Origin of the sequence: Parabacteroides sp. AF14-59 (assembly GCF_003479515.1) — a bacterium.
Lineage (GTDB): Bacteria > Bacteroidota > Bacteroidia > Bacteroidales > Tannerellaceae > Parabacteroides > Parabacteroides faecis.
In genome coordinates this window covers 105,753-163,423 of sequence record NZ_QUHH01000009.1, presented here as the reverse complement: position 1 = coordinate 163,423, position 57,671 = coordinate 105,753, and the positions used below count along the sequence as shown (strand labels likewise).

Genomic DNA, 57,671 nt, shown 5'->3' with positions numbered 1-57,671 from the left:
AAAGGCGTAACCGATGCTGCGATTTTCCGTCAGGCTAGTTCTCCGGTATCTCCTTTGGTACGTTTTCCGAAAGCTGTTTATACCAATGACGAGCCTTTTGCTGCTACGGTTGAGATTGCCAATTTTACAGATAAAGAATTGAAAAATCAATCTGTCTCCTGGTCTTTGAAAGATGACAAGGGTAAAGTGGTGAATGAAGGGACAATGACTTGTCCGTCACTTGCCATCGGATTGAATAAGCTGCCTGAAACGATTACCAGCCCGTTAAATCAACCAGGGGCTGCCCGGTTAACCCTGTCCGTTGTATTGGATAGCACTCCTTATAAAAATGAATGGAGTATTTGGGTATATCCGGTCCAACCGGATTTAGATAAAGGAGAGATCATCGTTACGCGTGATCTGAATGAAGCCGTAAGAGCTTTGGCAGGAGGGAAGAAAGTCTTGTATAATCCGGATTATAGGCAAACGGTAGGACTGGAAGGCAAATTTGTTCCGGTTTTCTGGAGTCCGGTTCATTTTCCGAAACAGGCGGGTTCAATGGGTATCTTATGTGATGCGGCACATCCGGCATTCGGCCATTTCCCGACAGGTAATTATACCGACTGGCAATGGTGGTCGTTGTTGAAACAGTCTAAAACGATCGTGACAGATAGTCTGCCTGCCGTGACCCCCTTGGTAGAAGTGATCGATAATTTTGCGAATAACCGCCGTTTATCGAATCTGTTCGAGGTGAAAGTCGGGCCGGGTAAATTGCTTTTCTGCTCTATGGACCTGTTGTCTGACTGGAAACAGCGTCCGGAAGCACGGCAATTATATTTCAGCCTGCTTGAATATATGAAAAGCGACTCTTTTAGTCCGTCGAACACGATGGAATCGGATGTTTTGGATCGGTTACATACGGGGAAAGTTTCTTCGAATGAGGCAAAGCCGGAAGATATTTACTGATTAAAACAGGATAACAGGCAATGTTTCAGAATTTATAGTAGGTAATATGGTAATAGTAACGTTTTTAAGCGGATAGTCCATTTATGAAATATTGGAATTAAATGGAATAGTTTAAAAGGTGTTGTTAAAAAACTCTGTTTGTATATTGAATATTAAATATGTTGTGCATATTTGTGCAATACGGGACTTTATTGTGTGAGTCTCGGTATATGAGATGTGTGTTAATTTATATCATAATATAGTCCATTATATAATTATTTTATCTATTTGTTACTTAAAGCTAACCATGTTACTTTACAGTATCCTTAAGTCCGGATTTAATTAGAATTTTAGGTGAAAGAATGTTTAGATTATCATAGACTAGTATTAATTAAATCGTTTTAGTATTATGAAAATTAGTGAGAATAATGAGAAGAGGAAATATTTCTATTTCCTGTTTGGACATAAAACTGTCCGGCTGTTACTGGCAGTCTCTCTACAATGTGGTGCATTTATCCCTTGTGCTTTTGGGGATAACAATCTGAAGATTAGTGTAATGAATCAAGATGAAAATGTGAGTGGCGTGGTTCATGATGCGACAGGAATGCCTTTAATAGGGGTTTCTGTAGTGGTAAAAGGAACAACACAGGGAGTTGTTACCGATTTGGATGGCAAATTTAGCCTGGAAGTTCCACGAGGCAGCGTTTTGGTTTTCTCTTATATAGGAATGCAAACAGTTGAAATAAATGTTGCAAACCAAAAAGAAATAAACGTAGTCATGCAGGAAAATACGGAGTCGATTGACGAAGTTGTTGTAATAGGTTTTGGTACCCAGAAAAAAGTGAACTTAACAGGTTCTGTGGGTATTGCTGACGCAAAAGCTTTGGAATCACGTCCTGTAATGACAGCTGCCCAGGCTTTGCAAGGTTTGGTACCGGGGTTACAGATATCTCAGAATATGGGAGGATTGGAAAAACGTGCAAGTATGAATATTCGCGGTACTGCGACAATCGGTAAAGGATCGAGTGGTAGTCCTCTTATTCTGATAGATGGAATGGAGGGGGATATTGATGCTATAAATCCTCAGGATATAGAAAATATTTCAGTATTGAAAGATGCGGCGGCATCTTCGATTTATGGTTCCCGTGCACCTTTTGGGGTAATTTTAGTAACGACTAAGAAGGGGAGAAGTGGGAAGCCTACAGTAAATTATAATAATAGTTTCCGATGGAGTGATCCGGTCTTATTGCCTCAGATGGCCGATTCCTACACTTTCGCTACATATTTTAATGATGCTTGTATCAATGGTGGAGCTGCTCCACAGTTTGGAGATGACCAGATGCAACGGATTAAAGATTATCAGAGTGGCAAACTCACTGCTTCTGTGCCTGTAAATCCGAGTAATCCTAAGATGTGGGGAGATGGCTATCTTTATGGAAATGATAATGTAGATTGGTATGATGTTGTTTATCGTAACTGGGTATTTTCTCAGGAACATAATTTGAGTTTGAGTGGCGGAAATGAGTCTGTTAATTATTATGTGTCTATGAACTATCTGGATCAGAACGGAATGATGAAGTTGAGCCAGGATACTTATGACAGATATACGGGAACAGCTAAGATTAATGTAAAAATAACCGATTGGGCACAGTTGAATTATAGCAATCGTTTTATCAGGGAAGATTTGAAGCGTCCTTCTTTTCTCCGGGATGATCTCTTTCATGATTTAGGACGTCAGGGATGGCCGACTCTTCCGTTGTATGACCCCAATGGTAATTTGTATGCGTCTCCATCTCCTGCTTTGAATTTACGGGACGGCGGCTCTGGTATATACCAGACAGACTACTTGTACCAGCAGGCCCAAGTAGTCTTGGAACCTATTAAAGGTTGGAAAACTTTTGTGGATTTTAATTATAGGATCAAAAATGCGAACACCCATTGGGAAATCCAAAAGACTTATAATCATGATGTGGAAGGTAAGCCTTACCCATACAATAATAACTCGCATGTACATGAAGATCATGCAAAAGAAAACTATACAAATTTTAGTGCATATACGGAATATACGAAGTCGTTGGAATCCGGACATAATTTTAAAGGAATGATTGGATTTCAGTCGGAATTAATGAAGAAGAAGGTGTTTGGACTTCAACGAGAAGGCATAATTATTCCTTCTTTGCCGGAGGTTGATTTAACGACTGGCCTGGATGTTTATGGAGCAGAAGTTACTCCATCTGTGAACGGAGCTTCTGATCATTGGGCGACAGCAGGCTTTTTTGGACGTATTAACTATGATTATCAACAAAAATATTTACTGGAAGTCAATTTGCGTTACGATGGAACTTCTCGTTTTAGGGCAGATAACCGTTGGAGTTGGTTCCCTTCTTTTTCTGTCGGATGGAATGTTGCCAGAGAAGCGTTTTGGTCTAACCTGGAGGAATATATAAGTACGTTTAAATTTAGGGGGTCATATGGTGAATTAGGCAACCAAAATACGGATAGTTGGTATCCGACTTATCAGGCAATGACGGTTAAGGCATCCAATGGCGATTGGTTGATGAATGGAATAAAACCAAACACATCAGCTGCTCCGGGACTGGTTAGCTCTACTATGACGTGGGAGCGTGTAAAAACATGGAATGTCGGTCTGGATTTTGCTGCGATAAACAATCGCTTGAATGGTTCGTTGGATGTTTATTCGAGAAAAACAATCGACATGGTGGGACCGGCGCCGGAATTACCTGTTACTTTGGGAACCGCGGTTCCTCAGACAAATAATACAGACTTAAGAACATACGGATGGGAATTATCCGTTGGCTGGAATGACCAGCTTAAATGCGGCCTTGGCTATGGTGTTAAATTCTTATTGTCCGATTCTCAAACAGAAATTACACGTTACCCGAATGAGACAGGATCTTTGGATAAAGATACATACAGAGCAGGTATGATGCTGGGTGAAATATGGGGATATGAAACGATAGGAATTGCAAAAACTCAGGAAGAGATGGATGCCCATTTGGCTTCATTACCTAACGGAGGACAGGATGCGATCGGTAATCGCTGGGGAGCTGGTGATATTATGTATGCTGACTTGAATGGAGATGGAAAAATCGATAACGGAGCTAATACGGAAGGGAACCATGGAGATATGAAAGTTATAGGTAATAATACTCCCCGGTATTTATTCGGTTTGGATTTGAATTTAGATTATAAAGGATTTGATTTTCGTGCATTTTTCCAGGGAGTGATGAAAAGAGACTATTTTCAGAGTAGTTATTATTTCTGGGGTGCTGCATCTTCTGTTTGGGAATCGACCTGTATGCTTCCTCATCTGGATTATTTTAGAGAAAATCCTGATCATATATTGGGACAGAATCTGGATTCTTATTTCCCACGACCTGATTTCAGTACTTCAAAGAATCAACAAACCCAATCCCGCTACTTGCAGAATGCTGCTTACATTCGCCTGAAAAATATACAATTAGGATATACTTTACCGGAATTGATCACAAAAAAATTCCTTGTGTCTAAGTTAAGAGTATATGTTTCCGGTGAAAATTTATGGACTGGCACTAAAATGTTTGGGACATTTGATCCCGAAACTATTGATGGAGGATGGAATGGCAGTGTTTATCCCCTTTCTAAAACATTATCAGTTGGGTTAAGTCTTACTTTTTAAATAGAATAGCATGAAAACGACAAGTATATTGAAAAAGATAGCGGGTGTGTTGATGGTTGGTACATTCTTTGCGTGTAATGATTATCTTGACAGAGAGCCTTTGACCATGGTGACGCCCGAAAATTATTTAACAGAAGAGTCACAATTAGCTTCATACGCTAATAATCTGTATTCCACGATTTTGGTCTCTCATTCCAACTCCGGCTCAGGATATGGAACTTACGGTATGGATATGCATACGGATAAGATGGCGCATAAGAACTATGATAACAGATATGTTCCGGGGCAATGGAAAGTAGCTCAATCCGGAGGCAGCTGGAGTTTTGATATGATTTATAGCTGTAACTATTTTATCCAGAATGTGGTTCCCCGGTGGGAAGCAGGCGGATTGGAAGGTGATGAGACCAATATTAAGCAATATATAGGGGAAATGTATTTCCTGAGAGCCTTTGAATATTTTAAAAAGCTTCAGGAGTTCGGAGATTTTCCTATTATTAAAACGACTCTGCCTGATGAAAAAGAAGCGTTGACTGAGGCAAGTAAACGTTCTCCCAGAAATGAAGTGGCACGGGCTATTATTTCAGATTTGGATTCTGCGATTTTTTTATTGAAAGATAAACCGGATGATAAGAAAAATCGTATTTCTAAAAATTGTGCATTATTGGTGAAATCGAGGGTTGCTCTGTTTGAAGGTACCTGGTTGAAATATTTTAAAAATACAGCCTTTGTTCCTAATGGAGAAGGATGGCCCGGGAAAAATAAAGATTATAATACAGGGTATCTGTATCCGCTGGGAGATATAGATAAAGAAATTGATTATTTTCTTTCATTGGCTATGGAATCTGCAAAACAGGTTGCCGATGCTATTCCGTTGGTTGATAATAATGGTGTTTTGCAGCAAACGCTGGCGGATCCTACGAATCCTTATTTCGATATGTTCGGTGCGGAAGATATGTCCGGCTTTAGCGAAGTGCTGTTATGGCGGCAATATAGTAAAGGCTTAGGTGTAACACATGGGGTTGTACAAATGGCTCAGAGAGGAAATGATGGCGTTGGACCTACACGAGGAATGGTAAATACATTTTTGATGAAAAATGGTTTACCTATCTATAATGCATCTTCAACGTATGCCGGTGATGAGGAAATTTCACAGGTCAGAGAGAATAGAGACGGTAGATTGTGGTTGTTTTTGAAGGAACCCGGACAAACAAATATACTTTATGATTCACCGGAAAATACGCATGGTACAATAAAAGAGCCTGTTCCGGATATTACAAACGGAAGCGCGGGTTGGTCATACTCAACAGGGTATGCATTGAGGAAAGGTCTGAATTATGATGGAAAACATTGCGGTAACTTTTTAGGATATACCGGCAGTATCATTTTCCGGGCAGCGGAGGCTTATTTGAATTATATGGAGGCATGCTATGAGAAAACAGGAACGGTCGATAATGTGGCTAGTGGCTATTGGAAACAACTTAGAAACCGTGCATTTGTAGATGAAGACTATAATAAAACTATAGCAGCTACCAATATGAGTGAAGAGGCGAAATTTGATTGGGGAGCCTATTCTGCTGGTCAGTTGATAGATCCGGTTTTATATAATATTCGCAGGGAGCGTTGTAGTGAATTGATGGCCGAAGGTTTTCGCTATATGGATTTGAAGCGTTGGAGATCTATGGATCAGCTGGTAACGACACCCTATCATATTGAAGGTTTTAGACTGTGGGGACCCATGCAGGCATGGTATGACAAACCGGAAGGTGGAACATTGTTGGTTTACGGATTGGACGATCCGACTGCAAATGTGTCGGCACCTTCTATAAGTTCTTATCTCCGTCCTTACGAAATTAATTCAAAATCATTAGCTTTGAATGGTTATAAGTGGAGCATGGCTCATTATCTCGCACCGATTGCCATACAACATTTTATGATCACTTCTCCTGGTGATGATATTTCAAATTCGCCTATTTATCAGAACCCGGGTTGGCCGTTAGTTCCTAACCAGGGTCCGACAATGTAAGGTTTGAAGTAGTTGGAATGTTGTTATATTGATTCGAATCTTAAATAAGTAATATGAAAAAGAAGAATATAAAATCTATATTTTATCTGCTGGTATCTACATTATTAGCTTTAGTTTCTTGTAATAACTCTCCTTCAGAGCTTTCTCTGGCAGGAGAGTGGAAGTTCGCACTTGACCCCGATGATATCGGGGTCAGTGAACAATGGCAGATGAAAGAACTTTCGGACAAAGTTCAGTTGCCGGGATCTTTACAGGAACAAGGGAAAGGTGATGATGTCAGTATTCATACTCAATGGACTGGTTCTGTAGTGGATAAATCCTGGTATACAGCCGATGAGTATGCAAAATACCGTGAACCAGGCAATATAAAAGTTCCGTTCTGGTTGAATCCTGATAAATATTATGTAGGCGTTGCATGGTATCAAAAAGAGATTGAGATACCGGAATCATGGAGCGACAAACGTATTTTATTGGAATTTGAGCGTACCCACTGGGAAACTTCCTTATATATCGACGGGAATAAAATAAGCCATCAAGATGCACTTCAGGTACCTCATAGATATTTGATAAATTCTTTGGCTCCCGGCAAGCATTTATTGTCTTTGAGAGTGGATAATCGTGTACATATAGATGTCGGTTCCAATGCTCACAGTGTCTCTGACCACACTCAGACAAACTGGAACGGAGTTATAGGTGAGATAAAAATGCAGGCTCTACCTGCTTTAGCCATCGATCATATACAAGTGTATCCGGATGCAAAGGCAAAGAAGGCTACCGTCAAGGTTTACATGGATGGAAAACCTGCAGGTTCCCGTTTGGCATTGAATGTTCTTTTCGAAGGCCAATCTATATTGGAAAAAGAAATAGATATCGAGGCCAATGCCGGAAATTGTGTGGAAACAGCCATTGAATGGAAAGATAATGTCAAATTATGGTCAGAATTTACGCCGAATGTGTACCGTTTACAGGCTGTTTTGTCTTCCCGGGATGGGGTTAACAGAAAAGATGTAAATTTCGGTTTTCGCGAACTCAAAGCGAATGGTACCCATTTTGATATTAATGGTCGTCCTATCTTCCTTCGCGGAACATTGGAATGTTGCGTTTTCCCCAAAACCGGTTATCCGGCGATGGATAATGAGTATTGGGCAAAGATTTATGCAACCTGCAAGAGTTACGGTCTGAATCACGTTCGTTTCCATTCGTGGTGCCCGCCTGCTGCTGCATTTCATGTTGCAGATAGTATGGGGGTATATCTTCAGGTCGAGTGCGGCGGATGGACTTCTGTAGGCGATGGGAACAAGCAAGATCAGTGGATTAAAGAAGAAAGTATCCGTATCCTGAATGAATATGGTAACCATCCTTCTTTCTGTCTGCTTGCCTATGGTAATGAACCGTCGGGTAATAATCAAGTCAATTATTTGAATGATTTGGTTGTTTACTGGAAACAACACGATGGCAGAAGACTATATACAAGTGCCGGTGGCTGGCCTTTGGTTTCGGATGCAGATTATTATAATACAGATAAACCCCGTATAGGAGGAATTGGACGTATAGATAATATCCTGAATGTTTATACTCCCCGTACCGACTATGATTTCAGAGAACGTATTCTTGAGGATATGCCGGTGGTAAGCCATGAGGTCGGCCAGTGGTGTGTATATCCTGACTTTAAAGAGATAGATAAATATACAGGTGTACTGAAAGCCAAGAACTTTGAGATATTTAAAGAAACCTTGAATGAAAAAGGTCTGGGAGACATGGCGGATAAGTTTCTGTATGCTTCCGGTCGTTTGCAGACATTGTGTTATAAAATGGATATAGAAGCCGCTTTACGTACTCCGGGTTTTGCCGGATTCCAACTCTTGGATTTACATGATTTCCCTGGTCAGGGAACGGCATTGGTGGGAGTGCTGAATCCTTTCTGGGAAAGTAAAGGATATGTAGACGGTAAAGAATACAGCGAATTTTGTAATCAAACAGTGCCTTTGGCAAGAATGCCTAAGCTCATATGGAACAATAACGAGCAATTTAAGGCGGATATAGAATTTGCTCATTTTGGAGAAAAACCTTTACAGGATGCCTCTATTTTGTGGAATGTAGAGACAAAAGAGGGTAATGTAGTAAAATCCGGCTCTTTCAGACATGATCTTCCTATTGGAAATCTGATAGAGGCAGGTAGCATTGAATTTCCTCTGAATACTTTTACCGACCCTACCCAATTAACCCTGAAGGTGAATGTAGAAAATACAGAGATTGCTAATAGTTGGAATATATGGGTATATCCTGCCAGGAAGAAAGAAATACAAAAAATGCCTTATATCACTTATAAACTGGATAAAACGGCGATTGATAAGTTGAATCAGGGAGAAAATGTTTTGTTTCTTTCTTATGGAAAGATAGCTCCGAAAGAAGGGGGTGATATACGGGTTGCATTTACTCCTATTTTCTGGAATACGGCATGGACTTACAATGTTCCCCCACAGACTTTAGGGTTCCTGTGTGATCCTGCTCATGCTGCTTTTGCGGCATTCCCTAACGACGGGTATTCGGATTTTCAGTGGAAAGATCTGGCTGTAAGCTGTAATGCTATGGTAATGGATGATTTTCCTCATGATTTCAGACCTTTGGTCTATGTCATCGACGACTGGTTTAAAAACAGGAAACTCGGTGTACTTTTTGAGGGTAAAGTAGGCAAAGGTAATTTGATGGTTTGCAGCATCGATCTGGATACCGATTTGGATAACAGATTATCAGCAGCTCAATTTAAACAAAGCATCCTGGAATATATGGCATCTTCTCATTTTAATCCGCAGAAGGAGATTACTCCTGAACAGATAGAGAATTTACTTGTAAAGTGAATTTCTGAAGATTATATATTCATAGGATAATATCGATGTAAAATTATAATGTACAATGAAGAATAGACTATTTTTATTTATATTACTGTCGTTCAGCCTGTCTACCCTGTTGGCTCAGAATGAAAGTCTGTCGCTAAGTGGAACCTGGCAGTTTAAAGAAGATCCTGGCGACAGAGGAATATCAGAGATGTGGTACAACAGTGATCTGAAAGATAAGATAACTCTTCCAGGCTCTATGAATACTAATGGTAAAGGAAATCCTGTCACTGTTAATACTCCCTGGGTCGGTTCGATGTGGAACCGTACCTGGTATGAGAGTCCGTCGTATGCTAAATATCGTCATCCTGAAGATACGAAAGTTGTGTTTTGGTTATCGCCGGATAAATATTATTCCGGGGCTGCATGGTATCAAAAGAAAGTAGTGATTCCGGCTGACTGGAAGCATAAAGAAATTCTGTTTACGATGGAACGTTGTCATTGGGAGACTACTTTGTGGGTAGATGGCAAACAAATCGGCTCGGAAAACTCATTATCGACTCCACATCGGTATGTTCTTTCCTTTTTGACACCTGGTGAACATACCTTTACGCTCCGGGTAGATAACCGGATCAAAGATATTAATCCCGGACCTGATGCTCATAGTGTATCCGACAATACGCAGAGTAACTGGAATGGGGTGGTTGGAGAAATTATGCTGGAAGCCAGACCGAAAGCCTATATTTCTTCTGTACGTATCGTTCCTGTGGTAAAGGAAAAGAAAATACTGGCAGAAATACAGATCGAGAATGCGGATAAGAAGGTTCTTAAAGGAGCAGTTAATTTGCGGGCCTGTCTTAGATCAGACGCTTCTCAAACCCTTCCTGTTATTAGTCAGAACTGTGAACTGGGAAAAGGAAAGAATATAATTCAAGTCTCTTATGCAATGGGGGATAACCCACGTTTGTGGGATGAGTTTGCTCCTTATCTGTATACACTCCATGTTCAGTTGGATACAAAATCTGGCAAGGACGAAATGGAGGAGCAATTTGGAATGCGTGAACTGTCAACTAAAGGAACTCAGATTGCTATCAATGGTCGCCCTGTCTTTTTCAGGGGTACATTAGAGTGCTGTATTTTCCCGGAAACCGGATTCCCTCCGACAGACGAGGCTGAATGGGAACGGATTATGAAAACTTGTCGGGCGCATGGATTAAACCATTTGCGTTTCCATTCCTGGTGCCCGCCTGAAGCCGCTTTTAATGTTGCGGATCGGCTAGGTTTCTATTTCTATGTAGAATGTGGTGCCTGGGCTCAAGTAGGTAGTGGTAAACCTATAGACCGGTTTGTAATGGATGAGAGTGAACGTATTGTACAGGAATATGCAAATCATCCTTCTTTTTGCCTTTTCTCTTACGGGAATGAACCATCGGGAGATGGACATGAGAAATATCTGACGGATTTTGTTAAACATTGGAAAGCGAAAGATAGACGTTTTCTCTGTACGACAGCTGCCGGTTGGCCGGCTATACCGGAAAATGACTGGCATTGTTATTATTCTAGTCCAGCTCCACGTATTCAGGCATGGGGAGAAGGGATCGGAAGTATTATAAATGCAACAAAGCCGGGAAGTAATTATGATTGGACTTCCAGAATATCCGCGACACATCCGGTTATTAGTCATGAAATAGGTCAATGGTGTGTATATCCGGATCTTAAAGAGCGGAGTCAGTATACAGGAGTTCTGAAAGCGAAAAACTTTGATATATTTGAAGATCGTTTACGTGAAAATGGTTTGCTGCCATTGGCGGATAGCTTCTTATTTGCTTCCGGTAAATTGCAGGCGCTTTGTTACAAGGCGGATATTGAAGCAGCTTTGCGGACAAAGGGCTTTGGCGGTTTCCAGTTACTTGATTTGCACGATTTTCCAGGACAAGGAACGGCTCTGGTTGGGGTACTTAATCCTTTTTGGCGTTCGAAAGGTTATGTGACTTCTCAGGAATTCAGTGAATTTTGCAATGAAGTTGTACCTTTGGCACGTATGGATCGTTTCATATTGAATAGTGGCGAGGCGTTGGAAGCCTCAATCGAAATTGCTCAATATTCGGCAGATGATTTGTCGAATGCTAAAACGACCTGGAAGCTGACTTCTATGGATGGAGGTCTCGTTGATTCCGGCTCTTTCTTTACTGCTACAATTCCGACCGGAACATTGACAAAAGTGGGTGAGCTTCATAAAAAGTTGGAAACGCAGGTTCCCGTTCAGTATCTGTTGGAAGTTTCGGTTGGAAACTATAAAAATCACTGGCATGTTTGGGTGTACCCGGAAACCAGAGAGGAGTCAGCAGAGGTGAAAATAGCCACGGTATTGGATAAAGAGGCTTTAGATGTACTGGATAAAGGAGGCAAAGTTTTGTTGACTCCCCAATTCGGTAACCTGAGAAATGAAGGAAAAGACTCTGTAGTTGTCGGTTTCTCTTCCATCTTCTGGAATACGTTGTGGACGAACGGGCAAGCTCCTCATACATTGGGTATTTTATGTGATCCGTCACATCCGGCTTTGTCTTTGTTTCCGACTGCTTACCATAGCGATTACCAGTGGCAGGATGCTATGTCGCACTGTCAGGCTATTCCGTTGAAAAGACTTGGTGATGATATCAAACCGATCGTTCGTATCATTGATGATTGGTTTACTGCCCGTTCTTTTGGTATGGTCGTAGAAATGAAAGTAGGAAAAGGAAAGTTGTTGATGTGTAGTGCCGACCTGACAACAGAGATGGAGAAACGGCCTGAAGCTCGGCAGCTGGCAAATAGTCTGCTTCATTATATGAAGAGCGATGCTTTCAATCCTTCACAAGTGGTGACGGTTGAAGCAATAAAGGGTTTGTATAAATAACATTTTGAGCTTGTTACTTCGTGTATAAATTATAAATGGAACCGGTTCTGCCTTTGATATGTATGAACCGCATGATCAGGGAGCCGGTTCCTTTGCTTTATGAGTAAAAACAGATATATTACCCATTTTATTAAATGATTAGAATGAAGCTTATGAAAAAGTCTTTTATTGTGTTGTTTCTTTTTGTAGCCGGAGTTATACAGGCTCAAACAAACTCTGTCAGTATCGGGAATGATGGAAAATCATGGACGTTGGAAACGGAATCGTCTATCTATAGGATAGCGGTTTCGGAAGGAGGCGTGGTAGGAATGTTTTATTTCGGAGATAAAAGTCAGGATCCGGGAATGCTTCGTTATCCGTTAGGGGAAGAAGTGACGGTGCGAGGTGGCTATTCGGCAACCACTCCGATGCTGGAAGCGGTCTTCAAAGACCGGGTGAGGGATATTGAACTGATTTATACCGGAGCGGAACTCCTGACACAGGATGGATATACCACTTTGGTTATTCATCAGAAAGATAAATATTATCCGCTGGCAGTAACAGAATATATTCGTGTTCTCCCGGAGTATGACCTGCTGGAAAAATGGATAGAGGTAAAGAATACGGGAAAGAAAGGGAGTATCGACATTGAAAATGTTCAGTCCGGCACCTTTTTCCTACCGAAAAATGCATATGAACTGACACACTTGTCCGGCAGATGGGGATATGAGTACCAGATGAATGTAACGAAACTGACCCAGGGACTGAAGACGATTCAGACGAAAGACCTGCGTTCATACGGTTCTTCTTTCTTTGCGATAAGGCCGGAAGGCGAGCAGGAGGAGACTTGTGGAGAAGTTTGGTTTGGCTCCTTGCAGTATAGTGGGAACTGGCGGATGGATTTCGAGAAATATGCTCCCGGCGAGGTTCAGGTGACCGGAGGTATTAATTTCTGGGACCAACTCCTGGTCCTTCAGCCGGGAAAAAGTTATACAACCCCTAAGCTGATGGTCGGATATACCAACCGTGGAATGGAGGGTGTTTCACAAAACCTGGCTTCTTTTACCCGCGAAAAGGTCTTATATCCTTCTCATCGCGATCAGGTTCGTCCTGTTTTGTATAATAGCTGGTATGCGACGACTTTTGATGTAAATGAAGAACATCAGCTGGCTTTGGCTAAAATTGCAAAAGAACTGGGTGTAGAGGTCTTTGTAATCGACGATGGCTGGTTTAAAGGTCGTGTGAACGATAAAGGCGGTTTAGGTGACTGGACTGTCGATAAGAATAAATTCCCTAACGGTCTGCAACCGATGATCGACAAGATCAATGCTATGGGATTGGATTTCGGTATTTGGATAGAACCGGAGATGGTAAACCCGAACAGCGACCTCTACCGCCAACATCCTGACTGGGTATTCCATTACCCGAACCGGACCCGGCATGAAACACGTAACCAGTTGATGCTTAATCTGGCACGCGAAGATGTCTATCAATATTTATATACCTGTTTCTCTACCTTGCTGCGTGAAAACAATATCAAATTCATAAAATGGGATATGAACCGCGGACTGACTGAGCCGGGTTTCCTGTCTGCACCGACCGACGAGCAGCGGGCGGTCCGTATTAAATATATCGAGAACCTGTACCGTCTGTTTGAAACGCTGCGTGCCGAATTTCCGGAAGTATGGTTTGAGAACTGTGCCGGTGGTGGTGGAAGAGTGGACCTGGGTATGATGGCACGTACCGATTTCTGCTGGGCAAGTGATAATACCGATCCGGTGGAACGTACATTCATACAGTATTCTTTCCTGAATGCGTTCCCTTCCAATTCAATGATCAGTTGGGTGACACAAGAGGACTGGCACGGTCAGAAGCATCCGCTGGAATTTAAGTTTGACGTATCTATGTGCGGGGTGTTGGGAGTCGGTTACGATATAACGAAATGGACCGATAAAGAGAAGGAAACAGCCCGTGAAAAGATAGCTCTTTATAAAGAGATACGGGAAACGGTGCATAAAGGAGATCATTATCGTTTGGTTTCCCCTTATGAAAATAACCGGAGTGTTCTACAGTTTGTCAATAAGCCGAAGACAGAATCTGTCCTGTTCGTTTATAATCTGGCTGAGTATCCTGATAATGTAATCCCGGAGACGAAACGTCCTAAAAAGGTAAAATTGCGCGGTTTGGAACCGGAAGCATCCTATCGAATTGACGGGATGGAAGGACTTTATAAAGGTCGCCACTTGATGAATATAGGAGTCGAGTTCCCATTGTACGGAGCTTTTAAAAGCCGTATCTTCAAAATTGTGAAACAATAATAAAGCTAGCTTCTTAATATGAAAATTCTATCTGTATCAGCGTTCAGCGGTGGGGGATCGACTCTTGCCGCTGAATTGATTACATTAAGGAACTGTAACGGACTGGTTGCCCAGTTCACGAATTACGGTGCCCGTTGGGTAAGTATGTGGGTACCTGACCGTAACGGTTACATGGGGGATATTGTACTCGGTTTCGATACCCTCGACGGTTACCGGATGGCAGGTGAACAGTATCATGGAGCGATTGTCGGCCGTGTTTGCGGAAGGATCAGCAATGCTTGTTTCCGGTTGGGGGATCAGGAGTATCTGCTGGCTTCCAACGATGCCTATGGCAAGCCTGTCCGTAATCATTTGCACGGTGGAATCGATGCTTTTCACAATCGTTTCTGGAAATCCCGTTCATTTCTTACTCCTGCCGGCGAGGAAGCTGTCGAGTTCTCCATTTATTCACAAAGCGGGGAAGAGGGTTATCCGGGTAACCTGCAAGTAAAGGTTACTTACCTATTGCAAAATAATAACTGTTTGCGTATGGAATGCGAAGCAACGACCGATCGTCTGACTCCTGTTAACCTGACAAATCATGCTTTTTTCAACCTGCAATCATCCTCCGGTCCTGCAGTGAAGAAGAATATCTTATCCCATAATTTAACCCTGAATGCATCTGCCATCATCGCTTGTGACGGGGAATTGATTCCTACGGGAAGCTTGCTGCCTGTAGACGGCACTCTGCTCGATTTCCGTTCGTCTCGAACCATTGCCTCGTCTTTGGCAGAGGAACATTCGCAGATACAAAAGGGGAAAGGTTTCTCTCTGGCATATGCTTTGGATAGGAAGGAAGGGGAGGAATTGAACTTCGCCGCCGGTTTGTCTGATGAAACCTCCGGTCGAATTCTTGAAATATACACTGATCAACCCTCGGTACAGGTGTATAACGGCTATTTTATGGATGGAACGGATATAGGGAAAGATGGAATCCCCTATTATGCAAGTGCTGGGATTGCTATCGAAACACAAGGGTATCCGGATGCTCCGAATCAACCCGCTTTCCCTTCTGTTTTGATAGATAGTTCAAATAAATATAGCCATATAACAGAATATAGGTTTAAAACGATGTAATCCTTTAAAAAGACAGGTGAATGCATATCTGATAAATGCATCCACCTGTCTTTTTTTGATAGATAAGGAATATAAACCCTATGAATGTATCTCCTTATAAACTTAATTTTGCTTTGATCGCTTTCGGGATTGCGTCCTTGTGCAACATGATATAAATGGTTTTGGCACGGACGAAGCTTTCAGACATATTCAGATAGCCGCCGAATTTATTACGGTCTGTACCCCAGGAATTCTTTGTGATGTAATATTTGGTTCCGTTCTGATCTTTGGTAATACCGGTCAGGTGCATCAGATGGTCGTCAGTAGTAACGAATGCTTCGAAACCCTGCTGACGGACTTCGGGAGTTACTTTGACTTCCGGATATGGCTGTTCGAATTTATACACTTCTTCCAGACGTTCCTTTTCATCCATCTTCTCGAAACGGGCACGGTCGGTATTGGAGAAGTCTTCTACCTTCTTCACTTCCGGGTTGATAGCTACGCCATTTTTGAAAGAGAAGCCTTTTTCACTGACATCACCGTCCCAACATACGGTGAAACCGTTGTTTAAAGCATAATCGACTGTCTCGATCATTTCGTCGAGAGGCAGGTTGTACATGAGTTGATGTTCCCAGTTGTCAGGTACTTCCACATCGAATTTTACGTAATACGGATGATGTATGAAACTGGTTAGTTCGATGTAGTCATCCATATTTAATCCCAGAGATTCGGCGAACGATTTGGGAGTATATTCTTTCCCTTTGTAAGTGAATTTGGCAGGCAGTTCTCCCAGATAGGTGTCGAACAGGTTCCGGATCAGTTTGTCGTATTCCGGGCTGCGTTTCTTATTCTTGACTGCAACATTAGCAATAGCCTCCATGTACTGAACCATTTCACTGTGGTTATGACGTTCGGAATCGTAGTTGATCCCTTTGTAAACCTCTTCGGGAACGATTCCTACCTGGCGGTATGCGTTCTTGAAGGTATGGGACAGGCTGCCTTGCCCGATATTACCCTCTCCGCGGCGCAGATAGTTATCTTGTAACTGGTTCATATATTTCTGACGCACGATAAACATTTCGGAAAGGTCGTATTCGCCTTTTCCCATGCGTAATAGTTCGGATTCCATAAAAGAGGTGGTTGCAAAACACCAGCAAGTACCGGTGGCAGCCTGGTTTTTTACCGGGGTAGCCGGAACGGTTACCACTTCGGTAAACTGATAACCTTGTGCAAACGTGCTGAATGCGGAAAGCAGCAAGGCACAGGAGATAAATAATGCTTTCATATGATATGTTGTTTATGTTATAATAATTCAGTTCTTAAAACCCTCTTGCGAACATCTTCCAGAATTCGTCTGCCATTTCCTGCCAGCGCTGCATGGTTGCCCCGGCGAAATCTGAGGTGTATCCTGTCAGAAAGGCGTTAGCTGCTTCGTTACCTTTCGCCTGCTGTATCTCTTTATACTGGCTTTCGACAAAAGGCAGTTCCCGCTGTCCTTTCTCTTCAAAATGAGTGATGGCAGTTTGTATTTTCTCTTTGGTCAGTCCCCAACGTACGGTAGCTAATTTGTTTGCTTCGCGGAACGACCAGATGGCTGCATCTTTCCGGTGACGGTGCTGCCCGCAGATACCGAAGCTGGGCGGGAGTGCGGTGGAACCGGAGAAAATAGGGATACGCGGGCTTTGTCCCGGATTATCGAAAGATAACCAGGCAACACCGCCGACTGCATCGGGTAGCCAGTTGCGTAACTGGATCACATGCGAATAAGAACATTGAGGAACGGCTACCAGGCGGTTGCGGTCCACTGTGCCGCCTTTGACAGCATTCAGCATATTGATCATATCCGTCGTCATCCAGGGATTAGCTGCCGGACTCGTCACGGAATCTTTTTCAGCACTGTCCTTCTTCTTGGCGAGGATTTTCAGATTCTTTGTCGTATCCCAGTCCGTACCTTCGTAAGTTGCACGTAAAAGCGCCATTACATCGGTAGCAGCAACCTGTTTATCCGGTTTGACGCTCAACGGAAGTTCTTCTGAATCGTAAGCCAGTTTCAGGGAAGGAGCAAGACTGTTCAGGATAAAAAACTCGCGCAGGCTGAAAGATTTCAGTTCGCCGAAATAATTTCCGCCGCTGTAAGCCTTCCAGAAGCGGAACGGCTCTTTTCCATCCCATAACTTCATCTTCTTAGCTACATCGAACACATTATCCGAGGCCATATAATTATCTTTATCCTTCAAATCGAGTGTAGAGATACGGGAGATATTTGCCGAAACACTGACATGGTCATCCGGAATACGTACTGCCGCCCATACACCGCCGATCTTATCCGGACCTTCTCCGAATATTTCGAATATCCATACCTCATTCGGATCGGCGATAGTCAGACATTCGCCGGAATCACCGTAACCGAATTCTTTTACCAGCTTTCCGATCAGGCGGATAGCATCACGGGCGGTCGAGCAACGTTGCAGGGCGATCTTTTCCAGTTCTTCGATCATGAACATGCCGTTCTTGTTCTCCAGTTCTTTCCGTCCGGAGATCGTAGTTTCCCCGATCCCCAGTTGTTTTTCGTTCAGGCAAGGGTAGGAGGTGTTCAGGAACTGATACGTGGAACGTGCCTGGGGAATAGTTCCTTTCAGTTCCACATTCGTCTGGTCGTTCGGATATTCGGTGTGCATCCGTCCGTTGTAGATGGCAACTGTCGTGTCGCGGTCGTAGGTGGCAGCCGGAACGATATCCATCCAGGTGCGGTAGTTACCGTCGCATGTGTGGCTGGTCATTACCGAGCCGTCTGTCGAGGCCTTTTTACCGACCATAATACTAGTGCAGCTCTCCGGTGTGTTGACAGGTCGAGCGTATTCTATCTCCTGCGCAGTCGTAATGAAACAGTGGCAGATAAGTGTAAGAGTAAGGATAAACAATCTGTTCATGTGTTTGTCATTTGATTTAGTGGTTAAAGATACAAACTGTATCGGAATAAATCTATATATTTGCCCAAATCTAAAGTGTGTACGATAACATAACAATTATAGTCCCATGAGAAAACTATTTTCTATTGCTGTATTGCTGGTATTTCTGACCTTGCCGGCATTGGCTCAACTCACTTTGTTTCCCACTCCAGCCAAGGTGTCGGGTGGGAAAGGTTCTTTTACGATCGGTACGGCATCCCAGATCACCGGAAATGGCGGATATGCCGATCAACTGGCTAAAAAACTACCGTCCGAACTGAAAGGATCCGAACTGTCGGGCACTCCTTCGCAGGGAACCATCCGGTTGGTTCTGGACGAAAAACTACGTATGGCAGACGAGGCTTATACACTGACTGTCACCCCCGAATCTGTTTTATTGGAAGCCTCTTCCGAATCCGGTTTGTTTTATGCAAAAGAAGCATTGAAACAACTGGCCCGTTTCGGCAAAGGAACGGTGAGATCCTGTAAGATCGTCGATCAGCCGCGTTATGGCTGGAGAGGCTTTATGCTGGATGAAAGCCGTCATTTCTTCGGGAAGGAAAAGGTTAAACAGTATCTGGATATTATGGCTTCCCTCCGTATGAATGTCTTCCACTGGCACCTGACCGACGAGCCGGGTTGGCGTATCGAGATCAAGAAATATCCAAAACTGACTTCTGTCGGTGCTATCGGTAACTGGCATGACCCGAATGCACCCGCGAAATTCTATACGCAGGAAGAGATCAGGGAGATCGTTGCCTATGCGGCAGAACGTCATATTATGGTGGTTCCTGAATTCGATATGCCCGGACATGCGACAGCTGTCAGCCGTTCATATCCTGAATTATCCGGTGGCGGAGAAGGCAAATGGGATGGTTTCACATTCCATCCCTGTAAGGAAACAACTTACCAGTTCATCAGTGATGTGCTCGATGAAATCGTCTCTTTATTCCCTTCTCCTTATATCCATATCGGTGGAGATGAGGTTCATTATGGAAATCAAAGTTGGTTTACCGATCCGGAAATCCAGCAATTCATCAAAGATAAAAAGTTACAGAATGAAACAGGTCTGGAACATTATTTCGTAAATCGTGCCGCTGATATCGTAGCCTCCAAAGGAAAGACAATGATCGGTTGGGACGAAATCATCGATGCCGGCGTTTCTCCGGGTAAAGCAGTAGTTATGTGGTGGCGTCATGACCGTAAACACCAGTTGGTAAAGGCTCTGGAGAATGGCTACCAGGTGATAATGACTCCGCGCCGTCCTTTCTATGCGGATTTCGTTCAATACGGAGAACACAATGTCGGTCGTTTGTGGAACGGTTATAATACGATCGAGGATATTTACCGTTTCCCCGAACCTATTATCCATCTGACAAAAGATTATGAGGATCAGGTAATGGGGTTGCAGTTCTCTTTATGGACAGAACGTGTAGCAGATCCGAAACGTCTTGACTTTATGACTTTCCCGCGTTTGGTCGCTGTGGCAGAAGACGGATGGACACCTGCCAAAGAAAAGGAATGCAGTTTGTTCATGAAGAAGTTGCCGTATTTCCTGGAATATCTGAATACATTGGGTATTTACTACTTCAATCCGTTCAATCCGTCATCTACCCCGGAACCGGATGCTCCGGCAAAGGAAGACGTGTTACAGAATGGTTGATCTGAAATAAAAAAGGGCGGAATCGATAACGGTTCCGCCCTTTTGCTTTTATGTATGAAGGTTAATATCTTTTCTTCCGTGCATTACGGTCTGAAGTATCGCGTCTCCAGGGTTTTTCACTGTTACGTCTGTCGCTCGTACTACCGCTGAAACCGCCTTCGCGTTTACCTTTGTAGCCTCCGCCTCCTTTGTAACCGCCTCTGGAACCACCATTGCCGCCACCGCGCGAATTGCCTCCGCCACGGCCGAAACCGCCGCGACTGCTTCTGCTGCCTTCGCCTTTACCCTGGGCCGGTTCTACGGAGATTCGTTTGCCGTCTATCTCAAAACCGTTCATGTTGTCCATGACACGCTGTGATTCGCCTTCCTCTACTTCGAAGAATGAGAAGCTGTCGCGCAGGTCGATTTTTCCGATTCTCACCTTGCCTGGAACACATTTGTTGACCAGTTCGATCAGCTGGTTCGGATAAAGACCGTCAGTTTTACCGAAATTGAGGAAGAAGCGGGAGAATCCTTCTTCTGCCGTATGACTACGGCGTTCTCCGCGTTCTGTACGTTCGCTGCGGGCTGAGCGTTCGTCTACTTCCTGAATTTCGTCAGCATCTTTGTAGTAGTCGATCATACGGTTGAATTCCAGAGAAACAACACGTTTGATAATATCTTCTTTGTCCAGCCATTCCAGTTTACGGTAAATCTGCGGCATCAGTGTGGCAATCTCTTCTTCGTCTACCTTCACTTTTTCGATCTGGTCTACGAGGTTGAAAAGCTGCTTTTCACAGATATCGTGCCCGCTGGGCATTACACCTTTCTCAAATTTCTTCTTGATGATATTTTCGATCAGGCGGATTTTTCCTTTTTCCTTTACGTGGCAGATAGAAATAGAAATACCTGTCTTACCGGCACGTCCCGTACGTCCGCGGCGGTGTGTATACGATTCTACTTCATCAGGCAAACCGTAGTTGATTACGTGTGTCAGATCGTCCACGTCCAGTCCGCGGGCAGCAACGTCGGTAGCAACTAACAGCTGGATATTTTTAACACGGAATTTCTGCATCACGTAGTCACGCTGTGCCTGGCTCAGTTCGCCGTGCAGCGAGTCTGCGTTGTAGCCGTCTTGTATCAGCTTGTCGGCAATCTCCTGTGTTTCCTTACGGGTACGGCAGAAGACGATACCGTAGATGTTCGGATAATAGTCGGCAATACGTTTCAGTGCCAGGTATTTATCCTGTGCACGAACCATATAATAAATATCCTTGATATTCTTGTTTCCTTCGTTCTTGTTCCCGATAACGATTTCTTTCGGGTTCTTCATGTACTTCTTCATGATGCTGGCGATGCCCTGCGGCATGGTAGCGGAGAAAAGTAACATGTTACGTGCAGGCGGGACTTCAGCCAGGATCGCGTTGATACTGTCGGTGAATCCCATGTTCAGCATTTCGTCTGCTTCGTCCATAATGACGTTTTTGATCGTACCCAGATCGACAGTCTTACGGTTCATCAGGTCGAGCAGACGGCCCGGTGTAGCCACAACTACGTGTACACCGCGTTTCAGTGTCTTGATCTGACTTTCAATGCTTGAACCTCCATATACCGGCAGTACCTTCAGGTTGTCGATGTATTTGGAGTAATCATTTAGGTCGTCGGCAATTTGCAGACAAAGCTCCCTGGTGGGACAAAGTATGAGTGCTTGAGGCTGATATCTTGTCACATCGATCTTCTGCAGGATGGGCAGACCGAAAGCGGCTGTTTTTCCTGTTCCTGTTTGTGCCAATGCAATTACGTCGTTGTCTTCTCCCAGCAAGAAAGGAATCACTTCTTCCTGTACCGGCATGGGCGATTCGTAACCCATTTCCTGGATTGCCTTCAATATGGGGGCGGCAACTCCTAATTCTTCAAATGTTTTCAAAATGTGATATATGTATATATAATAAATTCAGAGGGTACAAAGGTAGATAAATAATTCGGATTCACATTAATATAACAAAATATCTTTTAACGTGTCCCGTTTCTTTTCTGTCAGTCCTAACCCTTTTGACAGATATTTGTCTACCGAACCGTAATCTTTCCTGATCCGTTTCAGAACCAGATCGATCAACCCTTCATTGACAGTGACCAGCGTGGTGATCGTTTCCTGTGCATTCGTGCTCAGATCGCGCGCCATATAGGCCAGGTGTCCGATATTGATATTTTCGTTGGAAGCCATGTAATCTCTTACAACAGTCTCTTCCGGTATGCCGAGGGCGAAAAGTAACATGGCTGTCAGGTAGCCTGTACGATCTTTTCCCATCGAACAGTTCACCAGGATCGGATAATTATCCTCTTCCAGGAAAACATCGAGCGCTTTGGCAAATTGATCGCTGTAATCGGTTACGTATTGCAGATAAGTATCCTGCATGAACAGCAGGCCGTCACCTTTACGCATCCGGTCTTCCTGTATCCGGGCGGTAACATTGTCCATATTCTTGATAGGAATAGGGATATGTATTATGTTTGCCTTTGAATAACGTAGCGGACTGGCAGCCAGCTCATCATTCCCGCGCAGGTCTATAACCGTTTTGATATGCAAATTGTTCAGGCGGATCGAATCCCATTCGCTCAGCGAACTGAGTTGTCCGGAACGGAAAACCTTCCCCCAACGGGTCGTTTTATGGTTATGGCTCGTCCCATAGCCTCCTATCTCACGTACGTTCTGTATGCTGTCCATCGCAACGGAACGGGCACCGATCGTTTTAAAATATTTATCATTGAAAGACAGCAGGAAATATTTACGCGACATGTTGTCGTTCGTGATATAGGTAGTAACCCCGTCTTTTATGTTGGCGTATCCTGCAGGGAGAGATCTGTTGAATGTTTCGGGATTGTCGGAGACATACATCTTGAGTATACCTTCTATTTGCGGTTCCGTTTCCCATTTCAGTATATAATTCCCTATATCATCGCGCAGGCATATCGCCCGTATTTCAGGATTGTTGGAGGAACAACCCATAAATAGAGTGACACAAGCAAACAGAGAAAAAATCTTTACTAACATTGTTTTTCTAGCATACATACATCACAAAGATAATAAATCCTGATCTTTATCGTACGGGAGTTAATGATATTTAAGACTACTTGCGGTATGAAGCCGCGAATTCTTTAGAAATGTAATTATCATAGCTTTGGCATACTTCAGACGCGAGATCCATGCCGCAGCGGATAATCTTTTCCCATGTTTCTTTGCTTAAGCTAGGAAGATCATGATATCCGATATTATATTTCAGTAATCCGTAGATGATACCGGCATTGAAATTGTCGCCTGCTCCGATGGTGCTGACCGGATTGATCGCATCTGTATCGAAATGTTCGGATAATTTGCCTGTGTAGAGGTTGACGCCGTTCGCTCCGTGCGTGGAGATAAACCGTTCACAATAGAATTTGATATGATCGGAATAGACCCGGTCAACATCTGTCTTTCCGAAGATGTTGAAGAAATCCTCGTCCGATCCTCGTACGATATCTGCATATTCCAGGTTCTCGAGGATGGTGGGAGTGAGGTATATCGCTTCGTGCGCATGTGCTTTCCGGAAATTCGGATCATAATAAATGATCGCTTTCCGTTCTTTGGCGTATTCCAGAAATTCGATCGTCCGTTCCCGCAGGGCCGGATTCAAAGAATAATAGGATCCGAATATAAGGATATCATCCTGATTGATGACCGGCATCGGCACTTCCAACCGTTGTTTGGGGTAATCTTTGTAAAAGGTGTAATTGGCATTGTTATCTTCGTCGAGGAAAGCTAGCGATATAGGACTTTTCCCATCAGGGAAACGGTCTACCAGTTCCGTTGAGATATGATTTTCTTCCATAAATTTACGGATGATATCGCCTACGCGGTCGTTACCTACCTCGCTGATGAAAGAAACCGGAACGTCCAGCCGTCCCAGCGACACCAATCCGTTGAAGACCGAACCGCCCGGTACGGCTGTATGAGGCTGGTCGCTCTTAAAGATAATGTCGAGAATGGTTTCTCCGATGCCAATAACTTTTCTCATATAGAATGGTTTGTTTATAGTCTATTCGTTTTTGCTCTGTTCACGGCTTTTCGATCCGAGATAGCCGCCGTGATGCCGTTTGGCATAGTCTTTATTGTTGAAATTGATCCTTTTCATCGTACCTACGACGAGGATATCACCGATAACGGTCATTACTGTTGTCGATGTGGTCGGTGTAAGGCCCAACGGACAAACTTCGCTCGGTGCTCCGGTAAGCAGGCATACGTCGGCATCCTTAGCAAGTGAGCTTTCCGGGTTACTGGTAATAACGATAAATTTCATATCGGGCACTAATCCGCGGGTCAGGTCGACGAGTTCCAGCAATTCGCGGGTTTTTCCGGAATTGGAGATCAGAAGCATGATATCGTTGTCGCGTACGATACCCAGATCGCCATGTTGTGCTTCGCTGGGATGCAGGAAGAAGGCTGGCGTACCGGTTGAACTGAATGTGGTAGCAATATTCATCGCGATCTGGCCGGCTTTCCCCATTCCGCTGGTGATCAGTTTCCCCCCAAGATCATGGACATATTTAACAATAAGAGTTACTGCATCTTCATAGCCGGCGGTTACCGGGATATTCAGGACTGCTTCAGCTTCCTGTTGCAGGATGCTCGCGATTGCTTCGTGTGACATAGCTACTTTATTATTTATACAATTATCTCTAACAGTTTGCAAAAATACGATTAAAAAAATCAATTCATCCCCCGTGTTTTATAAATTTTCGCTTTGGCGTCGTTGATACGTTGGAATTTCTCGTTAGCTGCTCTGTAGATATCTTCTCCTAAGGCAGCCACTTTGTCCGGATGGTGTTTTAAAGCAAGTCGGCGGTAAGCGGCACGCACCTCTTCATTGGTTGCCTCCGGAGTTATTTCAAGAACCTTATAGGCGTCTTCCAGTGTATTTGTTTCCAGGTTTAGTATCGATTCGACCTCTTTGTCTGACAAACCCATGGATAAGGCCACTTCTTTGAGGGCCTCTATCTCATTTGTGCATACATGTCCGTCGCTTTGAGCTATCTGGACTAGAAAAGCCAGAAGTTGAAGGCGTTCTTCGTAGCTCATGCTATAGGCAATCTGTGTCCCGCATTCCCGGATGGTGTTTTTGAAAGCCATCGGGTTTTCATGGTCCATACGTTTTTGTTGTTCAAAAAGTTTCAGCAAAATATCTTCTCCTTGGGATACGGCCGTTTCTCCGAAATTTCTTCTGAGAAACTGGCGTACGAACTCCATTTCACTGTGCATGATCCGCCCGTCAGCTTTGATGATGTACGATGCCATGACGAGCATGGAGAAAAGGAAACTGTTCCGCTGACCCATATATCTGTCTTCCGGTGAGGGTTCATTTTCATAACCCCTTCCGCCGTATGCTTGTCCTGCCTGATCGATTCCCTCATCAAACAAAGAACCGAATACGATGCCGGCCAAAGCCCCTAGAGGACCTAAAGCCATAAATCCGATAATACCGCCAATCCATTTACCTATTCCCATACGACTTGTTTTGTAAACTTTTCCGGCAAAGATATGAATTATTTTATTGGAATGATGTATGGTGTGTATAGGGAGGGTTAAGAAACCGTTTGGTTGTTCCCGAACAAATATAAAATACTACCCGATGTTTTTTAATTTACTATAGGTACTAAATAGAATTACTACGGCGACTAATCAATGGTTGATAACCATCAACCGATTGGCCGACAATTGTCAACCGATCGGCTCATAATTATCGACCGATTGGCTGATAATTATCGGCCGCTGAAATGATACGATTGTTTCAAAGAATAGAATGGGCTAAACGGTTGGTAATGAGGTAATAACTTTGAAAGGCGAAGATAAGGATAAAACTACTGTGTTGCAAGAAAATTTTGCTTTCTTCAAAACTATTATGCGTTTATTTTAATAGATGAGAGAGAAGCCTTGAAATTCCGCGAAAGAAATTGATTTTATCCACATATAATGTAATATAAAATCTTATATTTGCCACATAACGAGAATAGTTGATCTAAATGCTCTGAATATGAAACCGTTTAAGCAAGTTAACCTTATTATTATTGTGATTGGCCTTTTGTCTTGTCATTCAGGGCAACTCGATAAAGTATTACAACAGGCAGATTCTCTGATGGAGAATGACCCGGATCGTGCTTTGGAACTTTTATCGTCTTTCCCTCATCCGGAAACATTGAACCAGGCAGACTTTGCCGCTTATCAGTTGATGTATACGAAGGCGAAGGATAAATGTTATATGGATTTATCCCGTGATACCACTCTTATTTTGAAATCATTGGTATACTACAAAAAACACGGTAATGCTTCTCAAAAAGGCTGGTCGAATTATTATGCGGGCCGTGTCTATGAAGAGGCCGGAAAGCTATTTGAAGCCGGATTATACTTTCTGAAAGCTGCAGAATATGCGGGGGAGATACCAGACCCTCTGTTAGGAATGATGGCAAATTATTATTTGGGAGAGTTACACGATAAGCAGTATGCTTTTGATAAATCGCTGGAGGCTTATAAAAAGTCGTATGCTATTTACGATCAAACTTCCGGCGAGAAATATACTGGAACCTTATTGCATTCGATAGGCTCTGAATATGGGATAAACGGAAATCGGGACAGTGCTTATTTTTATTTAGAGAAGGCATTAGATATTGCCCGCGAACAGAAAGATACGATAGAAATGGCGGCTATATATAATGATATAGGGGTTTATTTGAAAGAAGATAGCCTGTATTTGAAATCGAAATGTTATTTGCAACAATCTTTATCTTTAGATAGTGATAGCAGCTGGATGATAACTCGAAAGATTACTTTGGCTGAAATTCATGCATATTTGAATGAGACTGATTCTGCATTCTTTTTATTGGATGGAATGAAATCTGTTGTGGAAGAATTGGATGATATAGAATTGCGGGCTATTTATTATTCAGCTTTAGCTAAAACAGAAGCTGCAAGTAAAAACTATGAATCGGCATCTTTTTACCAGAATCGATATGTAGCTTGTGTCGATTCTGTTTATCAGCTTCAACGTAAAGGTTCGTTAGCGGAGATTGAACAAATCTATAATTATTTAAAGTATCAGGAAGAGAATGAAAAATTGCATACGGTACAAGATGGCGCTATTGTAGTTGGCTGGATTATTTTGAGCCTATTGTTAGTTGTTTTTCTTCTTATTGGCGGGATGAAATGGAAGAAAAAACAAGATTTATCGAAGGCGGAAGATACGGTAGATGTTTTGCGAAAGATGGAAAAGGTAAATAAAAGCAACTGCAATAATGATGCTGGTAAAAAAGTTGCATTATCCGGTTATTCTGATGATGAAAAGGGTATGATGGTAAAAAAAGCGTTGCTTATGCAATTAAATATAACGAAAGTTTTGTCCCAACTGGATGAAAAATCGGAGAAAGAGCAATCTTTTCTTAAAAAATTTAATAGTTTGTTTTATGGAGAGCAGCATACTCTTGAGATTGATTGGAGTGAACTTTATTTGCTTATTGATTTATTATATAATGATTTTGCTAGTAAACTGAGAAAACATTATGGCAAAATTTTGTTAGAGAAAGAGATTCAGCTTTGCTGTTTGTTAAAAACGAATATGGATACTACGGAAATTGCTTGTGTAATGAAGCAAAGTATCAATACGGTTCGTACTCGGAAAACCTGTATACGAAAAAAATTGAAAGCTCCGGATGGAGCTGATATCATTATTATTTTGGAAGAAGGGGTAAATAATAAGGGTTAAAATTATTAATATATCATCGTGTGTCTGTCAAATATTAACTGTGGAAAATAGTATATTGATTTTTTATAAACGAGTGCATGTATAATCATTGATTATTAAGGTGTAATAAAATTTGAATATTAATAGTCCAGGATAAATATACCCTCAAAAAGGATTTATATAGGTTTGCTGTGGATAGCTTTGCTGTATCGAATCAAACAGATAGCAAGTTATGAAAAGAAAAATGATTAGTGTATTGTTAACGATTGTAATGATTTGTAGTACGACTTTTTTTGTGAAAGCAGATCAGGTGGTTATAAGAAGAACAAAAAGTCAGGGTGGGGTTCGCTCTATTTTGTTGGATCCTTCTCATCTCATGGTTAATCTGAACAATAATGTAATCCATGTTGATTTTCTCTTTTTACTGCGAGATGTCAATGTCTCTGTAGTCAGTTCGGATGGCAGACAGGTTCATCAACAAGTTATTTCTCCTCAAACTTCTTCGGTTGATATTGACTTAAGCGGAGAAGAGTCGGGAGTATACATGGTTTATTTTACTGATGCGACTGGTGTTTGTTTGTATGGTAAGTTTGTTATATTATAAATTTTTTATTTATGAAAAATATTTATTATCTTTTCTTTTTGTGTCTATCATTAGTCTCTTGTGCAGAAGATGATAAAGAGTCGTTCAACCTAATCTTGAATCAAACATCTTGGTTAGGAGAGTTAACATTAAGTAATCCAGAGGAGATAGTATATAATATAAACATAGTTTTTGAAACAGAAAATTCAGGAGAATATTATATAGATAAGTTTATTCCGGAGCTTCCATTTTCCTATAAAACAACATTAAAATATAAAATTGATTCTAAAATAATACTTATTGAAGGTGGATATAATAATATTTTAACAGGTTATTGGTGGGTTGTTAGTAATGATGGAAAAAAATTAATATTGAAAAGGAATATAAATAGTGAGCAGGATTGTGATACATTGAATCTAATTAAATTGATATAGTTATGAAAATAACAATTATTTTTTCCCTTTTAGGGGCTTTAGCTTTCTCTTGTACAATAGAGGATGAGATAGATAAAGGTTATTCTATTAAATCAAAAAGTGTTACTACTTATGAAGAAGTAGTTTTGAAAGAAAGAGATCCTAAATTTCCATTAGAATTTCCTTTGCGTAATAAAACAAAAGGTGCTGTAATGCCATTTGCTACGTCCTCCAATGAGGACTTCTTGGGTTGTACATATAAGCTACAATATTTTCCATTGGGAACTGCTCAGAACGTAGGAATTCCTATTGTTAATATAAAAAAATTAAAAGAAGAGTATGATGATTTTTATGTTAAAGAAAGAAATCTTGGAATTCAAACATCAAATGTCTTTTCTTATGCAAATTTTGATAGATATTCCCATAAATCAAAGGATTCTGAAAAAGTAACTCATGGTGTAAGTCTAAATTTAAAATTATTTTCTATTGGAAATAAAGGAACTATCGAAAATATATATGGAAAAGATGTTGCTAATGAAACAAATAGGGTATATGGTGAATTTAGTGCAGAGGTTCTCGGTAAAAAATATAATTTAGAGACAAGTTCAAATGCTTTGAATATGATTAAATTGGGTTATTTGAATCCTTCGTTTAGGAATGAATTGTATTCAATAACTATGGCAGAGTTTGTAAAAGAGTATGGGGCTTTAGTTTTAAAAGACTTTTATACAGGAGGACGAGTTTCTGCTATCTATTCTGGAATATATACATCAAACGATTTAGTAGAAACTAAAGAGAAAAATATTGAGAATGATATAAATGCTTCATACGGACCGAAGAAAGATATCAGTGGTAGTGCAAACTTAGGAATTGGACTTCATTATTATGATGAGACAAAAATGTCGAAAAAAATAACTAGTTTTACTTTGTCTGTCAAAGCAATAGGGGGGAATTTGTCTTTCCCAACTTTTTCAACTCCACAGGGTTTGACGCAAATTAATATAGATTTAAGTAGTTGGATGTCTTCTATGGCTTCACCTGATTCGTATAGAATGATAGATATAGAGTCTGAAGGTCTAATGCCAGTATCTAATTTTGTATTGGAAAAAAATATAGAACAACATATTAGTGATTATCTTTATGGGCGATCTATTGAGCAGCCAATGAAAGTGCAAGAACCCTATATTGAAGTCTTGCGTCGGGATATACAAGGAATTACATTGTTAATAACTTCGTTGGTGACAAAAAATGAGGACAGAGTATTGATTGATCTTAAGAATATAACTCCTGTTTCTGAATCAAAAAAACAGGAATATATACGACAGATCGCAAATGAAAAAAGTAAGGTTTATGGTTTGAAAATTGTTAATAAATCTTTTGCAAATGATACAATTCCAATACCTCCTAATAATTGTTTCCAACTAGGATTTTATAAGGAAGGGCTATTTTCTAAATTCCTTGATAAAGAAAATAATACAATTTATTTATTATATAATGGGATTAAAACAAAAGAATCTAATGGATTGATAATAAGAAGAGATTTTATCAAAGAAATGTATTCTAGTGCAAGGCAGTCATCAGACATTGACATTGATGAAAATGGAGTTTCTATTTCTCTTCCTAAAGCAGTAAAATGTGGTTTGTCTATATATAACTATGATAGAACTCTTAATTTGTATGGCTTGAAAGATTTTGTTAACAAATTACCAACAATAAATATAGACAAAAGAGATTTATTAGATTATGAGATAATTTCTTTATAATTAGTTGCAAATTGCATTCTGCTGATTAGATTATCTGCCTCTATTTAGTTTTATTATGATAGTGGAATACATTTCCATCATTCTTTATGCACAGGATATGAATATTACGTGCACATAGGCTATGATGGTTTTGTATTTACTATCAGCTGAAATTTATAAGGATATTATTGTAGAATTTTTTCTTCATTCTTCCCCTATCTCTTTATTTGTTGTATTTTTGCAGGTCAATAAAGCAAAAAGAAAACAATGCATTACTTCTCACATATTTTATCCAATGGTCTTCGTATGGTACACTTGCCGATGGAATCGCCGGTTTCGTACTGTGGATTTGCCGTGAATGCCGGAACTCGCGATGAAGAAGCGAATGAGTTCGGTCTGGCTCATTTCGTGGAACATATGATGTTTAAAGGTACTGAAAAACGCAAAGCATGGCATATTCTGAACCGGATGGAAAATGTTGGTGGCGAGCTGAATGCCTATACGACGAAAGAAGAGACATTCGTTTATTCCATCTTCATGGAAGAACATTATCAGCGGGCATTTGAATTGTTGACAGACCTGATCTTTCATTCCCAGTTTCCGCAGCAAGAGATTGAAAAAGAGGTCGATGTGATCCTGGATGAAATAAACTCCTATGAGGATAGCCCATCGGAACTTATCTTCGATGAATTTGAAAACCTGCTTTATGACGGACACGCTTTAGGACATAATATATTGGGCGACGAGGCCTCTCTGTTGACATTTAACTCTGAATCCGGACGTTCCTTCATGCGCCGTTTCTATGCACCGGAAAATATGGTATTCTTTTCGATGGGACGGGTTGATTTCAATAAAATCGTGAAGATGGCCGAAGGACTTTTGTCGGATATTGCCTTTCCGGTAGCTCCGCGTAACCGGATCGCTCCTGATGCCATAACGCCTTGTGTGAAGAAAATCAGTAAGGATACGCATCAGGCACATGTGCTGATCGGCAGCCGTGCCTATAGCCTGCATGACGAAAAGCGGATCCCGTTGTTCCTCCTGAACAATATGCTGGGTGGACCGGGTATGAATAACCGTCTGAATGTATCGCTTCGGGAAAAACACGGACTGGTTTATAACGTCGAATCGAATGTCACATCTTATACGGATACAGGGTTAGCCAGTATTTATTTCGGAACGGACCCCAAGAATATGGAAAAGGCTTTACGTCTGGTATATAAAGAACTGGAAAAAATACGGGACAACAAATTGTCTGCGACACAACTGGCAGCAGCTAAGAAACAGGTGATCGGCCAGTTGGGCGTTTCCGGAGATAATAAGGAAGGGCTTTTCCTGGGATTGGGGAAAAGCTTCCTGCATTACAACCGGTATGATACGTTGCCGGAGGTCTTTGCCCGGGTCGAAAACCTTACGGTTGAAAACATTCAGGAAGTCGCAAATGAAGTCTTTGCGCCGGAACGTTTATTCAGTCTGATCTATCAATGATCCTGTTACCAGCATTCCGCTTTGTCTTTTAATTCCGGGATACTGTTTTTATCGAATACCGGACTTTTTATTCCTTTCCGTTTTTGTGCGACATAATCTTTCAGCAGAAGGAATGCCTGGCGGCTGAGTAAGGATATGGCAATCAGGTTGCAGATAGTCATCGTTCCCATCGTGATATCTGCCAGGCTCCATGCCAGATCGAGACTGGCTAAAGCTCCGAACATGACCATTCCACCGACCAGGAGGCGGTATATAAGCAAGATGCTGCGTTTCCGGGTAATGAACCGTATGTTTGCCTCTCCATAGTAATAATTGCCGATGATGCTGCTGAAGGCAAAAAGCAGGATGGCAACAGCTACAAAGATACTTCCTATACTCCCTATCTCATTGGTCAGAGCTTGCTGGGTGAGTTGCACGCCGTTGACGCTCCCGTCGAGCGGTGCCCCGCTGAAAAGAATAATAAATGCCGTACAGGTACAGATGATCAATGTGTCGGTGAAAACACCCAATGTTTGTATCAGTCCTTGTTTTACGGGGTGAGAGACCTGGGCGGTGGCAGCCACGTTCGGTGCAGAGCCCATACCTGCTTCATTACTGAATAGTCCCCGTTTAATTCCCTGCATCAGAGCTGCCCCGATGGTTCCACCGATAGCCTGTTCCCATCCGAATGCACTGCTGACAATTAGTTTGATGACGGCCGGTAGTTCTGTTATATTGAAGACTACGATACCTAAAGCCAAAGCCACGTAACCGAGTGCCATTACCGGAACGATAACGCTGCTAACCTTGGCGATCCGTTGAATACCACCGAAGATAATCAGGATGGTAAGTACGGTTAATATACCGCCAAGAATCCGGTGGTCGAATCCGAATGCTCCTTCCCAGGCGGCGCAGATCGTATTGCTTTGCACGGAATTAAATGCAAATCCGAAAGTAATGGAGATCAGTACGGCAAAAAGTACGCCCATCCAGCGTAATCCGAGTCCGCGTTCCATATAATAAGCAGGTCCGCCGATGAATGAGTCTTTCCCTTTTCTTTTATATAACTGTGCCAGTGTCGATTCGACAAAGGCACTGGATGCACCCAGTAAAGCGATGATCCACATCCAGAAAACTGCCCCCGGACCTCCTACGGCGATAGCTGTTGCTACTCCTGCCAGATTGCCGGTCCCTACACGGCTGGCTAACGATACGGCAAATGCCTGGAAAGAGGAGATGTGTTTTTCACCGTTTTTAGATTTTCCGGCGGAGTCTCCAAGTAATTTTATCATCTCCTTTATCATGCGGAACTGTACGAAACGTGTTTTGAACGTGAACCATACAGCGCAACCTAAGAGCATGATTATTAATATATACGACCATAAAATGTCGTTGATGCTATTTATCCAGGTATTTAATATATCCATTGATTTTATTCGTTTTGCTTCAAATATACGTCTTTTTCTTTTTTATTCTGTAACCTTTTTTCGATTTGCATCGTCTTATGAATAGAAACAAACGAAAGGCAGGAAAGGCCACCCTGCAATAGATAAAAAATAATAAACTTATGAGACGGATTATATTCGGGATCATGCTGCTGGGCTGCATGGTACAGGGAGCTTTTGCTCAAAATTTAGGAATAAAAGGTTTGGTCAGGGATAGTCAGAACAAAGAACCATTAGAGTTTGCCAATGTTGTGCTGCAAACAATGGATTCAATGTTTATTACCGGAACAACTACCGATGAAAAGGGCAATTTTGCTTTGGATAAGGTGAAATCAGGCGATTATTTGCTGGCTGTTTCCAGTCTGGGATATGAGACACAGTATGTCTCTTTGAAAGGATTTAATAAAAGTGTGACATTGGGTGATATCCCGATGGAGAATGCATCGGTTTCGTTAGACGGTGTTACGGTCAGTGCTTCGAATACGAGTAGTCGTTCCGACCGGAAACTGGTTTTCCCGTCCGATCGGCAGGTTAAGGCTTCTACCAACGGGATGGATCTGTTGCAACAATTGATGCTGCCGAAGATACAGGTGAATCCGCTGTCGAATGAAATCAAGATACCGGGAAATGGGGAAGTTCAACTTCGTATTAACGGTGTAAAAGTGGAGCTCGATGAAGTCAAGGCATTGCTCCCTTCCGATATTATCCGTCTTGAATATCACGACAATCCCGGATTGCGTTATGGCAATGCGGAAGTTGTGCTCGATTATATCGTTCGCCGTCCGGAGACAGGGGGAAGTTTTAGTGTGGATATGAGCCAGGGTGTGAATGCATTATGGGGAGAACATCGGGTTTCAGGAAAGATCAATCATAAGAAATCGGAATTCGGTGCTTCTTACCGGATCGGTCCGCGTGACTTTTACGGTCTTTCCAGAGATAATGAGGAGATATTCCATTTGGGTGACGGAACGGTTTTACACCGGAAAGAAGAAGGTGAACCTGCTCATGGCCGTATGTTCATGCATAATCTGAATCTGAATTATAGTGTACAGGATCAGGAGAAGTATTTGTTCAATGCCACCTTCCGCTACTGGAGCAATCATCAACCGCATTGGGATTACCGTGGTATTTTATCCAATCAGGAAAATCTATCAGACTATGTGGATATGGTCGATCTGAATAGTTCAGATAATCAGGTTCCTGCGTTAGATTTATATTATCAGCGTAATCTGAAAAACGATCAGACATTGGTCTTTAATGTGGTCGGAACTTATAATCGTACTTCCTCTCATCGCTTTTATCAGGAAAGCCGCGGTGAAGATTTGCTGACGGATATTAATAACCGGGTTTCAGGTAATAAATATTCAGTGATCGGTGAAGGTATTTATGAGAAAAAGCTGGGGAATGGGAACCGTTTGAGTACCGGAATCCGTCATACGCAGTCATTTTCTAATAATGAGTATCGTAACGGACATGATTATAATACCCGTATGAATCAGTCGGAAAGTTTTCTTTATGGCGAGTTTAAAGGAAAGGCCCGGAAACTGGATTATACTCTGGGGGTTGGTGTGTCACGTTCCTATTACAAACAGGATGGAACAGATGATTCTTATCAATATTATACCTTCAATCCGCGATTTACATTGCAATATGCTTTGCCCGGACAATCGTTTATCCGTTTGAGAGGTTATGTCGGTAATTCTTCTCCTTCTTTAGGAAATCTGAGTGCAATCGAGCAGGTGATCGATTCTTTGCAATTGCAACGCGGTAACCCGCAACTGGAAGCTTATATGCGTTATCGCCTAGCTCTTACTTATGAGTATCAGAAAGGAATCTTTTACACTAATTTAGACGGAGCCTATGAATATCTTCCTAATCCTATTATGGATGAAAAATACCAGGAAGGGAACAAGATCATTCAGACCTGGGATAATCAAAAGAACTGGCAGCGTTTGACAGGTTCGGCTATGTTCCGTATCGGACCGATCAAAGATATCCTGCAGTTTTCATTTACAGGCGGTGTGAATCATTATATCAGTAACGGGAATACTTATTCTCATCGGTATACGAACTGGTATTGTGAAGCACAAGCCTCTCTGACCTGGAAGAAGTTCATGCTGATGTATCAGATGAATACGAACTGGAACTGGTTCTGGGGTGAGACATTGGAAGGTGGCGAAAATATTCAGATGTTTATGGCGCGTTACAATCATAAGAATCTGTCGTTGGGAGTAGGGGCAATTAACCCGTTCTCTGATAACTATAAAGTAAAGACGGAAAACTGGAACCAGTATGCATCTTATAAAAAAGCGATGTATATCAAAGAAAGCTCACGTTTGTTCGTTGTTTCTTTAACCTATAATTTCTCATTTGGTCGTACCTATAAGGCTGGTCAGAAACGTTTGAACAATGCCGATAACGACTCCGGTGTGATGAGTACGGGTAAATGATATTCTTTGTATCTTTGAAAAAAATTAAAGATAAGAAAGTATGAAAGCAATTGAACCCGCTTTGATAAAGGATAATTTTATTGAGATTATCGGTAAAGAGTGGATGCTGGTAAGTGCCGGTGACAAAGACAAGTTTAACATGATGACGGCCAGTTGGGGCGGTGTAGGTTTCCTTTGGAATAAACCGGTTGTATTCGTATTCATTCGTCCGGAGCGTTATACCCGTGAATTTGTCGATGAAAAGGGATGTTTTACGCTCTCTTTTCTGGGTGAAGAGCATAAAGCTGCGCATAAAATATGTGGTTCAAAATCCGGACGCGATATAAACAAGGTCGCTGCGACAGGTTTGACTCCTTATTTTACAGAATTGGGAAATCCTTGTTTTAAAGAATCCCGCCTGACGTTGGAATGCAAAACGCTTTATGTAACAAAGATGGATAAGAATAGCTTTGTCGATCCGGCTTTGTATGAAAAATGGTACAGCGCGATGGCTGGCAATTTGCATAATGTATATGTGGCAGAAATATTGAATGCCTGGGAAAAGTGATTTTACCGTAATCCGAGTTCCCTGAGCATTTGCTCCGTATGGGTCAGAAAATACTTCGTTAACTGATAATGTTGTGTTTCCTCATACGGAGTAATATGTGCTCCATCCTCTTCTATGGAATAAATATCTGCATCCGGATAAGCCATGATGATCGGCGAATGGGTGGAGATGATCAATTGGCAACCTTGTGCCACCAGTTCATGGATCCTGACCAATAGTGCCAGCTGTCGTTGAGGCGAGAGGGCTGCCTCCGGTTCATCGAGGATAAAGAGGGTGTTTCTTCCTGCATAGTTCAGGAAAGTGCTGAGAAAGCTTTCCCCGTGCGATTGTTCCAGTAAGCGCCGTCCTCCGTAGGCTCCTAAAGAATAATCACGCCCATAATCTAATATGTCTTTCATCGATTTGGCATCGATTTCTGCGGCATGATCAAAAAAAGACTCGGCACGGAAGAAGAAATGGTCGAAAGGTTTCCGTTCTTCAATCAGCCGGATGCATTGCGGCAAAACGTTTGAATAGGATTTCCAAGCTTCTTTCCCGTCGTACAACATGCCTTGTTTGTTTTCATCCCGTTCTTCATATTTGAACATGATGCCTTCCAGCAGGGTCGATTTGCCTGCACCGTTTTCACCGACCAGAAAAGTAACCGGTTGCCGGAAAATAATTGATTCGATATAGCGTACGGCTGCCGCACGGAAGGGATATTTCAAATCTTCTACCGGTCCTTCTACTTCTGCCGGATTGGTCAGTTTTACTTGTTTGAGGTAAATCATAGTTTTCTTTTTTACAAATGTATATAAACTTCTTTGCTTATTCAAACGACAGATATGGTGTCAGCCTTTCCCTGTCGGCATCGGTGAACTCTTCGAGGAGCTGAAAGTTCTCCCAACCGGTCAGTTTACCTTTTTGCTTTCGTAATTGTCCGATGATGCGGGCCTGCCGGTAGTTGATGTAAGGATGTTTTTGCAAATCATTCATGGATACTTTATTGACAATTAATTGACAGATTAATGACAGATCTGCCGAAAACCACGATTTCATCGTATTGTATCGTTCTTCGTCGATCCCATATACTTCGTGAAGCTGGGAGACAGAGTAGAAGCCACCTAACAACTCTCTGTACTTAATAATCCGGCGGGCGAATGTACTTCCGATTCCGGGTACTTTTTTTAGAATTGTAGTATCGGCTGTATTTAGCTCGACTATGGTTCCGGCAGGATATTTTTCAGTTTTAGGAAAAGGCTTCCTTCCGAGTGTATTTTTAGTTTCTTTCGGATGAAATTCTTTTTTCTTCCGGGAGGAATTGTTTTTACTACCGGATGAGGGTATTTGCCATTTTCCTGTATCAGCGCCTTTTGCAATTGTATTTAAAGTTGTTTTAACCGGTTCTGTAACCTTTTTATTTTCATCGGCAAAATAGTCCGGTTTATTGTCCGTCACAAATAAGATGATCCAGGATATAGAGATCAGACAGAGTAGGAGAGTCAGGGCCCTACGTTCCCCTTTGGAAAAATAAAGTAAATCTCGCCAGTTCATAGTTGAGGTATTATATAAAATGAATACTCTGTTACAAAGATATAAGTTACTTGCCAATAAACAAGTAACTTATAGCGTTTATTTTTCAAAACAGAGCGGTAATCTTCTTGATCAGGCCTAGTTCGTTCAGGAAAATAAGTCCGATAGCTGCCGGGGCGATGTATTTGATAAAGAAAGCGTATGTATTGAAGAAATAGAAAGTAATTGTTCCCTTGTTTGTCAATTCTTCTTTCAGTACTTTCTTCTCGATCCGGAGTCCTACAAAGATACAGATCATCATACCTCCGATAGGCATCATTATTTTGGCTGTCAGATAATCTAACGCGTCGAAAAGGATCAGGCCGCCGATCGTGTATTCTTTAAGCAGACCAAAAGATAATGAGCTAAGAGCACCGATGATAGCGACACCTATAGATACGATCCAGGCTGCTTTTTTTCTTGTCATGTGGTATTCTTCGTGGACGTAAGCTGTAGCGACTTCATGCAAAGAGATGGTTGAGGTCAGTGCAGCCAGAGCCAGCAGAATGAAAAAGATGAATGACCAGATATTTCCAAACGGGAGTTGCTCGAAAATATTAGGAAGAGTAATAAATACTAACTCCGGACCTGCTGTCGGTTCAATGCCGAAGCTGAATACAGCCGGAAAAACCATGATACCGGCCAGTAATGCTACGAATGTATTCAGAACAGTTACCTGTATGGCCGTCAGCTGCAGGTTGGTATCTTTCCCGAAATAAGAAGAATAAGTGATCAGGCAGCCCATACCTATACTTAGTGAAAAGAAAGTCTGTCCCATCGCACTTAAAACGACGGAAGAGGTGATCTTTTCAAAATCGGGTTTGAACAGGAATGCCAACCCTTCGTCCACCCCAGGCAGAGTAACCGAACGGATACAGAGTATGAGTAATATAAGAAATAAGGCGGGCATCATGATTTTGGAAGCCCTTTCAATCCCTTTCTCTACACCGGAGACAATAATGAAATGGGTCAACGCGATAAAAACGATGGTCCATCCGATAGGGCGGAGTGCACTGGATGAAAATGTTTCAAAGTCTGTAGTGAATTCTGCCGTTGTTTTCCCGGACAACGAGCCGGTCATCGCCTGCCATATATATTCCAATGTCCAGCCGGAAACAACCGCATAAAAACCCAATATCAGGAAAGCTGCTAAAACCCCGTTGTAACCGATCAGCGACCATTGTGTTCCGGGAGCCAATTCTTTGAAAGCCCCTGCTGCATTTCTACGCGAATGACGGCCGATAAAAAATTCGGTGATCATGATAGGAAGTCCGAGTAAAACAGTACATATCATAAAAACAAGCAGGAAGGCGCCACCGCCATTCGATCCTACCATATAGGGAAAACGCCAGATGCTGCCCAAGCCTACAGCGCACCCGACGGTTGCTAATATTACTCCGATTTTACTGCCGAAAGTTACTCTCTCTTTATTTGCCATAAATAATTTATACTCTTTCTGTTTATTGTAAAACAACCCCGTCTTTGATATGTATTACGCGGTCGGTGTTTGCAGCCAGTTGTTCATCATGGGTTACGATAACGAATGTCTGGTGCATCTGGTCACGCAACTCAAAGAAAAGGCTGTGTAATTCTTCTTTATTTTTGGTATCCAGGCTCCCGGATGGTTCGTCTGCCAGGATCACAGACGGATTGTTGATCAGTGCCCGTGCTACGGCGACCCGTTGCTTTTCTCCTCCGGATAATTCTGCCGGTTTGTGGGTCATACGGTCTGATAGTTTCATGAAATCAAGAATCTCTTTGGCCTTTTTCTCGGCATTGGCTGCCTTTTCCTGCGCAATCAGGGCTGGGATCATGACATTTTCCAGTGCGGTAAACTCAGGTAATAGCTGATGGAATTGAAAAACAAAGCCGATATTTTTGTTACGGAAGGAGGCCAGTTCTTTTTCGGATAACTTGCCGGTTTCGGTCCCGTTAATGAACAATTGTCCGTTATCCGGTGTATCCAATGTTCCGATGATCTGAAGCAGCGTTGTTTTTCCCGCGCCGCTTGGACCGACAATAGCTACTATCTCGCTTTTATTAATTGTGAGATCGATGCCTTTCAGCACTTGTAAATTCCCGAAACTTTTGGTAATGCCCTGCGTCTGTATCATTTGATTATATATTTCTTATTACATAGGAAGCCAGATAACAGCCGAAAATAGCCGGCATATACGAAACCGTTCCGGTAGTTGTCCGCTTACATTGTTCATTTTCCACTTCTACCACTGCTTCCGGGTTGGCTATCTCGGTCGAAAAAACAACCGGGATTCCTTTGTTCAGTCCCATTCCCCGAAGACGTTTGCGTACGGCTTTAGCCAATGCACAGTTGCAGGTCTTTGAAATATCGGCTATTTTCACCTGCGACGGATCGAGTTTGGCACCGGCTCCCATTGAGGAGACAATTGGGATCTCATGCCTGTGAGCATAATATAATAAGTACACTTTCGGACTGAGTGAATCGATGGCATCCACGATGAAATCGTACTTTGTGGCAGAAAGAACTTCTTCTGTCCGCTCGTCACGCAGGAATTCATTGAGTACCGTCAGTTTTAACCGGGGGTTGATATCGAGTAAACGTTGGCCGACAACTTCTGCTTTCTGCATCCCTTGTGTGGAATGTAAAGCGGGCAATTGTCTGTTGATATTACTCTCATTCACCGTATCGGCATCGACAATGGTCATGCGTCCGATACCGGCCCGGCAGATCTGTTCGGCGGCATAAGCTCCGACGCCTCCTAATCCTACAACCAGCACATGACAATGCGATAAGTACTCCATCCGTTCGGCACCCAGCAAAAGTTCCGTCCGTGTGTTCCAATTGTAACTCATTAATATGTTTTTGAGCACAAAAGTAATAAATCAATCAGAAACCGCCTTTTTATTAGTCATCTTTTAACTATTCCTTTATTCTGGGCTTGTCCGGGTGATTAAAAAGCTGTAATATTGTGCGCTTAAATTTAAAATACGATGAAGATAAGACGCTATTTGATGCTGGTTGCAGCATGTACTTTCTTTTTAGGAAAAAGTTTTGCTGCCAATAATGAGAAACCGTTCGTGATACCTGAATTGCAGGAATGGAGAGGTGCCCAGGGAATGTTTACACCCTCTGCCACTTCCCGTATCGTTTGGTTGGGAAAAGATTCGGCTGTTGCCCGTGTCGCTAATCAGTTCGCTGAAGATTACGAAACTATGTTCGGGCGTAAACTGACTGTTGTACAGGGGAGAGCCTCTGCCGGTGACTTTGTTTTTTCATTGTCCGGCGACAGACAGTTGGGTGAGGAAGGTTATGCTGTAAGAATTGCAGACCGTGTAAGCATATCTGCTCCTAAAGCAAAGGGCTTATACTGGGCGACCCGTACAATCCTTCAGATGACGGAACAAAACAGTGATCAGGCATTGCCGAAAGGTGCTGTGCGTGATTATCCGGATTATGCGATCCGTGGTTTTATGATGGATTGCGGACGAAAGTTCATTCCGATGGATTTTCTGCGTGACTACGTGAAGATGATGGCGTATTATAAAATGAATACATTCCAGGTTCACCTGAATGATAATGCCTTCAAACAATATTATGAACATGACTGGAATAAGACCTATTCCGCTTTCCGTCTGGAGTGTGAAACGTATCCCGGCCTGACTGCCCGTGACGGTTATTATACGAAAAAGGAATTTATTGCTTTACAGGAGCTGGCGGATAGCCTGGGTGTCGAGATCATTCCGGAAATAGATGTCCCGGCACATTCTTTAGCTTTGACGCAATACCGTCCGGAAATTGGTAGCGAAGAATATGGAATGGATCATCTGGATTTGTTTAAACCGGAAACTTATCAGTTTGTCGACAGCTTGTTCCGTGAATATCTGGAAGGACGGAATCCTGTGTTCAGGGGCAAAAGAGTTCATATCGGGACAGACGAATATTCCAATAAAAAGAAAGATGTTGTAGAGAAATTCCGCGAATTCACCGATCATTATATCCGTTTTGTTGAAGGTTTCGGCAAGCAGGCCTGTGTTTGGGGTGCCTTGACTCATGCCAACGGCGATACTCCTGTTAAGTCTAAAAACGTATTGATGAATGCCTGGTATAACGGCTATGCAGATCCGAAGGAAATGATCAAACAGGGATACGATCTGGTCAGCGTTCCCGACGGTTATTTGTATATCGTTCCGGCTGCCGGTTATTATTATGACTACCTGAATACGGAGAAGTTATATAAAGACTGGACACCGGCACATATCGGAAAAGAGGTTTTCCCAGAAAAGCATAAACAGATCAAAGGCGGTATGTTTGCCGTTTGGAATGACCATGCAGGTAACGGAATCAGTACGAAAGATATTCATTACCGTGTCTTTCCGGCTATGCAGACACTGGCTGTCAAGATGTGGACCGGCAAAGACTGCAAGGTGCCTTATGAAACGTTCAATACTTCACGTGTCGCATTAAGCGAAGCACCGGGGGTGAATGTGGCCGGGCGGATCGGGAACAAACCGCGTACAGTTTATACTCAGGATGCTTTGCAGCCCGGAATGAAAACCGGTTTGAAAGAGATCGGCTATCAATATACTGTTTCTTTCGATATTAAGTCTGTTCCCGAAGCAAAAGGGACCGAGTTGTTCCGTTCGCCGGATGCTGTTTTTTATCTTTCCGATCCTGTTTCAGGAAAGCTCGGATTTGCCCGTGACGGCTACCTGAATACGTTCAATTATCAGTTTTACCCCGATGAAATGGCTTCAATTGCTATCAGCGGTGACGAAAAATCGACTCGTTTGTATGTGAACGGACAGTTGAAGGAAGATCTGACAATTCAGAAACGTTTCTTTAACGGAGGTAAGGATTCTATGAGTTATGTCCGTACATTGGTTTTCCCGTTGGAGAAGGCCGGTGATTTCAAGAGTACGATCACGAATGTGGAAGTATTGAATTATTGCAAGTGATAAATGAAAGAAGTAATGTTTTAGTGTAAAAGCTCTTTTTACACTAAAACATTGCATGGATAGCTAAAATCGTACCTGCAACCGTACCTGCATCATATTGATTCCGCATTTGCCTAATAATGAATACTTATCCATCCAGAGATGGGCGTAGTTCAGGCGGGAGGAAATATATGTATTGAAATAATAATTGATGCCGATAGATAGATCGTGCTGGCTTCCTCCTGTAATATGACTACTGAAATCATTCAGGTTCGTATAATTATAACGACAGGCCAAAAGTATCGAATGTGGTTCCTGTGGCATAACCGGTACGGCATCCAGTGTATCATAAGCATATTTGTTTCCCTTCAGCAGAAATCCTCCCAATATATATCCTCCATGAGCAGAGTAAGAAGGGCGGATATCCTTCTGATGGATTTTTGTATAGAGGAACTCTGTTTGCAGAAGCCACTTTTTCCGGAACAGGAGACATTCGATATTCGATTGGATCTGATCTTTTACGTGGTCGAACGCCAGGTCCAACGGTCGTGGGGAAGGAATGTAGGTAACTCCCTTACTCTTTAACCGGATTTGTTGCAGGCCTGTTTTCGTATCTTTGTCGGGAACTTTGAATAAGGCTCCCGCTCCTATATGAAGCAAAACTTCCGATGTGTTTAGCGGACGCCAGACCGCGCGCCCTGAGAAATTATAACCGGGCCTGGTCGTTTCGGAGAAACTGAGTCCGTCACCGCAAAATGCACCTGCAGATAAATAATAGGAAGGAAGGGAGCGGGTGTAGGATACACCGATCCGGCGGTCCGGATAAAATGTTTCTGACACATTAGAGGCTGTGTTGAAAACGAGATCGTTCGTACTGGTCGATTGGTCTATACTATAATAACCAAGCATATAACCGGCACGAAAATAATTCCCGTCTTTTCCATATTCGGTAAAGGCATCTTTCAGTGTTACCTTATTGTTTGCGAAGCCGACATCTATTTTGGTATACCAGTATGAATAGATACGGACTTTTGCCGCTAATCGTACATCGGAAATATGCGTACCGGCATGTAACGTTTTCGGGGAATGAATATATGCGCCACCGTCCAGGAGTAAACGCCCGGAAACTTTCCAGTCAATGGGAGAAGAGTCCGGCACAGCGAAAATCGGAATAGTAATAAGTAGAATAAGAAATAAGGTTGTTATTTGTTTCATGAAAAAAGTGTTCCTTTACAGTATGAAACTGTAAAGGAACGAAAAAAATGGAAAAAATTGAAGTGATATTGTAAAGATATTGGTTATAGACCGAGTTTGCATCTTTACTAATAAGACAAAAATTCAGATAATACCCCTATTGATAAACAAAAAATATTCTGGTTCCGATAAATATAAAAACAATGAAAGGGAAAGTCCGGATTTGACTCCAGTTCTTTCCCTCTCTTACTTAACCGACCCCCTTATTTCCCAATAAGTTTTATATAACAAATGTATGTCATTTGTCAGAATGATTTGTTTCATAAATCAAGCAAATTCAGTTGAAGGGCAGGCAAATTTCATCCTTTTTCTTTGTCTTTGGTTTCATGTCGGATACAGATTGCGTTTTCCTTTGCCGGTAGTTTTGGGAAAAATGCCAGGTTGTGGTAATAGTTTCGAATTCGGAGTATTTCCGAATGAGTCGTGGCTTGCCTATTTTTCTTGTTTGAGCGATTCGCGTAATTTTTTTATGGTGGTAGCAATATGAGCTTCGAGTGTTTTCTCTGTGTTGTTCTAATAATAAGGGCGTTTTTAACAATTGTAATATGTTTGTAATATCCGTGTAACACATGTGAAATATTTGTTTCAGACCTTTGTCGTCGAATATGTAACACTCATTTATGGAAACATTTTATCTGTTCCTCGTAATTTTCCTCTTTGTGCTGGCGGTGTTCGATCTGTCGGTCGGAGTTAGCAATGACGCAGTAAACTTCCTGAATTCTGCAATCGGTTCGAGGGCCGCATCGTTTAAAGTTATTATGGTAATTGCCGCAATCGGTATTTTTGTCGGCGCTTCTTTGTCAAACGGTATGATGGATATTGCCCGGCACGGGATCTATCAGCCGCAACACTTCTTTTTCTCCGAGATCATGTGTATCCTGCTGGCTGTTATGCTCACGGATGTCGTGTTGCTCGATATCTTTAATTCGCTGGGGATGCCTACCTCGACGACGGTTTCGCTGGTTTTCGAATTACTCGGTGGTACGGTAGCTATTGCCCTGGTCAAGATTGCTCATTCGGACGGGGCTTTGCAATTCGGAGATTTATTGAATACAGACAAAGCCTTTACGGTGATCCTGGCCATTTTCCTTTCCGTGGCGATCGCCTTTTTCTTCGGAACGGTGGTACAGTATATTTCCCGTTTGATCTTTACATTTAATTATAAGAAACATACAAAATATTTTATAGCTCTGTTTGGTGGCTTAGCTGCTACTTCCATTTTATATTTCATGCTGATAAAAGGGCTGAAAGAAAGTTCTTTTATGACCGGCGAATTGAAAGACGTTGTTTATAGTAATACGGATACGATCGTCTGGGGAGCCTTTATCGGTTTCACTGTCCTGATGCAGATCCTTCATTGGTTGAAAGTAAATGTATTTAAAGTGGTAGTGCTGATGGGTACGTTTGCTCTGGCTCTTGCTTTTGCTGGTAATGACCTGGTTAACTTTATCGGTGTTCCTTTGGCAGGATATTCTTCTTACATAGACCTGATGGCTCAGGGGGGAACGACGACTACCGATACGTTTTTGATGACTTCTCTGCTTGAACCGGCACAAACACCCTGGTATTTCCTGGTGGGGTCAGGGTTGGTGATGGTGATTGCATTGGCTACATCCAAAAAAGCACAAAGCGTGATCAAGACATCGCTCGATTTATCCCGGCAGACGGAAGGAAATGAAAGTTTCGGTACCTCTCCGGTTGCCCGTGTATTGGTGAGAACATGCAACAATACGGCCAGTACGTTGTTAAGTGTCGTTCCACCTCGTGTGAAGGATTGGATAGACAGTCGTTTCAATAATGATGAAATAATACTCGAAAATAAAGCCAGCTTCGATTTGGTCAGGGCTTCGGTCAATGTCGTTTTGTCCGGCTTGTTGATCGCGGTAGGAACTTCTCTGAAATTGCCCCTGTCTACTACTTATGTTGCATTTATGGTGGCGATGGGTAGTTCGTTGGCCGACCGTGCCTGGGGGCGTGAAAGTGCCGTTTATCGTATTACCGGTGTATTGTCGGTGATCGGCGGATGGTTTATTACGGCTGGTGCCGCGTTTACAATTTGTTTCCTGGTTGCTTTGTTGATACACTTCGGAGGCATTGCTGCTATGGTTGCAATGGTCGGTGTAGCCGTTTATATGTTGGTTCGCAATCAGATTGCCTATAAAAAGAGATTGAAGAAAGAGGCATTGAAAGAAGAAGTCAATACAACAGTTGCCAAATTGCGTGAAACTACCGACGGGCACGAAGCGCTTGCTTTGTTCCGTGAACATAGCCGTGAAGAATTGCAGTCAGTTTTGTTATTCACTGCCGATATGCTGGATAAATCGGTTCACGGATTTATGAATGAAAATTTGCGTGAATTGCGTAAAGTCCTGGCCGCTGTGGAAGAAAAGAAGATCCACCTGAAACAGGTAAAGCGGGTCGGAACGCTTGGCGTGACCCACCTGGATCATGATATAGCTGTTGAAAAAGGCTTGTATTATTATCAAGGGAATGATTTTGCCAGTGAGATTATATTCAGTATCCGCCGTATGACGGAGCCGAGTAAGGAACATGTGGATAATAACTTCAGTCCGCTCAACGATATCCAGAAAGAAGATTTTGGCAAAATGACGGAAAGTATTGTGGCTTACCTGAAACGTTGCGCCTCGATGATCGAAAAGAACGATTATCACCGTCTCGACGATGTGATTGCAGAATCTGTAGCTTTGACTAACCAGCTTACTGCTCTGAAAAAAGGTGAGTTGAAACGTATCCAGGGACAGAGCGGCAGTACTAAGGTAAGTATGGTTTATCTGAATATGGTGCAGGAAGCACAAAATGTCGTATCATTTACTGCAAACCTGATCAAGGTTAGCCGTAAATTCCAGAAAGAATAAGGAATAAAAACAGCACTTGGTCAAAATGGCTTATAGTGCTGTTTTCTAATTGAAATTATAACGGAAGAAGATGCCGGCTTTATAAGGCCAGCATCTTCTTCTCTTTTATCAGGTCGCTCTCATCCATGCGGAGAGAAGGGACGGTACACATTTTGATATAATCGCCGGTCTGGCAGGTATAATCGTAATAAGCCTGCTGTTCCGGGGTGAAATCTTCTTTAGCGATCAGGCCGCTTTTCATTGTCAGGAATTCTTCCGTATCTGTGTTTTCCGATTCTTTTATGAGAACGATCCGGCGGGCAACCGGATTCCGGTTGTAATCCAGTCCAAGGTACAATCCCCGTAATTGTCCGGGGTTTTTGAACATGGGGATTTGCAGGTAAAGTGTAACCAGGATAAGGGGCGGAACCGGGCTTTCGCTGAACAGGCAATAGAGATTCTGGGGATTCCCGTTTACACCGATGCCCCATTGTACTTCTCCGTAAGCATTCAGGCGTCCGATACGGATATGATCTTTATTGTCGGATAACGCGATCAGATAAGGTTCGCATTTCAGACAATCGGAAGAGGAAGAAAGGCTGTAACTGGCATAGACTCCGCAGATATCAGGCAGCTGGCGTGCGGAAAGAGACATTTCCTCGATAAGTGATTCGACAAAGGGGATCCCTTTTTGTGTATGCCGTTCTGCCGGTTCCAGTTCATCCAGCCGTTGCAAAGTCTCTTCCAGTCCTGAAAGCAGCCGCCGTTTGGATACGTTATTGACCAGCGACAACGCCTGATCGAGTGCCTCTTCCTGCGGCATCGTTTTACTTCCTTCAAAATAGGCAGGCAAAACTGTTGTGTAGAGCGATGACAACACACTGGGAGCCATTCCCACCCAGTCTGCTATCTCTTTCATTTTTATACCGCTGTTCCTTAAATATTCGATTCTTTTGTAGAGTTCCAGAAAATCGTTCATCATGTAATATCTTCTTAAATATGGTACAAAATAACGGCCGGGTTGTTGCATTTCCGTTACATGAATGTTACATAAATGTTTCTTTATAATTTATTGATATATCGTTATATATTAATAATATAGATTCATGCGTTCAGTAATATTCCTGTAATATCACCGGGGTAATTTTGCTACCGAAAACAAAATGACAGCATGATATGAATCACTTTTTGCAGATAAATGAAACAACCCGGAAACGCTTTTCCGATTTCCTTTTTATCCTTTGGGCGGGAGGTGCAGCTTTATTATCTTATTCATTGGTGTATGCACTTCGCAAGCCGTTCACCGCTGCTTCTTTCGAGAATGCGGAATTTTTTGATCTGGATTATAAGGTGGTAGTGACGATCTCACAGATATTGGGATATGTGATCTCTAAGTTTATCGGTATCAAACTGATCTCTGAACTAAGAGCGGAAGAGCGGTTCAGGTTTATCCTGACATCTGTATTGCTGGCGGAAGCGTCGCTGATCCTGTTCGGATTGCTTTCCACTCCGTTCAACGTGGCTGCTATGTTCCTCAACGGCCTTTCACTGGGATGTATGTGGGGAGTTATTTTCAGTTTTATAGAAGGACGCCGGGTAACGGATATTCTAGCGAGCCTGTTGGGAGTCAGCATGGTTGTCAGTTCGGGAACGGCCAAGTCGGTCGGATTGTATGTCATGAATCATTTACATGTCAGCGAGTTCTGGATGCCTGCATTGATCGGTGCGGTGGCACTTCCTCTGTTGCTTTTACTGGGGTGGGCGCTTAACAGACTTCCCAAGCCGACGAAAGAAGATATCGCCATGAAGTCTGAACGCGAAACATTGAACGGGAGACAACGCAAGGAACTTTTCAAAAGTTATATGCCTTTTTTAAGTATGCTTTTCGTGGCAAATATCGCTATCGTCGTTCTGCGTGATATTAAGGAAGACTTTCTGGTGAATATCATAGATGTTTCTGCCTATTCGCCCTGGCTTTTCGCACAGGTCGACAGTATCGTTACATTGATTATCCTGGGGATATTCGGTCTGATGGTTTTTGTGAAGGATAATTTGAAGGCACTGTCTGTCTTGTTTGGCCTGATCATGATAGGGATGGTTACGATGTCGGTCGTCTCTTTTGGTCAGCAGCAGTTCCGGCTTTCACCTATCGTATGGTTGTTCATCCAGAGTTTGTGCCTGTATATAACCTATCTGACATTCCAGACTATCTTTTTCGACCGTTTTATCGCTTGTTTCAAGATCCGTGGGAATGTAGGTTTCTTTATCGTAACGACAGACTTCCTGGGATATACCGGAACTGTTGTGGTACTTGTCCTGAAAGAATTTTTCAATCCCAATATCGATTGGGCACTGTTTTATAACCAACTTGCAGGTTATGTAGGCATCTTTTGCTGTATCACTTTCGCTTGTTCTTTTGTATATTTGCACCAGCGTTTCCGTAAGGAGACAGGTGTGACAGCCGCCAGGGAAGAGACACTTGAAGCCGTTTCGCAGAATGCCATCACCGTAGCCTGAATTTGATATGCCGGAATAAAAGAATAATTAGTATAAATAATAAGTTATGAAGAAGATTTCATGTGTAATTATGGACTGGGCCGGAACGGCCGTCGATTTTGGTTGTTTTGCCCCTCTGAACGCTTTCCTGAAAGTTTTCTCGGAAGAAAAAGGGATCGATATTACTTACCGTCAGGCACGTGAGCCGATGGGACTTCTCAAGATTGATCATATCAAAGCAATTCTGAACATGCCGGACGTCAGTGATAAGTTCCGTGCCCGTTATGGCCGCGACTGGAATATGACCGATGTAAATGAGATGTACCAGAGTTTCGAGAAACATCTGTTTGCTTCTCTGAAGAATTTTACCACGCCGATACCGGGCGTACTCGACACGATCAAATTGTTGCGCGAAGACGGTATAAAGATCGGCTCTACAACCGGTTATACACAGGCTATGATGGATGTGGTCCGTCCTGATGCCGCAGCCAAAGGTTACGAAGTCGATAACCTGGTTACCCCGGATGATGTTCCCGCCGGACGTCCTGCACCTTATATGATCTATAAGAATATGATCGACCTGGCTATCCCGTCTGTGGATAACGTCGTTAAGGTGGGCGATACGATTGCCGACATCAAAGAGGGCCTGAATGCGAAGGTGTGGAGCATCGGTCTCGTAACAGGAAGTAACGAGATGGGAATTACGGAGGAAGAATACAACCATCGCTCTGCCGACGAGCTGGTGGAACTGAAACGGGAAGTGCGTGAACGAATGCTGGCAGCAGGTGCCCATTTTGTGCTGGATAATATTACTGAACTACCTGCTTGCATTGAGAAAATTAATAGATAAAACAACGACATAACATATCCATTGAAATGAGAAATTATCTTTTACTGACTCCCGGCCCGTTGAGTACGTCACAGACTGTACGCGAAGCCATGCTCCAGGATTGGTGTACCTGGGATAAAGATTATAATGAAGGAATTGTAACTCCGATCCGTAAGGGCTTACTGGCTATTGCGGGACTGGACGAGAACGAATATACCGATGTGCTTTTACAGGGAAGCGGCACTTACTGCGTAGAAGCAACGATCGGAGCAGCCGTAAAACCGGCCGACAAGCTGCTGATCCTTGCGAATGGCGCATACGGAAAACGTATGGCACAGATTGCGGAATATTACCATATCGACCATGTATTGGTTTCTCTGCACGAAACGGAGCTGATCACAGGAGAAGTTGCCCGCCGTGCTTTGGAAGAAAATCCGGGTATCACCCATCTGTCTATGGTGCACAGTGAAACAACGACCGGTTTGCTGAATCCGATCGAAGAGGTAGCGGAAGTGATCCGTGGCAAGGGTATCACGTTTATCGTGGATGCGATGAGTAGTTTCGGAGGCGTGCCTATCGATATGAAGAAATTAGATATCGATTTTCTGGTGAGCAGTGCCAATAAATGCATCCAGGGAGTTCCTGGTTTTGGTTTTGTCATTGCAAAAAAAGAAAAATTGATGGCTTGTAAAGGGGTGGCCCGTTCATTGTCACTGGATATCTATGCACAATGGGAAACGATGGAAAAAGGTGGAGGCAAATGGCGTTTTACGTCTCCTACCCATGTAGTCCGTGCCTTTTACCAGGCAATGAAAGAACTGAATGAAGAAGGAGGCATTGCTGCCCGTTACGAACGTTATAAAAAGAATCACCGTACCTTGGTGGATGGTATGCGTGCATTGGGATTCAAGACATTATTGCCGGATGCTTCACAAGGGCCTATCATTACCTCTTTCTTATATCCTCATGCAGATTTTGACTTTCCGGCTTTTTATGAAGCCCTAAAACAGAAAGGTTTTGTTATTTATCCCGGAAAGATTTCGGATGCCGACACCTTCCGTATCGGTAATATCGGAGATGTCTTCCCACAGGATATGGAAAGATTATTGGAAGCGATAAAACTGACGCCTGTTAGATGACGGGAACGTCTGTTTCACAAGGATGAATAAACACAAAGCGGGCTCCGGCGGTATAGGAAGTATCCAGAAATATCTTGCCCGGCCCGCTTAAATGTTCAGCGATATAATAGCATATAGGAAGTCCCAGTCCTGTCCCGGCCCTGCTGTCATCCTGTTTTTTTAAACGTTTGAATATCTCTTCCTGTATTTCCGGAGGGACGCCCGTCCCGGTGTCGGTTACTGTTATGCGTACCTGTTTTCTGTCGGCCTCCAGGCTATAAGCTAGGTTGATCTCGCCTTTTTCTGTAAACTTGATCGCATTGGCCAGAAGGTTTGTAAGTAGCTGTTGCAAGCGCATGGCATCCGTTTTTATTATGACCTGTTCCGGAGCCGGATTAAATGTCAGTGCCACTCCTTCACGGACACTCTGCCGGATGCTGTCGAGAGCCTTCTGGCAACATTCAGCCAAGGGAACTTTCTGTAAATTGAAACTCATGTCGCCTGTCTTCATTTTCGACAGGTCGAGTACGTCATTTACCAATGTCAGCATCAAGTCCGTGTTATTTTGGATAATAGCGGAATATTCTTTTTTCTCTTTTGACTCGGTTGCTTCATCTATCAGTAATTCGGAGAAACCGGCAATTGCGTTTAAAGGTGTACGTATCTCATGGCTCATATCTGCGATGAAAGAACTTTTCATATAACTGGCTTCATCGGCTCGCATCGTTTCAAGTATCAGTTTCTCTTTTGACTCCAGCAAAGTGTCCTTTTCCTGTAATAAATCGTTTTTCAAACGTTGTGTCCGGCGAATGTAAATGTATAGAATATACAGAATTATTATTAATATGATGATCAGTGAGATAAAAAAGATCAGTTGATAATGTTCCTGACTGATCTGTTTCTGGTTGTTCTTTATTTTTTCTTTTAATACGATTTCGAAATTTATATCGTGTAAGGTGCGTAATTGATTGACCTGGCGCAGAAACATTTCACTGTTTCTTTTCGTGTTATAGGTATCTATTTCGTCATAGAGTGCCAGTATTTCATCTTGTTTACCTTGTTTTTTCAAAATATCGGCTTTCAGTTGTAATACTTCCGGCAAACGCTTTTCTTCCAATAGTTTGTCAATGTAATATAAGGCAGTAGAGAGATTGCCGGTTTGGGTATAATAACGGGATTTTACGGCCAGATAGACTCTGCAGGCATAGTCGCCTTCCACAAATTCACAGCCTTCGAAACGGGTTGCCATTTCGAGGGCTTCTTTGGCTTTATCTAATTTATTTTCTTGCAGATACAGGTCGGTATAAAAAGAATAGAGAAGCCAGTATTCGCGGTCAACCACATACAGGCTGTTGTTGGTGGCATTCAATTCATTTAGTTTGTCGATCAACTTTTTATAAGCAGCGAGCATTCCGGCTGTCTTTTCATACGCATCGGTTCGCAGGTTCGATTCTATCTGATAGGAGATTAAACGCAGTTCGGTCTCTTCGTCTCCTCCCAGTTGTTCCAATCGGTCGAGTCCATCCTGGAAAGCGACGACAGCATCACTGTCCCGGCGGATGGCCTGGTAAATCTGACCGAGGCATTCCGAGCAACGCATAAGTCCGTAATTTTGCTTTTTCTCTACTGCCAGTTGATATAGATCGGTTATGCGGTTCATGGATTCTTCATAATTGCCACTCCATAATAAATCCTGGCAATACAATGATTTAGCCCTGAACAATACGTCGGGGTACTCGTGGCGTTTATGGGTGATCGAGTCGATCTGTTGTACCCAGTAAGTTAAACTGTCGCTTCCGTTTTTCATGTTATAATAATAAACGGAAATTTCGGATAGAGCAGCATAGACGGCCTGGATGGAATCGATTTTTTCTGCTTCCTTTATTTGTTCTTTCAGATATACGACTTGTTCAGGTTTCTGTTCATGAAGCTTTGCGAGCCGGGATAACACGGGGATCGACCGGCAGGGAGAGGGATGCTCCGATAAAATACGGTTAAGACTGTCTATCTCTGTCTTGTGTTCTCTGATTGCTGAAGCAGGTAGGACGAAAAGTAACAATAAGAGTCCTGTTACTTTCCATATAGAAGGATGATATTTGAAAAAAGTATGCTGCATCTTCCTGGTTGTTATTGGTTTGTAAGTCCGATTGGATGGATAAAGACAAAGCGGGCACCAGACGTATAGGTGGAGTCTATGAATAAACTGCCTTTTAGCAGTTGGGCGATCAGCAGACTGATCGCTAATCCCAAGCCAGCCCCCTGGACAAATTCGTTTACTTTTTCGAACCGGTCGAATATGTGCGGATGCTTCTCAATGGGAATGCCGCATCCAGTGTCTGTTACCGACAACCGGATCTGGTGGAGATTCGGCTCTATTTCGAATGTGAGTCTAATTTCTCCGTCGCGGGTGAATTTGGCAGCATTTCCCAGTAGGTTTATCAGGATTTGTTTGAAACGCTGTTTGTCTGTGTTTAACATATACTGTTCGACAGGCGGGATAAATGTCAGTCTTACTCCGGGGAGTATAAGATGCTTTATTTCTTCTATGACTTCCCGGCAACAGGCTACGATATCATAAGCGTCTATGGCTGGTTTTACTCTACCGGCTTCCAGCAAAGAGAGGTCGAGTATGTTGTTTACTATAGCCATCAGCAGTTCGAAGTTGCTTTTGATTAATCCGGCAAATTCGTGCTTTTCCTCTTCTGAGTAGAAATCGTCTTCTTCACCTAATAGTTTGGAGAACCCGACGATCGCATTCAAAGGGGTGCGTATTTCATGGCTGACTTTCGCAATGAATGCAGTCTTTTGCCGGTCTGTTTCTTCAGCTTTTTCTTTGGCGATCTGTAATTGTTTTTCCAGTTCCACCAATGAGTCTTTTTCCTTTTGCAACGCATTTTTCAGTTTGTTGGAATGCAGGAAATAACAAACCAACAGGGATAAGAGGACCAACAATAACAGTGAAATCCACATACCCATTTTTACCAACTGCCGCTGTATTACCAGCTCATCGTTTTGCCGTTGTAATTCGAACGTTTGCTGTTCCTGATCGTTCAGGTCGTTTAATAGGCGGAGTTGGGAAATCTGGCGGTCGAATGCCTCTGTTTTTATCTGTGCATCCAAAGTGAACAGGTCTTCATAAGTTGCTATTGCGTTGGCTTTTTGTCCGTCGGCAAGCAGAATCTCGATCTTTAGTTTCAGGTAATTGGGCTGTACTTCAACATCCAATCCCTTGTCGATCTCTTCAAGTGCCTTTTGGTAATCTTTTGTTTTGAGATGGTACAGAGCTTTTATGCGATAATAGGGATATTTCATGTTTTCTTCGGTCGAGTTAACCGCATATTTATCAGCTTCTTTAATATATTTTCCGGCTTTGTCGAGCTGTCCCATTTTCATATATAATTCAGCATAATAACTGTTGACAAGCCACCGATGCCATACCGATCGGTAAGGGATTCCTCTCGTCTTGTAATATTTGCTTGCGATCTGATACAGTTCGTTGTATCTGTCCAGTATTTGCCTGGATTCAGCCAATAGGTTTTCTTCCAAAAACGAAGGGAGCATCTCCGATATATATTGTATCTCATAAACCGGATTGTCTTCTAGTTTATGTAAGTAATCCAGCCCTTTTCGGTATGCAATAACGGCATCTTTGTTTCGGTCCATAGCCTGATAGGCAAATCCGATACTTTGGTATCCCATCATTAACCCATAGTCATTCTGAGCTTTTCTGGCATCATTCAACAATTTGAATGCTTCACTGATAGCCAGCTCATAATTTAATATACCCTGATAATATTTACATAATATAATCCTTACCTGAAAATATTCAGGAGGTGTTGCTTCGTGTTGCTGACAGATCGAGTCTAGTAGATTCTTCATGAAGATTAAACTGTCTAACTGAGAATTGTTGAAATAGTAGCGGCATAATCTTGAGTATCCATCGTAAACATATTGCATGGAGTCGAGTTTTGTGGATAAATCGATCTGTTCTTTAAGAAAAGAAACTTCTTCGGGTTGCTGCCAGTAAAGGCGGGCTAAATGAGATAAAAGAGGCAATTTTCGAGCCGGGTCTTTCGTGTTTTTCAGGACATTGCATAAGCTGTCAGTCAGGGCCCGGTCTATCTCTGCTCTCAACTGTGTGCAAGAGAATAATCCTGTCATTATAATTAGCAATATCGTTGAAATCTTTTTTGTCATAGGTTACTGTTGAAGACAAATCTTTATTCGTCTTGAAAAACAACACTACAAAGATAATATTTTTGATGTAAAAGGTCTGTAGATAGAGTTAAAAGCTTTATTTTATGTTGTCTTTGGATATTTTCCAGTATATATTGCCGAATAGTATTATTTTTATACCGTAATTAAAAATAAATCAGCAAAAAGAGTAGATACTTAATATTTTTGATTACGTTTGTATCCATTAATATTCAACTAATCTGAGATTTTACCAAGAGAATTTTTTTAACAAAGGTTGTACTTTAATTAATAAAAGCAAATGAAACGGTCAGATTTAATTGCAGCTATAGCTGCTGAAAGTGGTTGTAGTAAAAAAGATGTAGATGCAATGCTCGAAGCATTTTGTTCTGTTGCGACTGATGCACTTCGTCAGAGAGACCCGATAGTACTGAAAGGTTTTGGTACTCTTTCTCCAAGAGAGCAGAATAGTCGTCCGGCCCGCAACCCCAAAACAGGTGAGGTTGTTGTCATCCCGAAACGTCTGAGTGTGAAATTCAGCGTCGGTAAATATCTTTTTGAAGATCTGAACAAGTAACTGCTATGAATGGCGGACGGAATCGCGCAAAATAAGTATTCCTTCCGGTCCCATATTAAATAGTAAGTCTACGATACTTAAGTTGGGGAGGAATCCGAATTTATCCCGGAATACCTGGTAATAGGGTTGCGGGATGAAGTCTGGATCTTCCCCTTCGTGTTTCGGGCGGATGATCTCCCGGAAATCGTTCGCTACTTCCGGCATATATGTTTCCGTATAGACAATGTTCGGCTGCAAATCCAGTAAACGGCAAACCAACCTGCGTAACTCTTCATTGAAGTCGAATAGGAAATCAAATTTCTTTTCATAAAACGGGGCGAACTCTTCTTCATAATATTCAAAGAAAGGACTCATATTATAAGCAGATATTAACGCATTCCAGTGGAGATGGCGCCAGTTCCCATGATCGGATATGCGGATATCCTTTGTCGGACATTTCGGAGTGTCGGGCTTGATAATAGGAACGGAAAGCGATAGCGGACCGTTGGCGGCTGCTATTGTACAGCGGTTGCGATAGGTTTGTTTCAGGTAGTTTTCGGCTGTTTCTATTCGTACTTCCTCAAATTGGAAAAGTTTACAGTATTGTTGTACCGGGCCCAGGTAGGCCGATGAAATATATACAGGTTGCATGATTAGTTTACGGGTTTAAAAATTCGTTGCCTGTCTTTGCTATACCAGCAGAACCAGGCGTTTCCTATGATATGGTCGCGGGGGATGAATCCCAGATGGCGGGAGTCTATCGCTTCGTTGGTATTGTCCGAAAGCATCCAGTAATAATCCTGATCGAAGAAGAAGAAATCTGTTTCCCGGCCGTCGAGAAATAATTTCCCGTTGTGGAATACCGCTTTGTCGCCGGCTTCAGTCTGGATTGCTTCACGGCAGGCAGTTAATGCGGCTGCATCGAGCCGGTAAACTCTACCTTTCCGGGGAACGATCAGTTCATAACTATCCGTATGGTCTTTTATAAAATGGATATTGGTGTCTTCCGATAACTCCTCCCTGATCTGATATTCTTCGAAAGAGGTGAGGTAGAGGGAGAAGCCGAATGCCTCTTCTTTCCATTCCCTGATGGGTATATTCAGTTTCTTCTGTACGGCTGATAACTCGTTCTGCCCGGCCTTCGTCACCATAT

General features: G+C 42.5%; 40 protein-coding genes (2 of these 40 cut by a window edge). 21 read left to right on the top strand and 19 right to left on the bottom strand.

Going from position 1 to position 57,671, the window contains the following annotated elements:
* The 7 genes from DWW23_RS12135 to DWW23_RS12105 all read left to right on the top strand — a co-directional run.
* Nucleotides 1-945 carry the 3' portion of a glycoside hydrolase family 2 protein gene (locus DWW23_RS12135; protein ID WP_122353542.1) on the top strand. The gene continues 1,839 nt to the left of window position 1, outside the view, so only the last 945 of its 2,784 coding nucleotides appear in the window; its start codon lies beyond the left edge, outside the window; it ends in the stop codon at nucleotides 943-945.
* A 388-nt stretch (nucleotides 946-1,333) separates the two neighbouring features.
* Nucleotides 1,334-4,603 (top strand): TonB-dependent receptor, encoded by a 3,270-nt coding sequence (locus DWW23_RS12130; RefSeq protein ID WP_122353541.1) that lies wholly within the window; start codon nucleotides 1,334-1,336, stop codon nucleotides 4,601-4,603.
* Nucleotides 4,604-4,613: 10 nt separating this feature from the next.
* Nucleotides 4,614-6,626, top strand: coding sequence for a RagB/SusD family nutrient uptake outer membrane protein (locus DWW23_RS12125; protein ID WP_122353540.1), 2,013 nt, complete (start codon nucleotides 4,614-4,616; stop codon nucleotides 6,624-6,626).
* 53 nt (nucleotides 6,627-6,679) lie between these two features.
* Complete coding sequence (locus tag DWW23_RS12120; RefSeq protein WP_122353539.1) at nucleotides 6,680-9,484, top strand: sugar-binding domain-containing protein; 2,805 nt, start codon at nucleotides 6,680-6,682, stop codon at nucleotides 9,482-9,484.
* Between the two features lie 55 nt (nucleotides 9,485-9,539).
* On the top strand, nucleotides 9,540-12,356 hold the full coding sequence (locus DWW23_RS12115; RefSeq protein WP_122353538.1) for a sugar-binding domain-containing protein: 2,817 nt from the start codon (nucleotides 9,540-9,542) through the stop codon (nucleotides 12,354-12,356).
* A 152-nt stretch (nucleotides 12,357-12,508) separates the two neighbouring features.
* Nucleotides 12,509-14,653, top strand: a complete 2,145-nt coding sequence (locus DWW23_RS12110) for an alpha-galactosidase (protein ID WP_122353591.1) — start codon at nucleotides 12,509-12,511, stop codon at nucleotides 14,651-14,653.
* Nucleotides 14,654-14,671: 18 nt separating this feature from the next.
* On the top strand, nucleotides 14,672-15,769 hold the full coding sequence (locus DWW23_RS12105) for an aldose epimerase family protein (RefSeq protein WP_122353537.1): 1,098 nt from the start codon (nucleotides 14,672-14,674) through the stop codon (nucleotides 15,767-15,769).
* Nucleotides 15,770-15,863: 94 nt separating this feature from the next.
* On the opposite strand, the gene DWW23_RS12100 is transcribed toward DWW23_RS12105, so the two are convergent.
* Both DWW23_RS12100 and DWW23_RS12095 read right to left on the bottom strand, forming a co-directional pair.
* Nucleotides 15,864-17,033 (bottom strand): C1 family peptidase, encoded by a 1,170-nt coding sequence (locus DWW23_RS12100; RefSeq protein ID WP_122353536.1) that lies wholly within the window; start codon nucleotides 17,031-17,033, stop codon nucleotides 15,864-15,866.
* A 34-nt stretch (nucleotides 17,034-17,067) separates the two neighbouring features.
* Nucleotides 17,068-18,678, bottom strand: a complete 1,611-nt coding sequence (locus tag DWW23_RS12095; protein ID WP_122353535.1) for a dipeptidase — start codon at nucleotides 18,676-18,678, stop codon at nucleotides 17,068-17,070.
* 106 nt (nucleotides 18,679-18,784) lie between these two features.
* Between DWW23_RS12095 and DWW23_RS12090 the strand changes: the two genes are divergently transcribed.
* Entirely contained in the window at nucleotides 18,785-20,359 is a 1,575-nt protein-coding gene (locus DWW23_RS12090; protein WP_122353534.1) for a beta-N-acetylhexosaminidase, read from the top strand.
* 61 nt (nucleotides 20,360-20,420) lie between these two features.
* Here the strand turns inward: DWW23_RS12090 and DWW23_RS12085 are convergent, their stop codons facing one another.
* The 5 genes from DWW23_RS12085 to DWW23_RS12065 all read right to left on the bottom strand — a co-directional run bounded on the left by DWW23_RS12085 (nucleotide 20,421) and on the right by DWW23_RS12065 (nucleotide 25,877).
* Nucleotides 20,421-22,208 (bottom strand): DEAD/DEAH box helicase, encoded by a 1,788-nt coding sequence (locus DWW23_RS12085; protein ID WP_122353590.1) that lies wholly within the window; start codon nucleotides 22,206-22,208, stop codon nucleotides 20,421-20,423.
* A gap of 123 nt (nucleotides 22,209-22,331) precedes the next feature.
* Nucleotides 22,332-23,390: a tyrosine-protein phosphatase gene (locus tag DWW23_RS12080; RefSeq protein WP_122353533.1), complete on the bottom strand. Its 1,059-nt coding sequence runs from the start codon at nucleotides 23,388-23,390 to the stop codon at nucleotides 22,332-22,334.
* Nucleotides 23,391-23,466: 76 nt separating this feature from the next.
* Nucleotides 23,467-24,390 (bottom strand): carbohydrate kinase, encoded by a 924-nt coding sequence (locus DWW23_RS12075; protein ID WP_122353532.1) that lies wholly within the window; start codon nucleotides 24,388-24,390, stop codon nucleotides 23,467-23,469.
* A 21-nt stretch (nucleotides 24,391-24,411) separates the two neighbouring features.
* A complete protein-coding gene (locus DWW23_RS12070) occupies nucleotides 24,412-25,023 on the bottom strand; it encodes an SIS domain-containing protein (RefSeq protein ID WP_122353531.1) in 612 nt (203 codons plus the stop codon).
* 59 nt (nucleotides 25,024-25,082) lie between these two features.
* Nucleotides 25,083-25,877 carry a TerB family tellurite resistance protein gene (locus DWW23_RS12065; protein ID WP_122353530.1) on the bottom strand — a complete coding sequence of 265 codons (795 nt, stop codon included), beginning with the start codon at nucleotides 25,875-25,877 and terminating at the stop codon, nucleotides 25,083-25,085.
* A gap of 751 nt (nucleotides 25,878-26,628) precedes the next feature.
* Here DWW23_RS12065 and DWW23_RS12060 point away from each other — a divergent pair.
* The 5 genes from DWW23_RS12060 (at nucleotide 26,629) to DWW23_RS12040 (ending at nucleotide 32,330) form a co-directional block, all read left to right on the top strand.
* The gene (locus tag DWW23_RS12060) at nucleotides 26,629-28,125 is read left to right on the top strand and encodes a tetratricopeptide repeat protein (protein WP_233564321.1); all 1,497 of its coding nucleotides are present in this window, start codon (nucleotides 26,629-26,631) and stop codon (nucleotides 28,123-28,125) included.
* A 211-nt stretch (nucleotides 28,126-28,336) separates the two neighbouring features.
* The gene (locus DWW23_RS12055) at nucleotides 28,337-28,708 is read left to right on the top strand and encodes a DUF3244 domain-containing protein (RefSeq protein WP_122353528.1); all 372 of its coding nucleotides are present in this window, start codon (nucleotides 28,337-28,339) and stop codon (nucleotides 28,706-28,708) included.
* 11 nt (nucleotides 28,709-28,719) lie between these two features.
* Entirely contained in the window at nucleotides 28,720-29,121 is a 402-nt protein-coding gene (locus tag DWW23_RS12050; protein ID WP_122353527.1) for a hypothetical protein, read from the top strand.
* 2 nt (nucleotides 29,122-29,123) lie between these two features.
* The gene (locus DWW23_RS12045; protein WP_122353526.1) at nucleotides 29,124-30,863 is read left to right on the top strand and encodes a hypothetical protein; all 1,740 of its coding nucleotides are present in this window, start codon (nucleotides 29,124-29,126) and stop codon (nucleotides 30,861-30,863) included.
* A gap of 246 nt (nucleotides 30,864-31,109) precedes the next feature.
* Nucleotides 31,110-32,330, top strand: a complete 1,221-nt coding sequence (locus DWW23_RS12040; protein WP_122353525.1) for a pitrilysin family protein — start codon at nucleotides 31,110-31,112, stop codon at nucleotides 32,328-32,330.
* 5 nt (nucleotides 32,331-32,335) lie between these two features.
* Here DWW23_RS12040 and DWW23_RS12035 read toward each other — a convergent pair whose 3' ends face one another.
* Complete coding sequence (locus DWW23_RS12035; protein WP_122353524.1) at nucleotides 32,336-33,736, bottom strand: sodium:alanine symporter family protein; 1,401 nt, start codon at nucleotides 33,734-33,736, stop codon at nucleotides 32,336-32,338.
* A 140-nt stretch (nucleotides 33,737-33,876) separates the two neighbouring features.
* Here DWW23_RS12035 and DWW23_RS12030 point away from each other — a divergent pair, with 140 nt between their 5' ends.
* Entirely contained in the window at nucleotides 33,877-36,204 is a 2,328-nt protein-coding gene (locus DWW23_RS12030; RefSeq protein WP_122353523.1) for a TonB-dependent receptor, read from the top strand.
* 40 nt (nucleotides 36,205-36,244) lie between these two features.
* Entirely contained in the window at nucleotides 36,245-36,751 is a 507-nt protein-coding gene (locus tag DWW23_RS12025) for a flavin reductase family protein (RefSeq protein ID WP_122353522.1), read from the top strand.
* Between the two features lie 2 nt (nucleotides 36,752-36,753).
* Here DWW23_RS12025 and DWW23_RS12020 read toward each other — a convergent pair whose 3' ends face one another.
* The 5 genes from DWW23_RS12020 to DWW23_RS12000 form a co-directional block, all read right to left on the bottom strand.
* Entirely contained in the window at nucleotides 36,754-37,521 is a 768-nt protein-coding gene (locus tag DWW23_RS12020; RefSeq protein ID WP_122353521.1) for an AAA family ATPase, read from the bottom strand.
* A gap of 37 nt (nucleotides 37,522-37,558) precedes the next feature.
* On the bottom strand, nucleotides 37,559-38,284 hold the full coding sequence (locus DWW23_RS12015) for a helix-hairpin-helix domain-containing protein (protein ID WP_122353520.1): 726 nt from the start codon (nucleotides 38,282-38,284) through the stop codon (nucleotides 37,559-37,561).
* An 85-nt stretch (nucleotides 38,285-38,369) separates the two neighbouring features.
* Nucleotides 38,370-39,740, bottom strand: a complete 1,371-nt coding sequence (locus tag DWW23_RS12010; RefSeq protein WP_122353589.1) for a sodium-dependent transporter — start codon at nucleotides 39,738-39,740, stop codon at nucleotides 38,370-38,372.
* 22 nt (nucleotides 39,741-39,762) lie between these two features.
* Nucleotides 39,763-40,416 (bottom strand): ABC transporter ATP-binding protein, encoded by a 654-nt coding sequence (locus tag DWW23_RS12005; RefSeq protein WP_122353519.1) that lies wholly within the window; start codon nucleotides 40,414-40,416, stop codon nucleotides 39,763-39,765.
* Nucleotides 40,417-40,420: 4 nt separating this feature from the next.
* On the bottom strand, nucleotides 40,421-41,134 hold the full coding sequence (locus tag DWW23_RS12000; protein ID WP_122353518.1) for a ThiF family adenylyltransferase: 714 nt from the start codon (nucleotides 41,132-41,134) through the stop codon (nucleotides 40,421-40,423).
* Nucleotides 41,135-41,272: 138 nt separating this feature from the next.
* Between DWW23_RS12000 and DWW23_RS11995 the strand changes: the two genes are divergently transcribed.
* Nucleotides 41,273-43,237, top strand: a complete 1,965-nt coding sequence (locus tag DWW23_RS11995) for a family 20 glycosylhydrolase (RefSeq protein ID WP_122353517.1) — start codon at nucleotides 41,273-41,275, stop codon at nucleotides 43,235-43,237.
* Between the two features lie 63 nt (nucleotides 43,238-43,300).
* Here the strand turns inward: DWW23_RS11995 and DWW23_RS11990 are convergent, their stop codons facing one another.
* Nucleotides 43,301-44,431, bottom strand: coding sequence for an OprO/OprP family phosphate-selective porin (locus DWW23_RS11990; protein WP_122353516.1), 1,131 nt, complete (start codon nucleotides 44,429-44,431; stop codon nucleotides 43,301-43,303).
* 659 nt (nucleotides 44,432-45,090) lie between these two features.
* Here DWW23_RS11990 and DWW23_RS11980 point away from each other — a divergent pair.
* Entirely contained in the window at nucleotides 45,091-47,346 is a 2,256-nt protein-coding gene (locus DWW23_RS11980; RefSeq protein ID WP_122353514.1) for an inorganic phosphate transporter, read from the top strand.
* A 79-nt stretch (nucleotides 47,347-47,425) separates the two neighbouring features.
* Here the strand turns inward: DWW23_RS11980 and DWW23_RS11975 are convergent, their stop codons facing one another.
* Entirely contained in the window at nucleotides 47,426-48,304 is an 879-nt protein-coding gene (locus DWW23_RS11975; RefSeq protein ID WP_187576543.1) for a hypothetical protein, read from the bottom strand.
* Nucleotides 48,305-48,501: 197 nt separating this feature from the next.
* Here DWW23_RS11975 and DWW23_RS11970 point away from each other — a divergent pair, with 197 nt between their 5' ends.
* The 3 genes from DWW23_RS11970 to phnW are packed head-to-tail and all read left to right on the top strand — an operon-like array spanning nucleotide 48,502 to nucleotide 51,789.
* Nucleotides 48,502-49,842, top strand: a complete 1,341-nt coding sequence (locus DWW23_RS11970) for a DUF5690 family protein (RefSeq protein ID WP_122353512.1) — start codon at nucleotides 48,502-48,504, stop codon at nucleotides 49,840-49,842.
* A gap of 46 nt (nucleotides 49,843-49,888) precedes the next feature.
* A complete protein-coding gene (phnX, locus tag DWW23_RS11965; RefSeq protein WP_122353511.1) occupies nucleotides 49,889-50,671 on the top strand; it encodes a phosphonoacetaldehyde hydrolase in 783 nt (260 codons plus the stop codon).
* A 26-nt stretch (nucleotides 50,672-50,697) separates the two neighbouring features.
* A complete protein-coding gene (gene phnW / locus DWW23_RS11960; protein WP_122353510.1) occupies nucleotides 50,698-51,789 on the top strand; it encodes a 2-aminoethylphosphonate--pyruvate transaminase in 1,092 nt (363 codons plus the stop codon).
* Here phnW and DWW23_RS11955 read toward each other — a convergent pair.
* Together DWW23_RS11955 and DWW23_RS11950 are read right to left on the bottom strand one after the other, a co-directional pair.
* On the bottom strand, nucleotides 51,782-53,884 hold the full coding sequence (locus DWW23_RS11955; RefSeq protein WP_122353509.1) for a HAMP domain-containing sensor histidine kinase: 2,103 nt from the start codon (nucleotides 53,882-53,884) through the stop codon (nucleotides 51,782-51,784). The genes phnW and DWW23_RS11955 overlap by 8 nt on opposite strands.
* Nucleotides 53,885-53,895: 11 nt before the next feature.
* The gene (locus tag DWW23_RS11950; RefSeq protein WP_158583177.1) at nucleotides 53,896-55,929 is read right to left on the bottom strand and encodes a HAMP domain-containing sensor histidine kinase; all 2,034 of its coding nucleotides are present in this window, start codon (nucleotides 55,927-55,929) and stop codon (nucleotides 53,896-53,898) included.
* A 334-nt stretch (nucleotides 55,930-56,263) separates the two neighbouring features.
* On the opposite strand from DWW23_RS11950, the gene DWW23_RS11945 reads away from it, so the two are divergent.
* Nucleotides 56,264-56,539, top strand: a complete 276-nt coding sequence (locus DWW23_RS11945; RefSeq protein ID WP_122353507.1) for an HU family DNA-binding protein — start codon at nucleotides 56,264-56,266, stop codon at nucleotides 56,537-56,539.
* Nucleotides 56,540-56,542: 3 nt separating this feature from the next.
* Here DWW23_RS11945 and DWW23_RS11940 read toward each other — a convergent pair whose 3' ends face one another.
* Together DWW23_RS11940 and lepB are read right to left on the bottom strand one after the other, a co-directional pair.
* Nucleotides 56,543-57,169, bottom strand: coding sequence for a WbqC family protein (locus DWW23_RS11940; RefSeq protein ID WP_122353506.1), 627 nt, complete (start codon nucleotides 57,167-57,169; stop codon nucleotides 56,543-56,545).
* 2 nt (nucleotides 57,170-57,171) lie between these two features.
* Nucleotides 57,172-57,671 carry the 3' portion of a signal peptidase I gene (gene lepB / locus DWW23_RS11935; protein ID WP_122353505.1) on the bottom strand. It continues 358 nt past the right edge of the window, so 500 of the gene's 858 nt are visible here — the last part of the coding sequence; its start codon lies beyond the right edge, outside the window — the gene reads right to left on this strand; its stop codon occupies nucleotides 57,172-57,174.

What these genes read in the sequence shown, in the direction of transcription:
- DWW23_RS12130 (WP_122353541.1), top strand. Translation starts at nt 1,334, where the DNA reads ATGAAAATTAGTGAGAATAATGAGAAGAGGAAATATTTCTATTTCCTG.
- DWW23_RS12125 (WP_122353540.1), top strand. Translation starts at nt 4,614, where the DNA reads ATGAAAACGACAAGTATATTGAAAAAGATAGCGGGTGTGTTGATGGTT.
- DWW23_RS12120 (WP_122353539.1), top strand. Translation starts at nt 6,680, where the DNA reads ATGAAAAAGAAGAATATAAAATCTATATTTTATCTGCTGGTATCTACA.
- DWW23_RS12115 (WP_122353538.1), top strand. Translation starts at nt 9,540, where the DNA reads ATGAAGAATAGACTATTTTTATTTATATTACTGTCGTTCAGCCTGTCT.
- DWW23_RS12110 (WP_122353591.1), top strand. Translation starts at nt 12,509, where the DNA reads ATGAAAAAGTCTTTTATTGTGTTGTTTCTTTTTGTAGCCGGAGTTATA.
- DWW23_RS12105 (WP_122353537.1), top strand. Translation starts at nt 14,672, where the DNA reads ATGAAAATTCTATCTGTATCAGCGTTCAGCGGTGGGGGATCGACTCTT.
- DWW23_RS12100 (WP_122353536.1), bottom strand. Translation starts at nt 17,033, where the DNA reads ATGAAAGCATTATTTATCTCCTGTGCCTTGCTGCTTTCCGCATTCAGC.
- DWW23_RS12095 (WP_122353535.1), bottom strand. Translation starts at nt 18,678, where the DNA reads ATGAACAGATTGTTTATCCTTACTCTTACACTTATCTGCCACTGTTTC.
- DWW23_RS12090 (WP_122353534.1), top strand. Translation starts at nt 18,785, where the DNA reads ATGAGAAAACTATTTTCTATTGCTGTATTGCTGGTATTTCTGACCTTG.
- DWW23_RS12085 (WP_122353590.1), bottom strand. Translation starts at nt 22,208, where the DNA reads ATGGGTTACGAATCGCCCATGCCGGTACAGGAAGAAGTGATTCCTTTC.
- DWW23_RS12080 (WP_122353533.1), bottom strand. Translation starts at nt 23,390, where the DNA reads ATGTTAGTAAAGATTTTTTCTCTGTTTGCTTGTGTCACTCTATTTATG.
- DWW23_RS12075 (WP_122353532.1), bottom strand. Translation starts at nt 24,390, where the DNA reads ATGAGAAAAGTTATTGGCATCGGAGAAACCATTCTCGACATTATCTTT.
- DWW23_RS12070 (WP_122353531.1), bottom strand. Translation starts at nt 25,023, where the DNA reads ATGTCACACGAAGCAATCGCGAGCATCCTGCAACAGGAAGCTGAAGCA.
- DWW23_RS12065 (WP_122353530.1), bottom strand. Translation starts at nt 25,877, where the DNA reads ATGGGAATAGGTAAATGGATTGGCGGTATTATCGGATTTATGGCTTTA.
- DWW23_RS12060 (WP_233564321.1), top strand. Translation starts at nt 26,629, where the DNA reads ATGGATTTATCCCGTGATACCACTCTTATTTTGAAATCATTGGTATAC.
- DWW23_RS12055 (WP_122353528.1), top strand. Translation starts at nt 28,337, where the DNA reads ATGAAAAGAAAAATGATTAGTGTATTGTTAACGATTGTAATGATTTGT.
- DWW23_RS12050 (WP_122353527.1), top strand. Translation starts at nt 28,720, where the DNA reads ATGAAAAATATTTATTATCTTTTCTTTTTGTGTCTATCATTAGTCTCT.
- DWW23_RS12045 (WP_122353526.1), top strand. Translation starts at nt 29,124, where the DNA reads ATGAAAATAACAATTATTTTTTCCCTTTTAGGGGCTTTAGCTTTCTCT.
- DWW23_RS12040 (WP_122353525.1), top strand. Translation starts at nt 31,110, where the DNA reads ATGCATTACTTCTCACATATTTTATCCAATGGTCTTCGTATGGTACAC.
- DWW23_RS12035 (WP_122353524.1), bottom strand. Translation starts at nt 33,736, where the DNA reads ATGGATATATTAAATACCTGGATAAATAGCATCAACGACATTTTATGG.
- DWW23_RS12030 (WP_122353523.1), top strand. Translation starts at nt 33,877, where the DNA reads ATGAGACGGATTATATTCGGGATCATGCTGCTGGGCTGCATGGTACAG.
- DWW23_RS12025 (WP_122353522.1), top strand. Translation starts at nt 36,245, where the DNA reads ATGAAAGCAATTGAACCCGCTTTGATAAAGGATAATTTTATTGAGATT.
- DWW23_RS12020 (WP_122353521.1), bottom strand. Translation starts at nt 37,521, where the DNA reads ATGATTTACCTCAAACAAGTAAAACTGACCAATCCGGCAGAAGTAGAA.
- DWW23_RS12015 (WP_122353520.1), bottom strand. Translation starts at nt 38,284, where the DNA reads ATGAACTGGCGAGATTTACTTTATTTTTCCAAAGGGGAACGTAGGGCC.
- DWW23_RS12010 (WP_122353589.1), bottom strand. Translation starts at nt 39,740, where the DNA reads ATGGCAAATAAAGAGAGAGTAACTTTCGGCAGTAAAATCGGAGTAATA.
- DWW23_RS12005 (WP_122353519.1), bottom strand. Translation starts at nt 40,416, where the DNA reads ATGATACAGACGCAGGGCATTACCAAAAGTTTCGGGAATTTACAAGTG.
- DWW23_RS12000 (WP_122353518.1), bottom strand. Translation starts at nt 41,134, where the DNA reads ATGAGTTACAATTGGAACACACGGACGGAACTTTTGCTGGGTGCCGAA.
- DWW23_RS11995 (WP_122353517.1), top strand. Translation starts at nt 41,273, where the DNA reads ATGAAGATAAGACGCTATTTGATGCTGGTTGCAGCATGTACTTTCTTT.
- DWW23_RS11990 (WP_122353516.1), bottom strand. Translation starts at nt 44,431, where the DNA reads ATGAAACAAATAACAACCTTATTTCTTATTCTACTTATTACTATTCCG.
- DWW23_RS11980 (WP_122353514.1), top strand. Translation starts at nt 45,091, where the DNA reads ATGGAAACATTTTATCTGTTCCTCGTAATTTTCCTCTTTGTGCTGGCG.
- DWW23_RS11975 (WP_187576543.1), bottom strand. Translation starts at nt 48,304, where the DNA reads ATGAACGATTTTCTGGAACTCTACAAAAGAATCGAATATTTAAGGAAC.
- DWW23_RS11970 (WP_122353512.1), top strand. Translation starts at nt 48,502, where the DNA reads ATGAATCACTTTTTGCAGATAAATGAAACAACCCGGAAACGCTTTTCC.
- phnX (WP_122353511.1), top strand. Translation starts at nt 49,889, where the DNA reads ATGAAGAAGATTTCATGTGTAATTATGGACTGGGCCGGAACGGCCGTC.
- phnW (WP_122353510.1), top strand. Translation starts at nt 50,698, where the DNA reads ATGAGAAATTATCTTTTACTGACTCCCGGCCCGTTGAGTACGTCACAG.
- DWW23_RS11955 (WP_122353509.1), bottom strand. Translation starts at nt 53,884, where the DNA reads ATGCAGCATACTTTTTTCAAATATCATCCTTCTATATGGAAAGTAACA.
- DWW23_RS11950 (WP_158583177.1), bottom strand. Translation starts at nt 55,929, where the DNA reads ATGACAGGATTATTCTCTTGCACACAGTTGAGAGCAGAGATAGACCGG.
- DWW23_RS11945 (WP_122353507.1), top strand. Translation starts at nt 56,264, where the DNA reads ATGAAACGGTCAGATTTAATTGCAGCTATAGCTGCTGAAAGTGGTTGT.
- DWW23_RS11940 (WP_122353506.1), bottom strand. Translation starts at nt 57,169, where the DNA reads ATGCAACCTGTATATATTTCATCGGCCTACCTGGGCCCGGTACAACAA.